This window comes from Plantactinospora solaniradicis, assembly GCF_042658085.1.
Lineage (GTDB): Bacteria > Actinomycetota > Actinomycetes > Mycobacteriales > Micromonosporaceae > Plantactinospora > Plantactinospora solaniradicis.
This window is the reverse complement of sequence record NZ_JBHSPR010000044.1, coordinates 25108-82260: the sequence shown is the minus strand read 5'-3', so window position 1 is coordinate 82260 and position 57153 is coordinate 25108. Positions and strand designations below refer to the sequence as shown.

53 protein-coding genes and 1 riboswitch are annotated in these 57153 nt (G+C 66.9%); of the genes, 11 read left to right on the top strand and 42 right to left on the bottom strand.

Annotated elements, in window-relative coordinates:
• Positions 1 to 54 precede the first annotated feature (54 nt).
• From ACFP2T_RS35770 to ACFP2T_RS35685, 18 genes are all read right to left on the bottom strand, one after another.
• Positions 55 to 345: a hypothetical protein gene (locus tag ACFP2T_RS35770; RefSeq protein ID WP_377429782.1), complete on the bottom strand. Its 291-nt coding sequence runs from the start codon at positions 343 to 345 to the stop codon at positions 55 to 57.
• 804 nt (positions 346 to 1149) lie between these two features.
• Positions 1150 to 2256, bottom strand: coding sequence for a DUF5047 domain-containing protein (locus tag ACFP2T_RS35765; RefSeq protein WP_377429779.1), 1107 nt, complete (start codon positions 2254 to 2256; stop codon positions 1150 to 1152).
• Entirely contained in the window at positions 2257 to 2601 is a 345-nt protein-coding gene (locus ACFP2T_RS35760; protein WP_377429776.1) for a hypothetical protein, read from the bottom strand.
• Positions 2602 to 2610: 9 nt separating this feature from the next.
• Positions 2611 to 3453 carry a hypothetical protein gene (locus ACFP2T_RS35755; protein WP_377429774.1) on the bottom strand — a complete coding sequence of 281 codons (843 nt, stop codon included), beginning with the start codon at positions 3451 to 3453 and terminating at the stop codon, positions 2611 to 2613.
• Positions 3453 to 7139, bottom strand: a complete 3687-nt coding sequence (locus ACFP2T_RS35750; protein ID WP_377429771.1) for a tape measure protein — start codon at positions 7137 to 7139, stop codon at positions 3453 to 3455. The genes ACFP2T_RS35755 and ACFP2T_RS35750 overlap by 1 nt, the downstream gene beginning before the upstream one ends.
• Positions 7140 to 7146: 7 nt before the next feature.
• Positions 7147 to 7455 (bottom strand): hypothetical protein, encoded by a 309-nt coding sequence (locus ACFP2T_RS35745; RefSeq protein WP_377429768.1) that lies wholly within the window; start codon positions 7453 to 7455, stop codon positions 7147 to 7149.
• Positions 7456 to 7565: 110 nt separating this feature from the next.
• A complete protein-coding gene (locus ACFP2T_RS35740; RefSeq protein WP_377429765.1) occupies positions 7566 to 7832 on the bottom strand; it encodes a hypothetical protein in 267 nt (88 codons plus the stop codon).
• A gap of 19 nt (positions 7833 to 7851) precedes the next feature.
• The gene (locus tag ACFP2T_RS35735; protein ID WP_377429763.1) at positions 7852 to 8418 is read right to left on the bottom strand and encodes a phage tail tube protein; all 567 of its coding nucleotides are present in this window, start codon (positions 8416 to 8418) and stop codon (positions 7852 to 7854) included.
• Between the two features lie 12 nt (positions 8419 to 8430).
• Entirely contained in the window at positions 8431 to 8862 is a 432-nt protein-coding gene (locus tag ACFP2T_RS35730) for a hypothetical protein (RefSeq protein ID WP_377429760.1), read from the bottom strand.
• The gene (locus ACFP2T_RS35725; RefSeq protein WP_377429758.1) at positions 8863 to 9222 is read right to left on the bottom strand and encodes a hypothetical protein; all 360 of its coding nucleotides are present in this window, start codon (positions 9220 to 9222) and stop codon (positions 8863 to 8865) included. It abuts the gene before it with no gap.
• Positions 9223 to 9571: 349 nt separating this feature from the next.
• Positions 9572 to 10123, bottom strand: coding sequence for a hypothetical protein (locus ACFP2T_RS35720; RefSeq protein WP_377429755.1), 552 nt, complete (start codon positions 10121 to 10123; stop codon positions 9572 to 9574).
• Positions 10124 to 11110 (bottom strand): glycosyltransferase family 4 protein, encoded by a 987-nt coding sequence (locus ACFP2T_RS35715; protein ID WP_377429753.1) that lies wholly within the window; start codon positions 11108 to 11110, stop codon positions 10124 to 10126.
• A gap of 156 nt (positions 11111 to 11266) precedes the next feature.
• Complete coding sequence (locus ACFP2T_RS35710) at positions 11267 to 12358, bottom strand: phage major capsid protein (RefSeq protein WP_377429751.1); 1092 nt, start codon at positions 12356 to 12358, stop codon at positions 11267 to 11269.
• Between the two features lie 71 nt (positions 12359 to 12429).
• Positions 12430 to 12942 (bottom strand): hypothetical protein, encoded by a 513-nt coding sequence (locus ACFP2T_RS35705; RefSeq protein WP_377429749.1) that lies wholly within the window; start codon positions 12940 to 12942, stop codon positions 12430 to 12432.
• A 16-nt stretch (positions 12943 to 12958) separates the two neighbouring features.
• On the bottom strand, positions 12959 to 14593 hold the full coding sequence (locus ACFP2T_RS35700; RefSeq protein WP_377429747.1) for a phage portal protein: 1635 nt from the start codon (positions 14591 to 14593) through the stop codon (positions 12959 to 12961).
• 18 nt (positions 14594 to 14611) lie between these two features.
• The gene (locus tag ACFP2T_RS35695; protein ID WP_377429745.1) at positions 14612 to 15790 is read right to left on the bottom strand and encodes a hypothetical protein; all 1179 of its coding nucleotides are present in this window, start codon (positions 15788 to 15790) and stop codon (positions 14612 to 14614) included.
• A gap of 789 nt (positions 15791 to 16579) precedes the next feature.
• Entirely contained in the window at positions 16580 to 17053 is a 474-nt protein-coding gene (locus ACFP2T_RS48190; protein ID WP_465264284.1) for a phage terminase small subunit, read from the bottom strand.
• Positions 17046 to 17342: a hypothetical protein gene (locus ACFP2T_RS35685; RefSeq protein ID WP_377429739.1), complete on the bottom strand. Its 297-nt coding sequence runs from the start codon at positions 17340 to 17342 to the stop codon at positions 17046 to 17048. Before ACFP2T_RS35685 ends, ACFP2T_RS48190 begins: the two co-directional genes overlap by 8 nt.
• A gap of 96 nt (positions 17343 to 17438) precedes the next feature.
• Here ACFP2T_RS35685 and ACFP2T_RS35680 point away from each other — a divergent pair, with 96 nt between their 5' ends.
• Entirely contained in the window at positions 17439 to 18704 is a 1266-nt protein-coding gene (locus ACFP2T_RS35680) for an APC family permease (RefSeq protein WP_377429737.1), read from the top strand.
• On the opposite strand, the gene ACFP2T_RS35675 is transcribed toward ACFP2T_RS35680, so the two are convergent.
• The 5 genes from ACFP2T_RS35675 to ACFP2T_RS35655 form a co-directional block, all read right to left on the bottom strand.
• The gene (locus tag ACFP2T_RS35675; RefSeq protein WP_377429735.1) at positions 18688 to 19887 is read right to left on the bottom strand and encodes an MBL fold metallo-hydrolase; all 1200 of its coding nucleotides are present in this window, start codon (positions 19885 to 19887) and stop codon (positions 18688 to 18690) included. The genes ACFP2T_RS35680 and ACFP2T_RS35675 overlap by 17 nt on opposite strands.
• Positions 19888 to 19985: 98 nt before the next feature.
• Positions 19986 to 21005 carry a serine hydrolase gene (locus ACFP2T_RS35670; RefSeq protein WP_377429733.1) on the bottom strand — a complete coding sequence of 340 codons (1020 nt, stop codon included), beginning with the start codon at positions 21003 to 21005 and terminating at the stop codon, positions 19986 to 19988.
• Positions 21006 to 21208: 203 nt separating this feature from the next.
• Positions 21209 to 21970 carry a succinate dehydrogenase/fumarate reductase iron-sulfur subunit gene (locus tag ACFP2T_RS35665; protein ID WP_377429730.1) on the bottom strand — a complete coding sequence of 254 codons (762 nt, stop codon included), beginning with the start codon at positions 21968 to 21970 and terminating at the stop codon, positions 21209 to 21211.
• Positions 21967 to 23904, bottom strand: a complete 1938-nt coding sequence (locus ACFP2T_RS35660; RefSeq protein WP_377429727.1) for a fumarate reductase/succinate dehydrogenase flavoprotein subunit — start codon at positions 23902 to 23904, stop codon at positions 21967 to 21969. The genes ACFP2T_RS35665 and ACFP2T_RS35660 overlap by 4 nt, the downstream gene beginning before the upstream one ends.
• A gap of 2 nt (positions 23905 to 23906) precedes the next feature.
• Positions 23907 to 24638, bottom strand: coding sequence for a succinate dehydrogenase cytochrome b subunit (locus ACFP2T_RS35655; protein WP_377429724.1), 732 nt, complete (start codon positions 24636 to 24638; stop codon positions 23907 to 23909).
• 29 nt (positions 24639 to 24667) lie between these two features.
• On the opposite strand from ACFP2T_RS35655, the gene ACFP2T_RS35650 reads away from it, so the two are divergent.
• Complete coding sequence (locus ACFP2T_RS35650; RefSeq protein ID WP_377429722.1) at positions 24668 to 25603, top strand: LysR family transcriptional regulator; 936 nt, start codon at positions 24668 to 24670, stop codon at positions 25601 to 25603.
• An 8-nt stretch (positions 25604 to 25611) separates the two neighbouring features.
• Here ACFP2T_RS35650 and ACFP2T_RS35645 read toward each other — a convergent pair whose 3' ends face one another.
• Positions 25612 to 25953, bottom strand: a complete 342-nt coding sequence (locus tag ACFP2T_RS35645; protein WP_377429719.1) for an MmcQ/YjbR family DNA-binding protein — start codon at positions 25951 to 25953, stop codon at positions 25612 to 25614.
• Positions 25954 to 26102: 149 nt separating this feature from the next.
• On the opposite strand from ACFP2T_RS35645, the gene ACFP2T_RS35640 reads away from it, so the two are divergent.
• Positions 26103 to 27068 (top strand): zinc-binding dehydrogenase, encoded by a 966-nt coding sequence (locus tag ACFP2T_RS35640; protein ID WP_377429717.1) that lies wholly within the window; start codon positions 26103 to 26105, stop codon positions 27066 to 27068.
• A 60-nt stretch (positions 27069 to 27128) separates the two neighbouring features.
• Here ACFP2T_RS35640 and ACFP2T_RS35635 read toward each other — a convergent pair whose 3' ends face one another.
• Positions 27129 to 28760 (bottom strand): GMC oxidoreductase, encoded by a 1632-nt coding sequence (locus ACFP2T_RS35635; protein WP_377429714.1) that lies wholly within the window; start codon positions 28758 to 28760, stop codon positions 27129 to 27131.
• 669 nt (positions 28761 to 29429) lie between these two features.
• On the opposite strand from ACFP2T_RS35635, the gene ACFP2T_RS35630 reads away from it, so the two are divergent.
• From ACFP2T_RS35630 to ACFP2T_RS35620, 3 genes are all read left to right on the top strand, one after another.
• The gene (locus ACFP2T_RS35630; RefSeq protein WP_377429711.1) at positions 29430 to 33119 is read left to right on the top strand and encodes an nSTAND1 domain-containing NTPase; all 3690 of its coding nucleotides are present in this window, start codon (positions 29430 to 29432) and stop codon (positions 33117 to 33119) included.
• 100 nt (positions 33120 to 33219) lie between these two features.
• A complete protein-coding gene (locus tag ACFP2T_RS35625; protein WP_377429708.1) occupies positions 33220 to 33768 on the top strand; it encodes a cytidine/deoxycytidylate deaminase family protein in 549 nt (182 codons plus the stop codon).
• Positions 33765 to 34667 carry a CPBP family intramembrane glutamic endopeptidase gene (locus tag ACFP2T_RS35620; RefSeq protein ID WP_377429706.1) on the top strand — a complete coding sequence of 301 codons (903 nt, stop codon included), beginning with the start codon at positions 33765 to 33767 and terminating at the stop codon, positions 34665 to 34667. The genes ACFP2T_RS35625 and ACFP2T_RS35620 overlap by 4 nt, the downstream gene beginning before the upstream one ends.
• A 47-nt stretch (positions 34668 to 34714) precedes the next feature.
• Here ACFP2T_RS35620 and ACFP2T_RS35615 read toward each other — a convergent pair whose 3' ends face one another.
• Complete coding sequence (locus ACFP2T_RS35615; RefSeq protein WP_377429704.1) at positions 34715 to 35344, bottom strand: DUF899 domain-containing protein; 630 nt, start codon at positions 35342 to 35344, stop codon at positions 34715 to 34717.
• Between the two features lie 228 nt (positions 35345 to 35572).
• Here ACFP2T_RS35615 and ACFP2T_RS35610 point away from each other — a divergent pair, with 228 nt between their 5' ends.
• Complete coding sequence (locus ACFP2T_RS35610) at positions 35573 to 36553, top strand: ankyrin repeat domain-containing protein (protein WP_377429701.1); 981 nt, start codon at positions 35573 to 35575, stop codon at positions 36551 to 36553.
• 27 nt (positions 36554 to 36580) lie between these two features.
• On the opposite strand, the gene ACFP2T_RS35605 is transcribed toward ACFP2T_RS35610, so the two are convergent.
• The 12 genes from ACFP2T_RS35605 to ACFP2T_RS35550 all read right to left on the bottom strand — a co-directional run bounded on the left by ACFP2T_RS35605 (position 36581) and on the right by ACFP2T_RS35550 (position 49317).
• On the bottom strand, positions 36581 to 37363 hold the full coding sequence (locus ACFP2T_RS35605; protein WP_377429699.1) for an amino acid ABC transporter ATP-binding protein: 783 nt from the start codon (positions 37361 to 37363) through the stop codon (positions 36581 to 36583).
• Positions 37356 to 38156: an amino acid ABC transporter permease gene (locus tag ACFP2T_RS35600; RefSeq protein WP_377429697.1), complete on the bottom strand. Its 801-nt coding sequence runs from the start codon at positions 38154 to 38156 to the stop codon at positions 37356 to 37358. The genes ACFP2T_RS35605 and ACFP2T_RS35600 overlap by 8 nt, the downstream gene beginning before the upstream one ends.
• Before the next feature lie 63 nt (positions 38157 to 38219).
• The gene (locus ACFP2T_RS35595; protein ID WP_377429695.1) at positions 38220 to 39122 is read right to left on the bottom strand and encodes an ABC transporter substrate-binding protein; all 903 of its coding nucleotides are present in this window, start codon (positions 39120 to 39122) and stop codon (positions 38220 to 38222) included.
• Between the two features lie 264 nt (positions 39123 to 39386).
• Positions 39387 to 39479: riboswitch (SAM riboswitch) on the bottom strand.
• 135 nt (positions 39480 to 39614) lie between these two features.
• Complete coding sequence (gene hrpA / locus ACFP2T_RS35590) at positions 39615 to 43697, bottom strand: ATP-dependent RNA helicase HrpA (RefSeq protein ID WP_377429693.1); 4083 nt, start codon at positions 43695 to 43697, stop codon at positions 39615 to 39617.
• 45 nt (positions 43698 to 43742) lie between these two features.
• On the bottom strand, positions 43743 to 44348 hold the full coding sequence (locus ACFP2T_RS35585) for a histidine phosphatase family protein (protein ID WP_377429691.1): 606 nt from the start codon (positions 44346 to 44348) through the stop codon (positions 43743 to 43745).
• 73 nt (positions 44349 to 44421) lie between these two features.
• Positions 44422 to 45078 carry a hypothetical protein gene (locus ACFP2T_RS35580; RefSeq protein ID WP_377429689.1) on the bottom strand — a complete coding sequence of 219 codons (657 nt, stop codon included), beginning with the start codon at positions 45076 to 45078 and terminating at the stop codon, positions 44422 to 44424.
• Positions 45079 to 45214: 136 nt separating this feature from the next.
• The gene (locus ACFP2T_RS35575) at positions 45215 to 45706 is read right to left on the bottom strand and encodes a MarR family winged helix-turn-helix transcriptional regulator (protein ID WP_377429686.1); all 492 of its coding nucleotides are present in this window, start codon (positions 45704 to 45706) and stop codon (positions 45215 to 45217) included.
• 8 nt (positions 45707 to 45714) lie between these two features.
• The gene (locus ACFP2T_RS35570) at positions 45715 to 46962 is read right to left on the bottom strand and encodes an FAD-dependent oxidoreductase (RefSeq protein WP_377429683.1); all 1248 of its coding nucleotides are present in this window, start codon (positions 46960 to 46962) and stop codon (positions 45715 to 45717) included.
• A 77-nt stretch (positions 46963 to 47039) separates the two neighbouring features.
• Positions 47040 to 47660, bottom strand: coding sequence for a dihydrofolate reductase family protein (locus ACFP2T_RS35565; RefSeq protein ID WP_377429681.1), 621 nt, complete (start codon positions 47658 to 47660; stop codon positions 47040 to 47042).
• Positions 47660 to 48166, bottom strand: a complete 507-nt coding sequence (locus ACFP2T_RS35560; RefSeq protein WP_377429678.1) for an SRPBCC family protein — start codon at positions 48164 to 48166, stop codon at positions 47660 to 47662. The genes ACFP2T_RS35565 and ACFP2T_RS35560 overlap by 1 nt, the downstream gene beginning before the upstream one ends.
• Before the next feature lie 3 nt (positions 48167 to 48169).
• Positions 48170 to 48511, bottom strand: coding sequence for an ArsR/SmtB family transcription factor (locus tag ACFP2T_RS35555; protein WP_377429676.1), 342 nt, complete (start codon positions 48509 to 48511; stop codon positions 48170 to 48172).
• Positions 48512 to 48555: 44 nt separating this feature from the next.
• A complete protein-coding gene (locus ACFP2T_RS35550) occupies positions 48556 to 49317 on the bottom strand; it encodes a methyltransferase domain-containing protein (protein ID WP_377429674.1) in 762 nt (253 codons plus the stop codon).
• Positions 49318 to 49396: 79 nt separating this feature from the next.
• Between ACFP2T_RS35550 and ACFP2T_RS35545 the strand changes: the two genes are divergently transcribed.
• Entirely contained in the window at positions 49397 to 49813 is a 417-nt protein-coding gene (locus ACFP2T_RS35545; protein ID WP_377429672.1) for a MerR family transcriptional regulator, read from the top strand.
• A gap of 39 nt (positions 49814 to 49852) precedes the next feature.
• Here the strand turns inward: ACFP2T_RS35545 and ACFP2T_RS35540 are convergent, their stop codons facing one another.
• The 3 genes from ACFP2T_RS35540 to trmB all read right to left on the bottom strand — a co-directional run bounded on the left by ACFP2T_RS35540 (position 49853) and on the right by trmB (position 53874).
• A complete protein-coding gene (locus tag ACFP2T_RS35540) occupies positions 49853 to 50437 on the bottom strand; it encodes a DUF1707 SHOCT-like domain-containing protein (protein WP_377429670.1) in 585 nt (194 codons plus the stop codon).
• A gap of 68 nt (positions 50438 to 50505) precedes the next feature.
• A complete protein-coding gene (locus ACFP2T_RS35535; protein ID WP_377429668.1) occupies positions 50506 to 53004 on the bottom strand; it encodes a DEAD/DEAH box helicase in 2499 nt (832 codons plus the stop codon).
• A gap of 93 nt (positions 53005 to 53097) precedes the next feature.
• Positions 53098 to 53874, bottom strand: a complete 777-nt coding sequence (trmB, locus tag ACFP2T_RS35530; protein ID WP_377429848.1) for a tRNA (guanosine(46)-N7)-methyltransferase TrmB — start codon at positions 53872 to 53874, stop codon at positions 53098 to 53100.
• Positions 53875 to 54088: 214 nt separating this feature from the next.
• Between trmB and ACFP2T_RS35525 the strand changes: the two genes are divergently transcribed.
• Entirely contained in the window at positions 54089 to 54598 is a 510-nt protein-coding gene (locus tag ACFP2T_RS35525; protein ID WP_377429665.1) for a hypothetical protein, read from the top strand.
• Positions 54599 to 54611: 13 nt separating this feature from the next.
• Positions 54612 to 55322, top strand: coding sequence for a class F sortase (locus ACFP2T_RS35520; RefSeq protein ID WP_377429662.1), 711 nt, complete (start codon positions 54612 to 54614; stop codon positions 55320 to 55322).
• Between the two features lie 47 nt (positions 55323 to 55369).
• Here ACFP2T_RS35520 and ACFP2T_RS35515 read toward each other — a convergent pair whose 3' ends face one another.
• Positions 55370 to 55708, bottom strand: coding sequence for an antibiotic biosynthesis monooxygenase family protein (locus ACFP2T_RS35515; protein WP_377429660.1), 339 nt, complete (start codon positions 55706 to 55708; stop codon positions 55370 to 55372).
• 550 nt (positions 55709 to 56258) lie between these two features.
• On the opposite strand from ACFP2T_RS35515, the gene ACFP2T_RS35510 reads away from it, so the two are divergent.
• The coding region (locus tag ACFP2T_RS35510; protein WP_377429657.1) for a calcium-binding protein at positions 56259 to 57153 on the top strand (895 nt) is incomplete at its 3' end.

Below are 57153 nucleotides of genomic sequence, written 5' to 3'. Positions count from 1 at the left end.
GCAGCCAACGCGGTAACGGCGGTGCCGATCGCGGCAACCCAAGCCTTGGCTACTCTAGAAACCTTCAAACGCTCCCTCACTTCCTGTCTCGCGGCGGTATGCCGCGAGTTCTGTGCGCAACGCAAAAATCTGGGTGTTGGCCACTGCTAATGTTGCCTGGGTGTCAACGAGCTGGCGCCGGCAGTTTTCGAGATCTACGCGGACCTGGCCCAAGACCTCATTTGCCACTGCTACGGCAGCGGCGGCAAGCTCGACTTGTGCAAGTTTCCTGCCGAGAATTCGCGCGACGATCCTGTCTAGGATCGCTCCGACTCCCAGCGCTGTCGCTAGTGCGACAATCGTCACGGGGTCCATTTAGACCCCCGTGGCAGTCCATTGGACCTGTACTCCGGACCACGTACTAGCAGCGTTGTCGGCAGCGAAGATGAAGAGATTACAACCGGTGGTGGTGATGCTCTCCGCTCGGACACACCACCGCGCAGTAGGGCCGAGGACGGAGTTGATGTTGCCGACCACCACGGGCGGGTTAACGAAACTATGTCCGTTAAAGGTAATTGCCCTAGAGGCAGTAGAGACAGAGCTGAAGCTGACGCTTAAGCTTCCGACCTCGGTGTGGTTGATGGGGCGCCACGCACTACCCGTATACCGCTCAAACCGAGCCTCCGTCTGGAGGTAGCAGATCTGTCCGGCGACCGGAGAGGTGATGTTGAGCGCTCGACTCGTGGCGTTCGTGAAGCGTGGAACGAGTTTGGAGTCGAGTGCCGTGGCGAGGCTAGAGAAGGCGGATGGGCCATTGGGGAGGTCGGTTAGTTCGGGGTACGGGAGATCAGCTATCGGGGTTATCTGCATCCATGTCCTTTAGATAGAGGCCAGAGTGATATTTCCACTGAGGATTCCGACGATGCACAGCGGCGACCCGAGTAGCAACACAGTGGAGGTGGTAGCAAGCCCGGTTACGTGGGCGAGTTTTGGAATCCACCGGAGGGTGAGGTCGGAACCATCAGGGGCGGCACCTGGTACGCGGACCTGAGAGAGGTTTGCGTCTGCGGACTCCGCCGCAACCCAGACGCCGTAGTAAGTCGGAGTCCTTCCCGCAGCCTTCGCGGCCCGGCGCTCGATGGCATTCTTGAGTCGTAGAGAGGCATCCATTTACCACGCTGCCTTAGACGAGCCGGTGAAGGAACCCGTACCGAGGGGGATCGACAGGGTTGCTAGTTCGTGTAGCTCGCTGCTGCCGTCTAGGAAATCAAATCGAACGACGTCGCCCTCTTGGAGAGCTGGATTCGGCACCGACGAGAAATCGATGCTGTACGCAGCTCCCATGTACTTCCGGAGTTCCACGGTCGCCCGCTGGGCGCACTGGGAACCGGTGGTGAGGGTGTTGTCCTCGATCACCTTCGGCACTCTGCCGAAAGGACCATCCCACCGGATCGGGGAGCTACTGGCGGTGTTGCGAATCGTCGCCGATGGAATAGTGCCGTTGGTCATCGCAGCTCCAACGACAGTGATGGAGTTATAAACACCCTCTCGGCTGTATGAGTGGTCCGCGTCCACCAGGACGCCACCCTCACCAACCCCTAGCGTGATCACTGGCTCTGGATCTGCGTCTGGAGAGACGTCCGGAATCACTTCAACGCGCGCCTGCCCGATTGCGTCGAAGAAAAATCGCGACCCGAGGTTGGCGGACAGCTCGGCTATCGCAGAGGCGTACGTCCCGGTAAGGGTGTGGCCTCCGGGGAGGCGGTAGTTGGGGACGCTGATGCCAAAGACCCCACCGGAGGTGAGACCTAGCTGCGGATAGATGAACTGGAGGAGATCCATAATGGCGTCTTTGGCCAGCCAGCCAGAGTAGCTGACAGTCGGAGGTAGATCGACCTGAAGTGCTTTGCTGCGGTCGTAGACCTGGATTGTCGGTATCGAACCTTCAGCATCACTCCAGTCGGTTGTTTCCAGCCGAAACATCCCCAGCGGTACTAACTCCTCTGAGCCGTCCGCGAAAACAACGCCCTGCTGTACGAGGATTTCCGTCCCGAGGGGAGAGAGGATGCCAGAGTCAAACGTTGGAACCATCGACGGGTCGGCGATGGTGATGCTACCAGTCCGGCGGATGTCGGAATCGAGGTCAGCACGGATGGTGCCTCCGGATACTGGCAATCCGGAGGCCACCTTTTGTCCGTCGTAGTAGACGTCTACCGCAGTTTTCCGTCGGCCCGACTGTACGATTTTCCGTAGGAAAGCGTCGGAGACGGGATACATCTATTCTCCGCCCTCCGGGATCTCAGGTTCCGGCTCAGGGTCCGGGACTTCCCGGACCGCGATTGCGCGGATAATGAGAGTGCAGGAGGTTCGGTTAGAGTTGTTCCAGTCGCCAGCTACCCGCCATCCCGACTCGCCATTGGGGCCATAGTTCTCAACCAAGAAGTTATTCGCGAGGTTGAAATGACAGCGAGTTGTCGGGGTCGTACCCGTATTTTCCCAGTTGATCGAGATCCCACCAGAGATGATCTGGTAGCCGTCGATCTCGTCATAGAGGGTGTAGGAGAAATCCTTCGTGAGAGGGTGGATCGAGGTCGAGTAAACGAGAGCCTTGATGTCGAGCAACTAATATCCTTATCCGTCGAGTAGGTCAAGCCACGAACCGTTGAAGTCAAGAACTTCTTGCCAGTCGAAATAGCCGTCAAGAACGTCTTGCCACGAAACCAATCCAAGAGCCTCCTCGGCAGTGCTGGGACGATCAACCTCGACGTATTCGACGTCGTAGACGTACACCAGCTCCGCTGTCAGTCCCACGGGTCCGATGCGCCGACGCCGGACGCTCTTGACCTCCAGATACATATCCAGCTCACCAGTCCAGGTTTGGCCGGAGGTCTGGAGAAACAGCGTCTTGCCGTGCTCAAAGAGCATTCTCAGGCTGCGCCAGTCAGCGTTGACGTAGCTGCCGTTAATCGGGTAGGCGCCGACCACCAAAGTCCCCTCACGCCCACCTGGGACGTCTGTGATGACGACTTTGTTTTTGCGGCCTAGAACCTCGTACTCCCCGAGGACGCGACCGGGAGTAGAGACGTCATTCCAATCAACAACGTTCACCTGCCGGCTTAGTGCCGGCTGGCTGATCGACTTCAGCCACGCCTCCCCGTTCCGGTATTCAGTGGGGAAGTAGACGTCGCTCGCCTGGACGTCGCCGGTTACTGGATCGGTGCCCTCGTCGTAGGCATAGGCAACGTAATCGACCGGGTTAGTGATGGGGTTTTCGTAGTCAGTGACGACAAACGTCGAATCCCCCGTGAGTGTGATGCCATCTGCGCCCCGAACGGGGGAGTCCGGATGTTCTCCCCATGCGTCACGCCTGATGATCAGCAGTCGATTGCGGACAGGGTTGATGTCATCGACTGTGACAACAAATCCTGGGGAGTCGACGCTGTTGTTGTAGACAGCATCCACGGTCATCGCCACTAGACAGCACCCCCCAGAATTCGAGCTAGTTCATCGGCTTTTTCGTCCCACACGATCTCGGCATCCCTACGGACGCCATCGACATAAACCGTCACCGAGACCGGCCTGTCGGAGTTTCGGATGCGTTCCTCCAAGGCCCTGCCCTGAGCAGCATTCAGCGCCAACTCGCTGGTGTTGGTGGTGTTCTGGAAGACCTGTCCAGGCGGGATGTATCCGCCGTTGTCATAGGCCCAATGGACGTGGTCATAGTGGTCCTGCTGGATCGTTCCGCCGGTATAGACATGATCTTTACCGTTCTTGATTTGGAGCCCACCAGCCGGAGTGAAGATAAGTTCCTTCGTAGACCGGCCGTAGTGCTCCCTGATCCAATTGAAGACGTCCCACCGGGGCGGGAGGTCTACCGCTCGGTTGAGAGCGTGGTACGACTGATTACCGGTTGAGGTCGTAGCCCCAGGTCGGTGACCACTGATCATCGCCAGTCCAGGGAACGCAGCCCGAAGGATCTGCATCATTCGAGCGGTACCGATCCCACCTCCGGCACCCGAGCCACCGAGGAATGCAGGGATCTGGAACTTGCTGACGTCAAAGTTGTACGGCCATTTGACAGATCCACCCTCGGCATACTGCGCCGGGAGCTGGCCGTTGGCGTTGATGTAGTCCAGGAGCCGAGTGCCGATCCCCTGGGCGCTGGACGCCCGGATGACGTATTCTCGGTCAGAGAGCATCGCAGGGATCTTGTCTCCCGTAGGACCACCAGGCCCACGGATCAGACCACCCGTGGCATACCCCGAGACATACCCACTAGGGTTGAGTGCGTTGGCCGATGCCCTCTTGAGCTTCGAGTATTCGAGAGTCCAAGAGGTCGCGTTCTGCCCGGCACGCTGTTTCGCCAAGAGTTGGAGAAGGGCGTCGTTGACGTCCTTGTAGCCCATCAATCCCAGGAGAGTCTTGACGTCCTTCGGAACCTTCCCATAGGTGTCGACAAGCTTCTGTGCCTCGGTTCGGACTTCCTTCGCCTTACCGAATTCGCCGATCAGTGCGGCTGTACGGTCCTTGTGGTTCTTGATCGCCTGTGCATATGGCACACCGCTCTTGATCTGCTGGAGCATCAGCTCATAGCTGGCCTGACTTGCCATCTTCAGCGCATCTCGGTTTGCCAACCCTGCCGTGGTGTCATCACTGAGGGTTTGCTTGTTGCGCTTGACCGACTCTGTCAGGGCAATTCTTGACCGCTTGTAGTTGTCGTTTGCAGAGACGGCACCAGCCGTGGCGGAGGTTTGAGAGTCCATCGCCCGTCGGGCGTTGTTAATGGCCTGTTCTAGGGCAATCTCTTTCTGCGTGACTCCATCGATCGACTTCCCCCAGCCTTCAAAGAATCCTGAGAGCCCGGTATTAGTGAGATCGAGACCCTTCAGCCTCTCACCGAGACCGTCGGTAACTCCGTCGTTAACCTCACCACCCCGCCACTTCTGAGGGGTATTAAAGAAGTCGTGCGCCCCCTTTCGGCGACGCTCAAGTTCCTCTGCGATCCCCTTCCAGGCGCCCTGCTGGGGACCAGGAAGGAGCGCCATCGCCTGAGCAAGCTTTTCCACCAGCCATGTTGCGGCGGAGACCGCCTCCATAATCAGATCGAGGACACCGTAGACAGCCAGGAAGGCATATCGAATCGCCTCAACCGCGACGACCATAATCCCCAGCGTCCCGATAATAGTGAGGATCGGGATTGCCAAGAGATAGAGGAGGTACGAGAGGTGTTCGGTTTTCAGCCCCATACTTTCGAAGGCAGAGGCGAAGAAATTCCACAGCTCTTGGATCCGAGCTAGGAGGTAATCGACCATAGGCAGAATGACCCCAACGAAGACATCCTTAACCTGATTGCCTATTTGCAGGAACGCCTTTCGGAACTGCTCGCTTGAGTTATAGAGCCACACCACCGCACCGACTACGGCACCGATCGCCGCTACAGCGACGAGAGCTGCGGTACCGACTGCGCTGATGGCACCTCCACCGGCAGCAAAGCCGAGAACCTTCACCAGCAGGCTCGCTGCGTTGGCTACGGTGCTGAGGGCTGTACCGAGGATGCCGAGTGCGACGGACGCCGGACCTGCGGCCAACACCAGCAACCCCAACAGCCGTACATTCTCTTGCTGAGCTGGGGTGAGAGCGTCGTATGCAGCTTTCCAGTCTCTAACTCTGTCAATTAGTCGTTGGAGAGCTGCCAGGGCATCAGGGATCGACTTGACAAACCAGTCAATAAACTGCATCAGAACCGGCTTGATCGAGTTGATCGCACGGATGATTGCAAAGCGGTTCTCATCAAACGCAGAACCAACTCGGGTAACAACCTCTTCCTTCAGAGATTGCCAAACACCACCGAGCGTTTCCGCTGCCTTGGCCCCACCCTCGACGAATTTGCTGGTGTTACCGAATTCGATAAACTCAGCGTTCAACCTCGCCGCACTGACCTCGCCATCCTTCATGGCGTCAGAGAGCGACTTAATCGACTTATACCCGAGTCGCTTCGCGACCGCTTCGAAGATCTTGATACCACCGGGAACATGCTCGGCAAATTGCTGTCGGAGGTCGTCCATTCCAATAGCACCCTTGGAAAGGATCTGGGTATATGCGAGCATCGCCAGGGTCGCCCGCTCAGGACCAGCGACACCTTGAGTGAGGAAGATGTTTGACATCGCCTGCATGGTCGGGACGAGTTCGTTCCCCTTGACCCCAACCGCTGCTAACTGCTGTGCGTATTTGATCGCGTCGTCCGCCGCGAATAGCGGGGACTCGATCGTGATTTGCTTGATGTCATTCAAGATCTGTTCGACATCAGCAGCCGGACCGAGTAGGGCCTTCAACGACGCTCGGGCGTAGTCGACGTTCACCGCGAATTGCAGACCAACAGTCGAGAGCTGCACGAATCCCTGTAGCGCCGGGCCGGTAATTGCTTGGTGCAGCATCACACCCAACATTTGCATCTGGAATGCTGCGATACCGATACGAGTAGAGATCTGGCCTAGGCCATCAGAGAGCCGATCCAGGTTCTTCCCGACAGAGAGCCAACTACCAAGGGACTGAGACGATGCTGTAGAGGTCGTGGCCCTGGTGGACGTCGGACCGCCAGAGGCCCTAGCAGCTTCCGCGTACATCCTCCGTGTAGCTGCCGTCTGTTCACGGATATAGTCGTCGTGGGCCTTTTTACTCGCTGCCATCGTCTGCGACTCGAATTTGGCGACCTTCGCCCGCTCGCGGATCTCCGCATCTGCCCCCTGTACGATGGCTCGCATCCGAGCCTTTTGGTGGGCAATTTCGGCGGATGTCGCGGCAGCCGTCCGCCGCTGATTCTCGATGAGAGCTTGGCGGTGAGCCTTGTCGATCTGGAGGGACGCTTGGATGCTTTTCTTCAACGACGCTTGGCGCTGACGGTCTAGCGCCTGAGCCGACTTGATCTCGGCACGATGCCTCTTGAAGACCCCTTGAGCCTGGCCTTTGTATAGTGCCTGGAATTGGTTGTTGGCCTTACCGAGGAGGTCTCGGTTTTGCTTCGTCCATTCTCGGCTAGCTGCCGACCCCATCTTTTTGAGGTGGTCTTCGATCTGCTCTTTCGACCGCTTCAGGGCCTTGGGATCAAACTCTGTCCCGATCTCGATGAAGCCTTCGCCGATCTTCGTACCATCGGCTGCCATTGCCCTCCTAGGCGTGAGAGAAAAAGACCTTGAGGTCTTCTTTCGGAGTCATCTGGGGTTTCTGTTTCTTCTCTCCCGGCCGTAGCTGGCGCGTCGGAGCCTTACGAATGACCTTCCGTTGATCACTGCGTTTCGTGATCTGGCTGAGGACGTTCGTTTGGAGGAAATAGAGGATCTGAGTCAGCAGATCGACTGCGTCTTGCCGGTGGTGGTCTGGCTGATCCCAGACGATTCCCGCCTCACGGCGGAGGTGTTTAACCCACCGGCTGTCCTCGGGGAGTTCTTGAATGTGGCTAGCTACCCACCGGTAGGTCATCCCCGTACCCCGGCGGTAGAGGTCCCTGAGATCAGCTCCGTAGTACTGGCGAAAATCCGCCTCGATCTTCCTACAGAGCTGATCGTCAGAGAGCGTCTTAGCTAGCCAGGCTATTCCCCCGTGGACGTACCGAGGGACTTGAAACACACCTCCATGAATTCGAGGTGGTCCTTCACCCGAGGCTTCTCACGGGTCTTGTACTCCGAAAACTGGGCTTCGCCGAGTAGTGCCTTCAGGGCGCTAATGGGCTTGTCGTCTTCGTAGCATTCGAGGACATCGCCATCAGCTTCGTTAAGATTCGCCGGAAGGGTATAGGTGTGCCCCCGGAATTCAACGGCTACGGTCGCGTCCTGCGCTTCATCCTTGATGGCAGACATCGTTTTCTAATCGCTTTCTTTAGCTGGCAAGCTCGGGGTTGTTGGTCAGGAGGACGGCGCTATAGCCGTCCGGACCAGCGAGGGTGGAGAAAGTGAGTCCGAGGGTGATTGCGTCCGCCCGGACGAGGTTGAGGGCGTCCCGGTCGGTCATCGTCGCCCGGGGGAAAATCAGCCGGTTAAGGTCGCCTTCGTCGTCTTCCCACTCGACCGCAAGTGCGACTTCCTGAGAGACAGGAGCATTGGGCATCTCCAGTCGGCCATTAGAGCCAACGGTCGTCCACTCGCTGTTGAGGAAGTACAGACCAAGAGTCGAGCGGTTGAACGAGCCCAGAGGTACAGAAACCTCAAGGCCCATACCGGTAAGCGGACGCTTAACCGGGGTGATCGACTGCCACATATTGACGTCATTGGTGTCAACGCTCGGGGTGACAGTCACGCCGTCCTCAGTGACCCAACCAAGCTCAGCCCAGGCAGGATCAAACGTCGCGGCGACGCTAACCGGCTCGGCAGTGCCGACCGGGGCGACAAGCACCCGACCATCGGGCGCCAGGCGCACCTCAGCCGGATCGTAGTTGGTGATAGCCAAAAGAGACTCCTCCTATGGGAGCGGAATTGTTTCGGGATCGGGAGTGGTGGTGAGGCGGAGGGTGAAGAAATAGCGATTCGACTCCGATAGCCGGTCGTAAGCGTCGATCGCTCCGACCTCTTCGACTACTCGGTGAATTCGCACTCCGCAGCCGCGATAGATTTTGGCTGCGCGAAAGAGGCTCGCCTCTGCGATATTTGAGATGTCCTGACAGGCATTGTCAGACTCGGCGTAAATATAGAAATCAAGCCGGGGCTTAGAGATCTTCGGCCACTTGTTCAACCCGCCTTCGCGAGTAACAGTGATCCACCTCTGAGGCTTGCTCCATCCGACGAGATCTTTCGCGATATTCGTCAGTGCATACGGAGTTAGCTCAGGGGTGTAGTTGGTGAGGATGTCTACCGCTGCGCCGGCTGGATCTCCATGGAGAATCCATTCAGCCAACTAGTCAGTCTCGTTTCCTAGGCGATCGAGGGCCTTCCTCATCGGCGCATAGCCGAGTGCGAAAGTCGGCCCGTTGCCCGGATGGGCGCCCCACTCGACGAAGTTGGTCCCGCCGTCGCGGTTGACCACTCGCAGCCTCCGTCCACGCTTCCGGACGGCAAAGCTTCGGTTGTAGATCGGCGGGGTATATTCCGACTTCCGGTTACCGGGCTCGGTTTCAGCAGCGTCAAAGATTTCGATGGCGTAATCGATCAGCTTCTCGGCCCGATCTCGGGCGAGAGCTTCGCCCCGTGGTCCCTCAGCAATTTGGATCATTTTTCGGCGGTCCAGGTGGAGATTTCGGATTCGGAATCGAGCCACTATCCCTCCCTGTGCCTCATTGAAAATGCGATGTGGTGTGGTCGGTCTTCGAGGTCGTACCACTGATCCGGGAAGGCATAGACCTCCCACGTGATCCCTCGATAGAGAGCCCTATCGGAGGGCTCAGGCAGGGGAGAGTCACCAGGGGCGTAGACGCGAATGGAGCTGCGAGCGTGCTCCCGGTTGTCCTCGTTCTCTACGGAAAGCTTCTCGCTTAGCGCGTACGGCTGCACCGAGCAGCCGATGAGGACGATCTGTGTGGGGTTATCCCAGTCCCGGTAGTAGGACCCACTCCGGCTGTCGTGGACCAACGGAGCACGGAGGAGGATCACAGTGGAGCTGCCGACAGCTACAGGCGCCATGACCGCGCCACCCCTCGATAGGCGTCCAGCGCCGAACTACCGAAGGACGAGAAATCCAGCTCTCCGAATGGGCGGAAGCGATAGGTAATGTCGCCTACGGTCTTCTCAGTGAGGTCGCCGGTTTGGTTGTCTGCGTCGATCCTGCCGACGACAGCTTCAATGGCGGCGTGCTTGATGTCCTCGGGGACCTCGGCGGTGGTGTACCCGTAGGTGTAGGTGATGTCTACAACCCCATATGGACAGAGCCCGTAGACCTCTGAGAGGCCATCAAATACCGGGAGGTAGTACCACCCCGAGGCGTAGGGATCTGTGTCGACTGGGGCGATGTCAGACACCTCTACGACCGGGCCGAATAGTTCGATGATTCCCCGGCCGTCGGCTCGGTATCGAACGGTCTCGTCAGTGTGGAGTGAGAAGGCCACTCCGGTCTCAGACTCGATGTAGGCGGTTACGGCGTCGATGAGGTATTGGTAGTATTCCTCTTCGCCAGGGAGGATCGGGCGGTTAAGGGCTACCTCCAGGTCGTCTAGGGTGAACACTCACACATCCTTGAAGTTGTAGTAATCCTGTAGCCCTCCCTCGTGGATGATTTGAAACATCAACTCGACGTCGGCTAGTTCTTGCTGGGACTGGCTGTAGAGAAAGGCGGACCTCTGTAGTGGCTCACCGCAGATGAGGCGCTTGCGCCAGTAGGCTGCATATAGCTGCGCATTCCAGGAGTCGTAGTTGCCATAGTCGGCATACAACGCTGCATCCCCCATCGCCTCTACGAGGCCGGGAGTAGGAGTACAGATAGATGGGATGCCGCTAGCTGCGGCCTCAACTGCAACCCGGCCGTAGGACTCGTATTTGCTGGGGACCAACAGCACTCGTGTCTGCGCGTACACAGAGGTGATGTCGTCTGTGTGGTCCAGATAGGAGACGTTGGGGAGGTCTACGTAGCCCTGGACGCCGTAGGCGCCTCGCACCCCTAGAAACTCCATTGTGGGATTCCTGCGGGCTAGTTCAAAGAAGGTTGCTTGACCCTTGTCGTAGTGGTTGTCCTCTCCAGTGGAGAGGTTGATGAGGGTGACGTACCGTCGCTCTCCATCGGTGGCGTACTCCGCAGGGTCTACGACCGGATGAAGGATTTCACCAGGAGTCCAGGCGCCCTGCTCTTGGCAGCTCCGCCGTACCCACTCGGTGTTGTAGATAGCCGCGTCGCTCTGGGTAGCGAGCATCCGAGCTGTGTAGGAACCGTCGTTGTGTGCGTAGTGGACGACGGGGGTGCCAGTCATCCTGCCGAGCAGACCAGCCCTGTAGGAGCTGGTGAGCTGAGTGAGGCAGACGTCGGCCCACTGGAAGTATTCGAACGGCGCCGCCTTCGCCTCCCTCGGTGAGGAGGTGGTGACGACCTCAACGCCGTCCAGGTGGTAAGACGGGACGTCGGTCGTCTCCGCCACCAGGGCGATACAGTCGTGGCCCTGATCTTGCAGGCGCCTTAGGAGGGCATGTAGGCTGATCTCCCCTCCAGCGTTGTGGAGCATTCCCTGATACCGGTGGGCGTAGGCGAGGATTCTGATCTGAGACTCCTGGTCTGATAACTAAAGACTTCCGTCCGGGCTGAGGAACATCCCGTTCCCTAGGCAACTCACCGGACGGGATGGGACCGGCCCCCTCTACCCGAGGGGGCCGGTTTCCTATTAGCTGCTGAAATCAGCGTCCGGACGAAGGACACTGAAGGGGTACTCGCCACCGAGCCGCATAAGCGGATTAATGACGTTCGCAGCAACCCGGAAGGTTGCACGAAGGACCTTTGCGTCCTGCTGGAAGGTGTTGAGGACAAGCGTCCCAGCCTGGTTGAAGATAGGCGCGGAGTCGGTCACCGCGAATTCGATATCCTGCCGAATACCAATCTTCAGGAGGTTCCACTGCCCCGCGATAATCAGGGCGTCGTCCTTATGGGTATTCCAGATACCCGACCGGACCTCAGCGAGAGATTCGCCGTAGACAGTCTGAGCCGGACGGCCATCCATGCCAACGAGCGAGCCCTGATAAATCGGCTCACCGTTATTACCGCGCATCTGGACGAGCTTCCATTTAAAACCGGGGTAGGTCACAAACCCGGTCGGCGCGTAACCGTCCTCCGCCATCTGCTCCGCAAGAGCAGCAATGGCAAGGCCGTAGTCAATCCGAGCCGGCGAGGAACCCTGCACGGGATAGGACGTTGCCGCGATCGAGTTACCCCGACCGAGCGCATCCGGAAGGATGCCCCGGAAGCCGGAGGCAACCCAAGAAGTCGGGACCTCCTCGCCGAAGAGAATCGCGGCGTCCAGCTTCTTAGCCATAGCCTCTACGAGATACGGCTTGATCTCTTCAAAATCGACGTCGCTGTCCGCCTTCCACGTATCCGGAAGGGGGACCAGAACGGCCATCTCTTCCGCTTCCATACGCTTCTGGGTCCACGTCATCGACGTGGTCTGCTTCATCGCCAGATCCTTTGCCTCACGGCTAGAATCAGGCTGGCTGGAACCCGGACCAAAGGACGGCTTGTCGGTCGCCGCAGTACCCTTGATCCAGTAAGCCTCAGGCAGGGTTTCAGTGAGGTTGAAAATCTTCTCACGCCGGCTCATACGGCTTACGGCGCCGAGCTGGAGAGCAGCGGAGCCGGTGATTACGTCGTCCAGGATTTCGCTTGCGATCTCCGGGGGAAGCTCACGAACGCGGGCGCCGACCGAAGAGATCGACGGGTCCTGTTCGTGGCGGTAAAGACCCTTAGTGGTCTCAATAGCCAAAAGAAATACTCCTATTCAGGGCAACAAAAAAGGCAGCCGAAGCTGCCTCAGGAAGGTTTTTGCTTAGAGGGTTAGTTGCGCTGCCCCCAGATGAGGGCTGCCATGTAGTCGTTAGCGAGAGTCTTCGTATCCTTCGGACCCGAGTTCACTGGCTCGCCACGGTTGCCGGCAAAGACGTCACTAGCGCCGACCTTCTTGGTTGGCGTCGTCTTTCCGGCGAGCTTCATTGCGGAAGCTCGGATTTCCTCCCGAGTGCTACCAGTGACAAACTCAGTGAGGTCGTCATCAAGACCTGCGGCAAGGGCAGCGTTTTCGCGCAGAAGAGTCAGCCGATCCTTTTCTGCGGTCTCAGCGCGTTCGTTTGCCTTCTCGATCTCCGACTTCTGGGATTCCTTCCAGGCGCGGAATTCTTCAAGCTCAGCTTCCTTCGCCTGCTTGGCGGTGCGATGCTTCGCATTCTCAGTCCGGAGAGTCTTGACGTAATCGACCAACTCCTCTTGAGAGAGCTGGTCTAGCGTCTTCTTTTGCTCTACGACCTCGGTCGTCTCGGTAGCTTCGACTTCCTGAGTCTCTTCGGTGGACAACTTCTATTTTCCCCTTCTAGGGCTTATTGCTGACGGGAGCTGGTTTGGTGGCCTTAGCCACCTGTATCTGTGATTCGGTCTGGAGTTGCAGTTGAGCGTCTTCGCGCTCTTGCTGCTCTGCCTGATAGGTCTCAGCGGCAGCAATGAGTTGTTCGGTCTGGTCAGGGTCGAGATTCATCATTTGAGCCAGGACAGGGACCAGGAATGGCGGAGCACTGGCGAATGCCGTCGAGAACTTCAGCACCGCATCTGCTTTCTCTGCCAAACTCCGGACTTCCGGATCTCCCCAGATGACTTCGGCATCTAGCTCTTTCGCCTTCGTCTCGTCACCCTTGAGCTTGAATACGAGGCGCATAGCCTTCTCAAGAGCCCACCCGACACTCCGCTGCCGTTCACGGATTCGCATAACGAATCCAGATTCAGCCTGCGTCAGCGTGTCTCCAGAGATATTCGCTAGCCGGCCCATCAGATAGTGGGCGGGGAGCTGCTGAATCGTGGCAGCGTCAATGACGTCATCTCGGACCGCAGAGAGGATCTGAGTGATATCGACCTGATCGAAGTCACCGAATTTGGCATCAGGCGCGGGGACATGCCACAACGTATCCGCCCCAGGGTCAAACGGGGGCTTCTGATCTACGCCAGCCTTGCCCTTCTTTCCGACCTGGGCAATCTGACCACCGGTCATCCACCGTTGGCGGTAAGCCTGGGATTTAGTAATCACCAGTCGGTCAAGGATGGTGAGGTTAATTCGGTCCTGGACTGAGAAGATTCCCTCAGCCTCGCTCTTGCCATCTGGCCGCCACTGGCAGCGGACTAGGTTGACCTCGCCTAGCTCATTCGGTAGCCGGCGACTCTCGGAGAAACCGCCGTTAACCATCGCGACCGATGCACTGACGGACTCGCTGTTAGAAGGCCCGTAGTAGACGTGGATCTCATCTGGCAAACAAAGAACTGCGACAGTCCTACCGAGGTAGATATCTCGCCACAACCGGATCGAGGCCAACGCTCTCGTTGGCCGGATAGGGTCCGGGAAGACGTGACAGACTCGCGGATCTTCTACGGTGATAACAGGTTCGTCGGAGTCGTCATCCGGGGGACTGACGAGCAGATAGGATTCCCCGAAGACTGCGGCGTACCGCAAAAACTGTGGCATCTGGAAGTCCATGTCATTAGACATCCAGCTATTCCGGGCGTCTACATCAGCAACGCCCTTCCGGCCCTCTGAGGGCTTCTCTGAGGGACTTTCGTCGTTGGAGCTAACGTCCCCACTGGGTTTCGGTTTTGGGCTCTTAGAATCGCTCTCAGCGCCAGCACGACCAAATCGGAAGCCCTTGACCTCAAGTCTCGGGAGGATGGCGTTAGTCGCCAGTTCTACGTAGTTCGTCTTGGCTTTCTCTTGAAAACTCCGGAGGGCTTTGACGTACCTCGGATCACCGTTCGGTAGAGGGTGGTCGCCCTCGACGTAGGCCAGGCGGACGGCGTGATCTCGTTGCTTCCCCTCAATCGCGAGGATGCCTTGGTAGAGCCACCATTCCGGGCTGCCAGGCGGGAAGTTGGTTCCTGTTGAGGCGGTATTAGAGAGTTGCCAGTTGTAAGGCTGGCCCTGGCCTTGGTTGCCAGGAGGTACGGTTAGGGTGCCGCTATACGGCATTCGTCTCCCGTCTAGGGGCTAATAGGCATACATCGTCCTATCGACTTCGGGCGCCAGGCCCCCACGTTCGATGGCTTCTTTAGCCGCCTCAAGGGCAAGGACGGCAGCCTGAGCTACAGAGATATAGCGTTTGCTGTCGGCGGTTTCTTTTCGGAGGAGGTCGCCCTGAGGGGTTTCGAGGATGTGACAGGCAAGGATGTGGCGTTCAAGGATCGGTTGTTCGTTCCAGACGACTCGCTGAGCCTTGACCGCGCTTTCAAACTGTTCGACTGCCTTCGCAGCCTTCGCCTTACTCGAAAACCAAAACTCCTCTACGACGTCCTCATGGTCTGCGGCCCAACGGCCGATGATGTCTTGGTAGGAGGTTGGATCAGCGAGTGCGAAGAAGACATCCCTCTTCGCAAACTGCTTCCTCATGAATTCGTCAACCTCGACGTAATCGACCTCCCAGTCCCGAGGGGCGTTCTCGGGTTTCTCCCAAACCTTCAGGACGAAAACGGCTTGGTCGCGAAGCCTTACAGCGACCACGGCTGCGGCACCGTTCCGGACGGCACCTTTGAAGCCGATGGCTATTCTGTCGGTCTTCTTTAGGGGCTTGAGTTTGTCGTTACGACAGGCATAAACCTCGGCAGCTTTAAGCCACCCTGACTCACCCGTCGTCATCTCGTTGAAATAGAATCGTCGGCAGGTCGATTCCCGGTTAGAGGGGTCGTTGATTTCCTGCCAGATTCTTTCGAGGTCTACCCATTTGGCGTCGCCATAGCAAACCTCTAGCGCAGGCATCGCTTGTTCTCTGTCGTAGATGTCTTCTACGTGAACAGAAACAGAATCGAATAGAAGGGACTTGTCATAAGACTGTCCCGACTGGATCTGTTCCCAATAGCGATGGCTTTCCTCGGCTACGCTATTCTCACCTGGACTCGGCGCATTGGTGGTCTCAATCATTCGACCACCCATTTTCCCGAGGTTACGCCGCAATGCTTCTGCCAATTGCGGACCGTGTTCCGCAGGAACCCAAAGCCCCGTTTCATCGGCGCAGATAAACGAACTTCTATTGCCTTCGCGGCCTCTCGGACTTGCGGTTACCTTCTCCAACTTTCGCAATTCACCGGGTACTAATACACGGGATAATGCGATATCGAGATTGTATTCATTCGCTGCCTCTCCATCGGCCAGCATTGCACCAACGAGAGTCATCGTGTTATCTGCCTGGCTATCGGAGATAGCGGCGATCTGGACTATCGGAGTAGGGAATGGTCGTCCGACTGGTTCGCCATTGGCATCCCAGCCGTCGAAATAAACTGGCCCCAGCAATTCAGCACAACAAACCGCTGCGACCAGAGGTGATTTACCATCGCCCCCGAGACAGAGCCTCGGGGGCTAATAGCCCCACCCCTTGACCCTTTCCAGGATGGCCCGGCGGTATAGGAATTTGCCGTACTCATCTACGGCGTAGAAGTGAATGAGAAACCGGGCCTGTTCGTTGGTGAAGCGCCAGGTATCTCCTTTATTGACTCCATCGGGCTGAGAAAGGTAGGTGGTACACCAATCGAGGACCCCCCAACCTAGGGACAGCTCCGGGAGTGGTCGATCAGCGAGAAGCATTAACTCTCCTGGAGTAACGTGCAGATGATGCAAATACGGGCAGTGTTACGCCGCACAGTGCGGCGGTAGCTGCGTTAGGTTTGAATGCGAGGCGGGTCCAGGGGAAAGGATGTGGTGTGGGAGACCCGACGTATCAAGAATTCGAGTACGAGGCGAGAAGGGCGATTCGACTCCGGCCAGTTGGAATAGAGGAGTCAACAGCGGCATTCAACACACTGCATGCTCTGAGGCCGGACTACGCCTACCGAATGATCAGGGAAGGCTTCGACCCTCGACCTAGAGAGGGCGAAGACGGCGAAGAGAGGGATGTCACTCTGGAAGTGTTCTTCACGAAGGTTCGGGAGTTGTGGGGAACGCGGGTAGAGGGGAGCGAATCCCCTCTTAGCCCCCGAGGTTCTTCCGATAGTCCACAGCAGCCTGACGAGTAGTCTGCTCCGCTTGAGCGATTACATCCGCAGGACCAGACCCGATAGTCATACCGAGGGAGCCACGGTCTTTGATCGTGGCTCCCATTTTCTCTAGGCGGATACGTAGTTCCGCCGAACAGGCGCGGGCGTCCTTGGGATCGCAGTCGGTCATGATGAAAGCGCCGCCCTCTTTGCTAACCATCATGTGCATGCCCCAGATGAAGTTGTGGAGCCTTGCAGAGATCAGCATTTCATGCCAGTCGGTGTCAGTCATCAGCATTGCCTGTGGAGAGTCCCGCCAGGTGTTCCACCAACCCTGAGTCATCTCGCACCACTCATAGCCCTCAGGTAGCTCGGGACCGCGTCTGACGCCATCCCAGACGAGCTTTCCTGCGGTGTGGACGTGGGGGTTTCTGTTGACGCGGTTGTCACCTTTACGCTCAGACATCGTCCGCCCTCAGAAACTCAGTCTCGGGGGCTTCAGCCCACGCGATGCTGTCCTGGCTGTACTGCACCGCCAGGAGCCCTAGGAGGCGCTGTGCGGGGGGTTTCTTCTCGGGGGTGATGTCGAAGCACCAACAGGCGTTCTGGAACCGGCTAGCGGGCTGTGAGTACCACAGACCATGGGTCTTGCTGGCGTGGTCGTAGACCACCTTTGAGACGTCGTCTACTAACGCAGACCAACGCAATTGAGAGAGTTTATCGTCGGAGTTTCCGACGCTGACGTAGACAGTCAAATGACCTCCTGGGTCGGGTGTGGGTGTAGGAGTCGCGGCGGGGGGTGGTGACGAGGCCGGACCGGGGCTCTAGGGCTCTGACCTGCACATGTATGCATGGCACAGAAAGAGGGTGCGTTTTATTCGTACATCGCGGGCGGGCTCGGGCGGGCCGGTGGCGTCTCCGGTTCGTTCATCGCGCTGGCGGCGTACAACGCCATCCAGATCGGCCTGTACGGGTTGTTCGGCGCCGTCGTCGGCGACTTCATGACGACCAAGTTCGGCGTCGAGCAGCCGTGGTGGGTGTGGGCACTGAGCGGTCTGCTGGTGGTCGGGATCCTGGGCATCCTGCAGGTCGACCTCAACGCCACGGTCCTCGCGGTACTGCTGCTCCTCGAGTGCCTCGCGGTCGTCGTCTTCGACGTGGTGTCCTTCGGCAATCCGGCGGGCGGGAGCATCAGCTTCGCCGGCCTGGATCCCGGCAACCTCTTCGCGGCCGGTCTGGGTGCCGTCCTCGCACTGGGAATCGCCTGCTTCACCGGGTTCGAGTCCGGGGCCATCTACAGCGAGGAGGTCAGGGATCCGCGTCGTACGGTGGCCCGGGCCACCTACATCGCGGTCGCCTTCACGGGCGGGTTCTACGCGCTGTCCGCCTGGGCGTTGACCGTGGCGACCGGGCCGGAGAACGCGCAGACCGCCTCGATCGAGGCCGGTCCGGGGGTGGTCTTCGGCACCCTGGCCGAGCACGCCGGTACGACGATCTCGGACGTCGCCTACCTGCTGTTCGTCACCTCGGTCCTCGCCGCCCTGCTGTCCTTTCACAACGGAGTCGCCCGGTACCTGTTCGCGTTGGGGCGGGAGCGGGTGCTGCCGGCGTACCTGAGCCGGACCGGGGTCCGGACCGGTGCACCGGCGGCCGGCTCGCTGACCCAGTCGGTGCTGGCGTTGGGCGTGGTGGTCGCCTTCGTACTGGCCGACCGGCATCCGGTGGTCGACCTGTTCACCTGGCTCAGCGGGGTCTCGGCGGTGGGTGTGGTGCTGCTGATGACGCTGACCTCCGCCGCGGTGGTCGGCTTCTTCCGGCGTCGCCCGGAGGTCGAGGTGAACACCTGGCAGCGGCTGGTCGCACCGGTGCTGGCCACCGTGCTGCTCTTCGCCGTACTGGTGGTGCTGGTGGTCAACTTCGACGCGCTGCTCGCTCCGGGGAGTCCCCGCTACCTGGCCTGGCTGCTGCCGGGAGTCACCCTGGTCGCCGGGTCGGCCGGGCTCGCCTGGGGGCTGATCCTCCGGGCCAACCGGCCAGCCGTCTATGCGGCCGTCGGGCGGGGAGTGGTCGAGCCGACGTCCACCCAGGAGGAGACCCCACTCACGCTGAGCCGCTGACGGGGGCAGCGCGGTCGGGTCGGCCGAGCGCCTGCCACCAACCGTCCACCGGGGGCGGGTGGTCCACGATCACCCGCTCACCGGGGCGCGGCACCGCCAGGCGTACGCCCCGGGCCTTCGCCTCCCGCCACAGCCGGTCGACCGGCTCGGTCCAGGCGTGCGGGGCGAGGTTGAAGGTCCCCCAGTGCACCGGAACGAGGAGGCCGCCGCGCAGGTCCAGGTGCGCGGTGACCGCCTCCTCGGGCACCATGTGGATGTTCGGCCAGGCGACGGCGTAGGCGCCGACCTGCATCAGCGTGACGTCGAACGGACCGTGCCTGGTCCCGATCTCCGCGTAGCCGTCGAAGTAGCCGGAGTCGCCGGAGCAGAACACCCGGCGGTGCCGGCCGGAGATCACCCAGGAGCCCCAGAGGGTACGGTCCCGGACGAGCCCCCGTCCGGAGAAGTGCCGGGCCGGGGCGGCCGTGAAGTCCAACCCGGCAACGGTCGCGCGTTCGGTCCAGTCCAGCTCGACGATCCGGTGTGGCGGGACCCCCCAGCGTTCCAGGTGGGCGCCCACGCCGAGGGGTACCAGGAACGATGCGGACTGGCCGTGTCGCAGTGCGCGTACCGTCGCCATGTCCAGGTGGTCGTAGTGGTCGTGCGAGATCAGGATGGCGTCCAGCCGGGGGAGCCGGTCCAGCGGCACCGGCACCGGGTGCAGCCGCCGGGGGCCGACGAGGGTGGACGGCGAGCACCGGTCGCTCCAGACCGGGTCGACGAGCACCCGGCGACCCTCGATCTCGATCAGCGCGGACGCGTGGCCGTACCAGATCACCCCGAGTTCTCCGGCCGGTGTCGACGCCGGCGGGGCGGCGTCCGGGACGAGCACCGGAACGCTGCCGCCCGGCCGTCGGGACTGTCCGCCGAGGAGCAGGTCACGGAGCATCTCGCGGCCGGTGCCGGGCAGCATGGTGCGGGTACTGACCGGGTTCTGGAATGCTCCGGCGCGGAACTGGGGGGAACGGCGTACCCGGTCGGCCCGGGCGCCCCCGGGGAGCCGGCCGAGGGCGGCGGGCACGTCCCGGACCGCCCAGGCCGCCACGGCGAGCCCGGCCACCGCGACGGCGCCCAGCACCCGCCGCCGACGGCGGGCCCGGGCGCTCGTCGCCGGGACCCCGCCCCGACCTGGTACCGCACGCATCGGCCGTCGCCCCCTCGTCTCCTGCGAGGGTACGCCCGAGCCGGCGCCCGCCTCCCCGCCTCCTCCGCCCGGCCCCCGCTGCCGGACGCCCGGTCGGCTCAGCCGCCGTTGGTCGGCCGGTACGGGGAGGTCCGCCGCGCCGGGACGGACGTGTTACGCAGCCCGTCCACCGCCTCGATGAAGCCCGGTCCCATCGCGGCGCGGGCCTGCACCGCCGGGTGGGTGGCGCCGAAGTTGTCCGCGTCGGCCTGTCCGTCGGCGAACAGGACGTAGGTCAGCACCGGGGCGCCGGCCGGATCGAAGACGAGCCCGGCCTCGTGGCGGGCGTCGGCGAACCAGCCCGCCTTGGTCGCGATCCGGGCCCGCTCGGCCGAGGACATGGTGCGGCGGATCCCGTCGTTGAACGCGATCGGGGCGCGGAGCTGGTTCAACAGGAAGGTGGTCGAGGTGGCGGAGAGCAGGGTGCCCCGGACCAGCGCCTGGAGCAGGTCGTGGGTCTCCCGGGCGGTGCTGGTGCCGAGGAAGAACCGGTTCGGGTTGGCGACCGGCTCGACCTGGGTCTTCGGGAAACCCTTGGCGACCAGGATCTGGTTGAGTTCGGCGGCCGGGCAGACCAGCCCGCAGAGCCGGACGGCGGTGTCGTCCGAGACGGTGAGCAGCGCGGCGAGCGCGTGTCCCAGGGTCACCGAACTGGGGTATGCGCCGTCCAGGCTGAAGATGCCGTCGCCGCCCGGCACCACGATCGCCGAGGTGACCTCCACCCGCTGGTCCAGGGTGAGCAGACCCCGGTCGACCTTGTCGAGTACGGCGGTGGCGACCGCGATCTTGTTGACGCTGTACGCCTCGACCACCGTGTCGGCGTTCTCCCCGACGGCGGGTTGCGGGGTGGGTCCGCTCCCGCTGGCCACGCTGAGGTACGTGTACCAGTTGCCGCCGGCCCGTTCCTTCTCCCGCCGGTACAGCGCCGCGACCTGGGACGCCCGGTTCCGGGAGGACTCCGAGGCCCCTTCTCCGGTGCTCGGTGCGGCCATCGCCGGAGTGGCGGCTCCGAGCACCACGCCGGCGGTGGCAACGGTGCCGATGCCCAGTGCGGTCCTGCGGTTCAGCGTGCTTCCCACGTCGTGCTCCCCCATAACGAGACCCTTTCGCCGACCGTCGCCCAGCGCGAATCGTCGCTCACGCGCTGGTTGCCAGAATTGCGGCTTGTCGATCGGTAACCATAGGCGAATTTGTCTCGGTTCGCGCTCCGGCGCGGGCCCGTCGACGGGTCGGAGACGTGGTTGCGTGTCGCTTTTGTACCAATCGACCGGTGGATCGGGGGTCAGGTTCCCGGGGCGCCGTCGCGGTCGCGGGTGGCCTTGAGATAGTCACGGTTCAGCCGTCCGATGCTGGTCAGCGGGATCCCCTTCGGACAGACCGCCGTGCACTCGCCGATGTTGGTGCAACCGCCGAAGCCGGCCGCGTCGTGTGCGTCGACCATCCCGACTACCCGGGTGGAACGCTCCGGCTGGCCCTGTGGCAGCAGGCTCAGGTGGGTCACCTTCGCCGCGGTGAAGAGCATCGCCGAGCCGTTCGGGCAGGCCGCGACGCAGGCGCCGCAGCCGATGCAGGCGGCCGACTCGAAGGCCGCGTCCGCGTCCGACTTGCGGACCAGCTGGGCGTGCGCCTCCGGGGCGCTGCCGGCCGGCGCGGTGATGTACCCACCGGCCGCGATGATCTGGTCGAAGGCGGTCCGGTCCACCACGAGGTCCTTGACCACCGGGAACGCCTTGGCCCGCCAGGGCTCGATGTCGATCGTCTGGCCGTCGGCGAAGTGTCGCATGTGGAGCTGACAGGCCGTGGTGGCCCGTTCCGGCCCGTGCGCCACGCCGTTGATGACCATGCCGCAGGCGCCGCAGATGCCTTCCCGGCAGTCGTGGTCGAAGGCGACCGGCTCCTCGCCGTCGAGGGTGAGCCGCTCGTTGAGCACGTCCAGCATCTCCAGGAACGACATGTCGGGGGAGACGTCCGGAACGGGATAGCTCACCATCCGGCCGGGGTCGTCCGGCCCGGACTGCCGCCAGATCCGCAGGGTGAGGTTCACTTGTAACTCCGCTGGGTGGGGTGTACGTACTCGAAGTTCAGGTCTTCCCTGTGCAGCACCGGTGGGCGGTCGGCGCCGGTGAACTCCCAGGCGGCCACGTAGCTGAAGTGGTCGTCGTCGCGTTGCGCCTCGCCCTCGGCGGTCTGGCTCTCCGCCCGGAAGTGCCCGCCGGCCGACTCGGTGCGGTGCAGCGCGTCGACGCACATCAGCTCGGCCAGTTCGAAGAAGTCGGCGACCCGGCCGGCCTTCTCCAACGCCTGGTTGAGCCCCTCGCCGTCGCCGGGGACCCGGACCCGCTGCCAGAACTGCTCCCGGAGGCTGCGGATCTCGGCCAGTGCCTTGCGCAGCCCGGCGTCGCTCCGTTCCATTCCACAGTGGTCCCACATGATCTGGCCCAGCTCGCGGTGGAACGAGTCGACGGTCCGGTCACCGTTGCAGGCGAGCAGCCGGGCCAGCCGGTCGGCGACGTCGTCCCGGGCCGCCACCACCTCCGGGTGGTCGTCGGTCAGCGGCTCGAACGGGCCGGCGGAGAGGTAGTCGGCGATGGTGCTGGGCAGCACGAAGTAGCCGTCGGCCAGGCCCTGCATCAGCGCCGATGCGCCGAGCCGGTTGGCGCCGTGGTCGGAGAAGTTCGCCTCGCCGATGACGAACAGTCCGGGGATGGTGGACTCCAGGTCGTAGTCGACCCACAGGCCGCCCATCGTGTAGTGCACCGCCGGATAGATCCGCATCGGCACCTCGTACGGGTCCTCGCCGGTGATCCGCTGGTACATCTCGAAGAGGTTGCCGTACCGGTCGGCGATGGTGGACCGGCCGAGCCGGTCGATCGCGTCGGCGAAGTCGAGGTAGACGCCGAGCCCGGTGGCGCCGACGCCCCGGCCGGAGTCGCAGACCCCCTTGGCCGCCCGGGAGGCGATGTCCCGGGGGACCAGGTTGCCGAAGGACGGGTACATCCGCTCCAGGAAGTAGTCCCGCTCGTCCTCCGGGATCTCCCGCGGTGGGCGGTCGTCGCCGGCCCGCTTCGGCACCCAGACCCGGCCGTCGTTGCGCAGCGACTCGCTCATCAGGGTCAGCTTCGACTGGTGGTCGCCGGAGACCGGGATGCAGGTCGGGTGGATCTGCGTGTAGCAGGGGTTGGCGAACAACGCGCCCTTGCGGTGCGCCCGCCAGGTGGCGGTCACGTTGCAGCCCTTGGCGTTGGTGGAGAGATAGAAGACGTTGCCGTAGCCGCCGGAGGCGAGCACGACCGCGTCGGCGTACTCGGTGGTTATCTCGCCGCTGACCAGGTCCCGGACCACGATGCCCCGGGCCCGGCCGTCGACCACGATCAGCTCCAGCATCTCGTGCCGGCTGTGCATCTCCACCCGGCCCAGCCCGATCTGCCGCTCCAGCGCCTGGTACGCCCCGAGCAGCAACTGCTGGCCCGTCTGGCCCCGGGCGTAGAAGGTCCGCTGCACCTGGGCGCCGCCGAACGAACGGGTGTCGAGCAGGCCGCCGTACTCCCGGGCGAACGGGACGCCCTGGGCCACGGCCTGGTCGATGATCTCCACTGACACCTCGGCGAGCCGCCGTACGTTCGACTCCCGGGACCGGAAGTCGCCGCCCTTGACCGTGTCGTAGAAGAGCCGCTGGATCGAGTCGCCGTCGTTGCGGTAGTTCTTGGCCGCGTTGATGCCGCCCTGGGCGGCGATCGAGTGGGCCCGGCGCGGGCTGTCCTGGTAGCAGTAGGACTTGACCCGGTAGCCCAGCTCGCCCAGGGTGGCGGCCGCCGAGCCGCCGGCCAGCCCGGTGCCGACCACGATCACCGTGAGCTTGCGCCGGTTGGCCGGGTTGACCAGCTTGGCGCCGAACCGGCGGCGCTGCCAACGGGTCTCGATCGGCCCGTCCGGGGCCTTGGTGTCGGCGATCGGCTCGCCGTGGGTGAAGAGTTCCATAGTCAGCGCACCAATCCGGCGATCACGGCGAAGGGGACGACCAGGTAGCCGGCGCAGAGCGCGACGCTGAAGCCGAGGGCGACGGCGCGGGCCCGGCGCTCGCCCCGGGGAGTCTGCTGGCCGAGGCTGCGGAACGCGCTGAACATCCCGTGCCGCAGGTGGAAGCCGAGCGTCACGATCGCGACGACGTACAGCAGGGTCACGTACCAGCGCTCGGGTGCGAAGTCGGCGGCGACGTTCGCGTACGGCCGGCGCGGGTCGCCGACCGGGTTCAGGTCCCCGGTGGTCAGGTCCAGCAGGTGGTAGACGACGAAGAGAGCGATGATCACGCCGCCCCAGCGCATGGTCCGGGCCGCGTAGCTGCCCTGCACCTTGGGCCGGTGCGCGTACCGGACGGGCCGGGCGGCCCGGGCCCGCCGGGCCAGTACGGTGGCCGACCAGATGTGCGCCACCAGGGCGATGCCGAGCACCGACCGTTGGATCCACAGGTACCAGGTGTCCGGCAGTACGGGTGAGCCGATCGTCCGCAGCCAGTGCGCGTAGTGGTCGAACGACGTGGGACCGACGAAGATCTTGAGGTTGCCGAGCATGTGCGCGATGAGGAAGAGCACCAGGAGGATGCCCGTCACCGCCATCACGGCTTTCAGGCCGATGCTGGATCGGATCGGCGACCGCGTTCCTACTGCTGTCACCCGATAAACGCTAGGAGACCTCTGATTAGTCGTCCAATGCATCGAAGGCTCAGTGTCGATAGCCGTAAGCTATGCAGGTGCAGCTTCACCAGTTGAGGTACTTCGTGGCGGTGGCCGAAACCCGGCATTTCACCCATGCGGCGGACATTGTCGGCATCACCCAGCCGTCGTTGAGTAAGCAGATTCACGTCCTGGAGTCGGATCTCGGCGCCCCCCTCTTCGAGCGGGTACGCGGAAACATCGGGCTGACGGCGGCCGGCGAGGTGCTGCTGCCGCTCGCCAAGCGGATCCTCGCCGACGTCGACACCGCCCGGCGGGAGGTCCAGGAACTCGTCGGGGTACGGCGGGGCCGGGTTCGGCTCGGCGCCACCCCGAGCCTGGCCACCTCGCTGGCGCCGGCGGTGCTGCGCCGGTTCCGGGACGCCCATCCGAACGTCGACCTGCGGGTCGAGGAGAGCGGCTCGCAGGACCTGGTCCGCGACCTGCTGCGCGGCGAACTCGACCTGGCGTTGATCATCCAGCCGGGGCACGGCCCCGACCCGGCGCTGCGGGCCGAGCCGATCCTCCGGGACAACCTGGTGGTCGCCTCGCTGAATCCGCTGCCGATGACCGATCCGGCCGGCACGGTCCGGCTGGCCGACCTGCGGAACCAGCCGCTGGTGATGTTCCGGCAGGGCTACGACCTGCGCGACGCCACCATCGCGGCCTGCCGGGAGGCGGGCTTCGAGCCGTCGCTGGCGGTGGACGGCGGCGAGATGGACGCCGTGCTCAGCTTCGTCGAGGCGGGACTGGGCGCCGCCCTGGTACCGGGCATCGTGGTGGCGCGGCGCCCCCGCCTGTGGGTCACCCCGCTCGCCCCGCCCGGAGTGCACCGGACGATCGCGCTGGCCCGACGGCGGGAGGCGGAGCCGACCCACGCCGCACGGGCGTTCCGGCGGATCCTGCTGGACTACGTCCGTACCGCCGCCGAAAACTCGACGTTGCCGGCCGGGGTCACCCCCTACTGACCCGGTCGCTACCGGCCCAGACGCTGCCGGGCGAGGAACTTGGGTACGACCATCCGCCACGCGTCGGTCACCAACTCCGTCATGTACCCGTGGTCGAGCCGGGCGAGATGACAGCAGACCCAATGGAAGCGCAGGTCGGAGGTGGGCGGCAGGAAGAAGAGGTCCGGCTCGGCCGCGATGAGCGCGGCACGTTCCTCCTTCGGGTACCCGAAGCCCATCGTCGTCTCGTCCCGGGAGAACGCGACGTAGACGATCGAGCCGACCCGGAACTTCACCCGGTCGCGGATCAGGTGCTCGGTGGTTCGCGGCAGCGTACGGGCCAGCGCTCGCACCTCGGCGACGGTAACCATGCCCGCAGGGTAGTGCGGGGGACCGACGGTCTTTCCCGACTGCGTATTGACCTCAAGTCCGCTTGACGTTCGAGACTTGGCGCAGTCGGGTGAGCGGCCGTCGACGCGCAGCCCTGCCGTCGCGGTACTGGGGCCGGAGGAGATCAGGCATGCGGGTGATCGAGGTGGCGCGGTTCGGTGGGCCGGAGGTGCTCGTGCCGGGGGAGGCTGCCGAACCGGTGGCCGCAGCCGGCGAGGTCGTGGTCGCGGTCGAGGTGGCCGAGGTGCTGTGGCTGGAGACGATGGTGCGCGGCGGGCACGGCGGCGCGGTGTTTCCGGTGCGGCCGCCGTACCGGCCCGGAGTGGGTGTGGCCGGTACCGTCGCGGCGGTCGGTCCGGGCGTCGATCCGGGCTGGGTCGGCCGGCGCGTGGTCGCGGCCACCGGCCATCAGGGCGGATACGTCGAACGGGCGGTCGTGTCGGCCGACGGTCTGGTGGCCGTACCCGACGGGGTCGACCCGCGGAACGCGGCGGCGGTGCTGCACGACGGCGTCACCGCCCTGGCACTGGCCGACATCGTCAAGTTGACCGCGGGGGACCGGGTACTGGTGACCGCGGCCGGCGGTGGCATGGGCGCCATCCTGGTCCAGCTCGCCGCCGCGGCCGGCGCCACGGTGGTGGCGGCGGCCCGGGGCGCCGCCAAGCTCGACCGGATCGGCGAACTCGGTGCCGACGTGCTGGTCGACTACTCCACGTCGGACTGGACCGACCGGGTCTGGGACGCGACCGGAGGACTCGACGTGGTGCTGGACGGCGCCGGCGGTGACTACGGACGGGCCGCGTTCGACCTGGTCAGGGCCGGCGGCCGGTTCTCGGCGCACGGCACTCCCGCCGGCGCGTTCGCCGCCGCCGACCCGGAGGTGGCGAAGGCCCGGGACATCACCGCGACCGGCATCGGGGACGTCCAGCTCAGCCCGGAGCAGTTCCGCGGCTACCTGGTACGGGCGCTCGACGAGGTGGCGGCGGGTCGGATCACCCCACTGATCGGCCAGACCTTCCCGTTGGAGCGGGCCGCCGACGCCCACGCCGCGATCGAGAACCGCACCGCGGTGGGCAAGACACTGCTGCTGATCTGAGCCGACCTCCCTTCCGGTCGGAAGGGCGGATCAGAAGACGGCGCCGGTCGGAAGGGCGGATCAGAAGACGGTGCCGACGTCGCGGGTCAGCACGTCGTCGAGGCAGCGCTCGGCGAGCGCGGCGATGGTCAGCGCCGGGTTGCAGGCCGCGGTGGAGCCGGGGATCAGGGCACCGTCCACGACGTACAGTCCGGGGTAGCCGGCCACCCGACCGAAACCGTCGCAGGCCTGGCCGAGGACCGCACCGCCGAGCGGATGGAAGGTGTACGGCTCCAGCCCGTTCATGTCGAGCAGCCCGTACGGCGCGGCGGCGGCCAGCGACAGAAGACCGTCGAGTACGCCGATCCCGGTCGGCGGCGGCAGCGGACCGGGAGCGGCCGACCCGGTGACCAACTGCCGCAGGGTGGCCCGGATCGCCCGCTGCGCGGCGAGGTCACCGTCGGGCGGCCAGATCAGCCGGACGTCGTCGGTCAGCGGAATGTACTCGAAGTGGCCGACCGGAGCGCAGATTCCGAATCCGGGTACCGGCATCGCGTGGGTCTCCACCGGGAACGGCGCCGGACCGAACTCGATGGAGACGGCGTTGTCCGGGTCGTCCCAGCGCATGACGGCGACGCTGGTCGGGCCGCCCTGGTACACCCCGGTCGGCTCGGGCACCAGCGCCCGCAGGTAGATCCGTGAGCCGTTGTTGCCCCAGTGCCGGCCGACCTGGTCGGACAGCCTCGGCAACGCCCCGCTGTCGCGGGCCCGCACCAGCATCCGGGAGGTACCCATCGAGCCGGCGGCGAGGAACAGCGCGTCGCCGGTGAGCACCACGTGCTCCAGCAGGTTGCCGTCGGTGTCGATGTGGCGGGCGCGGACGACGTACCGGCCCTGCGCGTCGGTCGACACGTCGGTCACCACATGCAGCGGCCTGACCTCGGCCAACCCGCTCGCCTCCGCCCAGGCCAGGTAGTTGCGGTCCACCGAGGTACGCGCGCCGCTGTTGATCCCGGTCAGGTATTCACCGACCGACGCCGACGGCACCGCGTCGCCGGCCAGCTCGTCCCGGACCACGGACCAGTCGCACGCCTCGTCGATCCGGCCCGCCGGCAGGCCGGCCCGGCGTGCCTGGTCGAGGAAGAGCCGGGTGCCGGCGTACCGCTGGTGGGCCAGTACGTCGTCCGGGATGGTGCCGACCCCGATCCGGGAGCGGGCCCGGGGATAGTAGCGGTCGTTCATCTCCTGGTAGTCGACCTGGGCGGGCATCACCCGGTTGAACACCGCCTCGGCGGGTTGCAGCATCACGCCGTCGACCAGGGAGAGACCGCCGACCCCGGCACCGGTGATCACGTTCATGCCCTGCCCGACGATCTTCTCGAACAGCCCCGCGTACGGCCGGTACACCGCCGGCGGCATGCCCGGGTAGACCGGCGTCGGCGTGAACCACGACGACCTGCGGTCGGGACTCAGGAACGGCGGGAACGTGTCCCCGGCCGGGGTGATCGGCCAGCGTCGGCCCCGCTCCAGCACCACACTGCGTACCCCGGCCTCGGCCAGCCGGTACGCGGCGATCGCCCCGCCGTACCCGCTGCCGATCACGATCACACGGTGGTGCTCCTCGACGGTGCGGGCGGCGGCCAGCCCGGCGGCAGCGGCGGCAACGCCCGCGGTGAGGCCCAGGAAGTCCCGGCGGGTGAGGTCGGCAGGCACGAGCGTCCCCGTCCAGTAGTAGGTCGGCGGCGGAGAGGGCGGCCCCTCGTCATGAGCAACAGTGTGACCCGTCGATGGGTACCCCGCACGGCGATCTGCCGCCTGGACGGCTTTCACGGCGTCGGTGAGGGACGGCGAAATACCGGCCCGGTGACCCTCGCACACCGGCCAAACGACGGCTCGGCTGACCGCGTCGACGGGGCCGTGGTGACCATCGCCCATTGTCGATCGGTCAGGTCGAACCGCTCCGCCATCACCGAGGCGCCCGTCTTCCGACGCCCCGAACGCGATCGGGCCGGACGGCCGGCGCAGGGTTGATGCCGGCCGTGCCCGCGCGGCGGTCAGGTTCTCACCCCGGACGATGACGTGGTCCGTTCCTGTTTGAGTGGGCCTCGTAGGATCGATCGGCGGAGATAATTACGTCTCGTGCCGTTCGGCGATTAGCAGCCGCATGAACAGTTCGACGGAAGCGTTGCGGTCGTTGCCGCGTGGCGCCGCTGTCAGCGGTGGTTGCCGGCCCGGGACGCACCGGTCGGTCCTGCGTATTCGGTTCGTGTTCGGCTCTCGACTCGCTTGGCAGATCGATCAACGTCGAACAGTGACCTTGGAGAAGTGGACGGGAGTAAAGTGCCGCGACCTGAGAAGCCGATCTGTGCGAACGACGGGCCCGTGCAGCGCTTTGCCGCGCAACTGCGCCGACTGCGGGAGGAGGCGGGGCGACCGGGGTACCGGGAGTTGGCGCGGCGGGCGCACTTCGCCCCGGCGACCCTCTCCGAGGCTGCGGCGGGGCGACGATTTCCGACCCTGCCGGTGACATTGGCGTACGTCGAGGCGTGTGGTGGAGACCGGACGGTGTGGGAGGCGCGCTGGAAGGCCGCCACCGCCGCCCTGGAGGAAGTACAGCCCGAGCCGGCCGGTGAGCCGGTGGGCGGTGGGCGGCTGCGCCCGTACCGGGGGTTGGCCGCGTACCAGCCGGAGGACGCCGAGTGGTTCTTCGGCCGTGAGCGCCTGGTCGGAGATGTACTGGCGAGACTGGGGCGGCGACGGTTTCTGGCGGTGTTCGGCCCGTCCGGTAGCGGAAAGTCGTCGCTGTTGCGGGCGGGGTTGCTTCCGGCCGTACGCGATGGTCAGTTGTCCGACGGGCAGAAGTGGCCGGCGATACTGATGACCCCAGGCGACCACCCGCTCGCCGAACTTGCCGCTCGGCTGGCTCGCCAGGCCGGCATCTCGGCCGGTGCGGTGTTGGACGATCTTCGGGTTGATCCGTCCCGGGCGCACCTGATCCTGAGGCAGGCGCTGGCCGGCGACCCGGATCGAGTCGAACTGCTGCTGCTGGTGGACCAGTTCGAAGAGCTTTTCCTGCTCTGTCAGGACGTCGACGAGCGCACGGCGTTCGTGACCGCCCTGCTGGCCCTGGCATTCGACCAGGGGAGCCGGGCGCGGGTGGTGCTGGGGGTCCGGGCCGATTTCTATGCCCGGTGCGCCGACTACCCGGCACTCGTGGAGGCGCTCACGGACAGCCAGGTCCTGGTAGGACCGATGACCGCCGTCGAGGTGCGGGACGCGGTCACGAAGCCGGCCGAGCACGCCGGCCTGAAGGTCGAGTCCGCTCTGGTGGCCATCATCGTGGCCGAGGTGGCGGGGCGGGTCGGAGTGCTCCCGGTGGCCTCGCACGCGTTGCTGGAGGCATGGCGGCGTCGACGTGGCAGCATCGTGACCCTGGCCGGATACGAGGCTGCCGGTGGGGTCGAGGGCGCTCTCACCCAGACGGTCGAGCGGGTCTACGACGACTTCGACGAGAGTCAGCGTCGCCGGTTGCGGGAGATGCTGTTACGGATGGTGGAGGTCGGAGCGGACGGTGAGGTGGCCCGACGCCGGGTCGAGCTGTCGGAGCTGGGCGATGAGCTGTCCAGGGACCACCTGCTGGACCGGTTGGCGGCGGCGCGACTGGTCACGGTGCAGGACAGGTCGGTGGAGATCGCCCACGAGGCGCTGCTGTCCGCGTGGCCCCGGCTGCGTGAGTGGTTGGACGAGGACCGCGATGGCCTGCGGCTGCACCGCCAGTTGACCCAGGCCGCCGCCACGTGGGTGTCGCTGAACCGTGACGCGGGGGCCCTGTACCGGGGGCTCCGCCTCTCCCTTGCGATGCAGTGGACGAACCGCACCCGGGTCATGCTCTCCCCGATCGAGCGGCGCTTCCTGGAGGCCAGCCGCATCGCTGGTCTCCGCGCCGGCCGGCGCCGACAACGACGGATGTGGACGGCCACGGCCAGCCTGGTCTCCGTGCTCGTGGTGTTCAGCGTCCTGGCGGGAGCGGCGGTGGGGCAGGCCGAGCAGGCGGAAGACGGTCGGGACCTGGCCTCGTCACGCCGACTGGCCGCCACCGCTCGCGCGCAACTCGATCTGGATCACGAGTTGGCGTTGCTGTTGGCCCGGGAGGCGTACGCGGTCAAGCCCACCCCCGAGGCCGAGGTCGTACTCCGACAGGCAACCCTCGTGGCTCGGAGCACGAGGGTCTGGATGATGCGAGACCGAAACGTGGGCGGGTTGGCATTCAGTCCGGACGGCCAGCGACTGGTCACCACCGGCGGCTCGGAGGTACAGGTAAGGAACGTTCGGAACCTCGCCGAGTCCACGACTCTCGCCTCATCCCTCTGGGAATCGGCCCCGATCGTCGATGCGGCACTGGTACCGGGCGGGCAGCGGATGACCGTCGCCACCGGCGATGGACGACTGTTGTTGGTGGACCTGGTGAACCCTTTCGGTCCCGTCACACTGGCGCAGAGGACCAGCCCGGGACTGGCGCTGGCGATCAGTCCGGACGGGCGGCGGTTCGGCGTGGGTGGCCCCGACGGCACCGTCCGGATCTCGGGCACCGTCGAGCGCGGTGACACGGTGGTCCTTCGCGGCACGACGGAACTGGCCCACAAGATCGTGTTCAGCCCGTACGGTGGGCGGGTGGCCGTCAGCGGAGCCGACGGGTCGGTACGCGTGTGGGACACCAACCGGCCGGACATCCCGACGGCGCTTCCCGGGGACAGTCCGGTGACCGACGTGGCGTTCAGCTCGGACGGCCGGCTGGCCGTCGCCGACAGCACCGGCAGAGTCCGGATCTGGGATCCCGCCGCGGCGCGAGCACTCGTCTCCTTCACCGCCCATCCCGCAGTGGCGACCACGGTGGCCTTCAGCCCGGACGGCGGCTGGATCGCCACGGGCGGAGATCGGGCGGCGCGCATCTGGGATTCCACCAACGCGACGCATTCCGCGACACTGCGCGGACACCGCGGTCGCATCTCCAACGTCGTGTTCAGCCCTGACGGGAAGAGCCTGGCCAGCGTCAGCACCGACGGCACCGGACGCCTCTGGGATCTGACGGAAGTGGCGCCGGTCATCCTCCGGGCCCATAGGGGACCATCCGTGGGTGCCGTGTTCGGCCCGGACAGCCGTACGGTGATCAGCGCGGGACGCGACGCCACCCTGCGCCGATGGTCTCCCGGCAGATCCGCGCCGGAGATCATCGGGACCCATGACAGGCCCTTCGTCGCCTTCGCCGCACAGTTCGGTGGACGGCGCGTCGCCACTCTCGACTCGACCGGCGCGGCACATACCTGGGACCTGAAAACAGTGGTGAGGCACTTCGCGCAGAAGTGCGACGACGCGGGAGTACGCGATTCCTACGACATGGCCATCAGCCGGGACGGCATACGTCTCGCACTGAACTGCAACACACGGTTGCGGGTGCTGAATACCTCTGCTCCCACCGGACCAAGGGTCCTGGAGCCGGTATCGCTCGCCGCCTTCAGTCCCGACGGTACGATGCTGGCCGTTTGGGGGTTCGGGCCCGTGTTGTGGGCGGACGCGGCGAATGGCAGACTCCGTCGTCTGGGCGCGCACCAGAACGTGTCGGCGTTGACGATCAGCCCGGATGGGCGGCTCGTCGCCAGTGCCAGCGAGAACGGCAGCCTACACATCTGGCCGATCGACGGCAGCGGCGGCAGGATACCGACGAGACCGCTGGAACAGCCGGGAGCGGTGCGACATCTTGCCTTCAGCCCCGACGGCAACTGGCTGGCCAGCGCTGCCGACGACGGCGTCATTCGATTGTGGAGCGTCGCGGATCCGAGTGAGCCGTTGGTGTTCGACACCGCCACCCCGCCCGCAAACAGCCTTCATTTCAGCCCTGATGGTCGGCGGTTGATCACCACCCACGAAGACGGAACAGTGCGAATTGTCGAATGTCGGGTGTGTGGACCGATCGACGACGTACTGGCAACCGCGAAAGAACGGGTGGCCCGGGAACTCACCCCCGAGGAACGGTATATCTTCCTCAGCAGGCAGTCCGGGGGCGAGCCCAGGTAGTTGCTGTCGGTACCGGGTCGCCAACGGGCTGCCGGGTAGGCAGCGTGAAGCAGCCCGTCAAGCCTTCTCCGTCCGGAGCGATCGAATCGGGAGGGAAGACGTGACTGATCAGCAGACGGTCGACCGGCGGTGGCTACAGGCGGCAGTCGACGTCTCGCGGCTCTGCCCCACCAGCGACACGGCCTACGCGGTGGGCGCGATCGTCGTCGGCCGGGACGGGACGGAGCTGGCTCGCGGGTACTCCCGGGAGACGGGCCCGTCCGTGCACGCCGAACAGCAGGCCCTGGCCAAGCTCGACGGCGCCGCGCTGGGCCTGTCCGGCGCAACCATGTACTCCTCGTTGGAGCCGTGCACCACCCGCCGCTCCTTTCACCGGACATGCACCGAGCTGATCATCGAGGCGCGGATCCGCCGGGTCGTCGTGGCAATGCGGGAGCCGCCGGTCTTCGCCGACTGCGTCGGCATCGAACTCCTCTGGGAGGCCGGCATCGAGGTGACCGTGATGTCGGAGTTCGCCGGGCAGGTCAATGCCATCAACGCTGCCGTCCTGGACACGGGCACCGCGCGGGAGCGCGGGGGCGACGCGCACGCTCACACCGATCGGAGGGTTGTCACCGCCCCGGCCTGCCGCGATGATCACAATTCGTGAACCAGGCCCTCGAACTGACCACGCACTTACTGGTCGCGACCCTGCTGGCGGCCAAACTGGTCGACGTGGTTCTGGGGGCGAAGCTCCGGAGCCGCTTCCTCCAGCAACTCGTCGCCGAACCGGGAGCGCGGGTCCGGTTCTACCGCAACTTCATCCTCAGCTCGTGGATCATGGCGGCCTTCGTTCCGGCGATCGCGTTCGCCAGCGCCGACCTGTCGGCCGCCGACCTTGGCTGGGCCTGGCCCGGCGGGGACGGCCTCGACTACCTGCTGGCGTCATATGTGCTGCTGGTGATCGGCGTCGGTGGCCTACGAGCCCGCAGCCGGATGCGCCGGGGACACACGTTTGCCGCCAGGGCCGGAACGGCCGCGCTGGTGCCGCAGAACGCGCGTGAACGCCGGCTGGCCATCTTGGTTTCGGTCACCGCCGGCATCACCGAGGAGGCGGTCTTCCGCGGCCTGCTCATCGGAGTCGGCACCCAGCTCTACCACCTGCCGCTGGCACTGGTGGCGCTGGCCAGCCTTGCGCTGTTCGTCGCGGCGCACGCCTACCAGGGTCGGCGCGGGATGCTCGGGATCACTCTGGTCGGCAGCCTGTTCACCGCGGTCTACCTGCTCTCGGGCAGCCTGCTGCTGGCGATCGTGGTGCACCTCTGCCAGGACCTGGTGGCGTTGCTGCTGGTTCCGGCCTACCCGACGGTCCCGCAGACCACGATCAGCGCCCGCACCGGTACCGAGACCGAGACCGGTGCCGGGACCGAGGCCGGTGCCGGGACCGAGGCCGGGACCGCCGATGAAGCCGCCGGGAACGCGCAGGACGCTCCTGTCCCGAAGACCGACGCGGTCGCCGCCCAACCGGCGACCGCGCTGCCCGGCGTACGGGCGCCGTTCCCCGGCTGACACTCGTAACGTGCCGAGCCGGGGAACGGAATCCGTCCGGCTCCGCACTATCCGTAGGTGGGGTGCTGCGGCCAGCCGGGCGGGGAGTCCTCCCAGTCCTCCTGGCGGCCGTACGGGGACAGGTCGAGGATGCTGTTGACGAAGACGAGCCGGTCGACGCCGCGTGAGGTGGTGCCGTACGTCCGGTAGACGTCCTCGCCGTCGCGCAGGAACACACTGAGCATGAAGCCCCGACCGGCACCACAGTCGTCAGCGAACGACGTCCCGTGCGACGACACGAACGGCACCGTCCAGCCCATCCGCGCCTTGTACGCCTCGATCTGGGCGAGCGGCATGTTCGACACGGTCATCCAGGTGATCCCGCGCTCGGCCAGCGCGGCCGGTGCCGCCTCGGGAACGTTCCTGGTGAACCAGGTGCAGCCCGGGCAGTAGTGGTCCGGCCCGTTGTCCATGAACTGGTAGACCACCAGCTCCCGCCGGCCTTCGAACAGGTCGAGCAGGGTCCTGGGGCCGGTTGGTGTGTCGAAGACGTACCCGTTGCTGAACTTGACCATCGGGAGGCGGCGACGACGCGCGGCGAGCGCGTCCAGCGCGCGGGTGGCTTCCTTCTCGGCCTTGAGCAGATCCTCTCGGGCCTGCTGCCACTCCTCGGCCGGCACAATCCTCGGTTTCTCCATCCGCCGATGATGCCCCGGGGGACCGACAGAAGTTCCGCGCGCAGGCGCCTGTCCGCCCCGGCAGAGCCGATATTCCAGCCTGACCCAGAAGTCGGTCTCGTCCGCCCGTCACCTCCACCGACCGACGCTCCGCGATAATGTCGGTGCCCCGAGCCAGGATCGTACGGACGGGGTGACGCCGCTGTCCCGTCCCGTCGGTTCGAGGATGTGACACGGGGAGGTCTGGGCGTGGCTGACACTGATGGATGGTCCCTCATGGGCTGGCGATCGTGGTCAGAGCTGGCCGAGGTCCGCGCCCGGCTCGCCGCCGGCGCCGACCCGGACGGGGACGTACGGGGCCGGGGAGGACCATTGCACGCGGCGGCCGAATGGGGCTCCGCCGAGGTGGTCGCCGAACTGGCGAGTCTCGTCGAGGACGTCGACGTGGAATACGCCGGCCGCACCGCCCTGTGGATCGCGGTCCAGGCCGACCGGCCCGAGAACGCCCGCGTACTCCTCGCGGCCGGTGCGGACCCGTGGCGGCCGATGATGGCCGGGTGGTCGCCGGGACGGCTGAGCCTGGCCAGCCGGACCCCCGATCTCTTTCCGGTCCCGTCCGGGGTTCCCGGTCTCTCGCCGGCCGAGTCCGCCGCCGTCACCGACGCCCACCGCCTGCTCGACGCGCTCGGCGACTTCTACTACGAGGGCCTGAGCCTGTGCTGCGTGGCCGGCATCGACGCGGCCGAGGCCGTACGGCGGCTGGAGGCCACGGTCATCGAGACCGACGACGATCCGGAGTCGGTCATGGAGGAACTGTCCGATCGCTCGTCGAACGGGAATGCGCTGTTGACCGTCGGTGTCACCGATGTGCCGGGTGGCTGCGTCGTCAGCCAGCCGTGGGCGTACGGAGCGTCGACACCGGGGGTGTCCAGGCGACTGTCGGCGGGGACGGTCTGCTACGCGATGTACGCCAATCCGAAGAGTGGCAACCAGGGCAGCATCTACCGGAACGGTGTGGTCGAGGACTGGGACCTGCACGCCGGCGGTGGATGGTCCAACTCCGACGAGCCGGCCGACGAGATTCTCCGCACGTACCTGTACCGGCACAAGGCCGTCGCCTACTGCTGTGCGTACGCCGGCCTGAAGCTCGCCGACGCCCGCCCGGTCACCGGGCCGCCCGACCTGTGGGTGGAACTGCCGCCTCGCAACTACTGGTCACAGAGCGACTGACCGGGCGTTGTCCGGTCGGGATTCCGCCTACAGCACCTGGGACAGGAACTGCTGGAGCCGCTCGCTGCGGGGCGCCTCGAAGAGTTCGGCGGGCGGACCGGCCTCGACCACCCGGCCACGGTCCATGAAGACGACCTGGTCCGCGACCTGCCGGGCGAAACCCATCTCGTGGGTGACGACCACCATGGTCATCCCCTGCGACGCCAGATCCGCCATCAGCGACAGCACGCCCTTGACGAGTTCCGGGTCGAGCGCCGACGTCGCCTCGTCGAAGAGCATCACCCGGGGCGACATCGCCAACGCCCGCGCGATGGCCACCCGCTGCTGCTGGCCCCCGGAGAGTCGGCCGGGCCGGACGTCGGCCTTGTGCCGCAGGCCGACCACGTCGAGCTGGTGTAGCGCCAGCTCGGTCGCCTCGTCCCGGGAGAGCTTCCTGAGCTGCCGCAGGGCGAGGGTGACGTTCCGCAGCACCGTCATGTGCGGGAACAGGTTGAACTGCTGGAACACCATGCCGATCCGCTGGCGCAGCGCGTCGGGGTCCTGGTCCAGCACGCTCACCCCGTCGAGCAGGACGTCGCCCTGGTCGGGTTCCAGCAGCCGGTTGATCGTCCGCAGCAGGGTGGACTTCCCCGACCCCGAAGGGCCGATCACGCAGGCGGTCTCGCCGCGTCCGACCTCGAGGTCGATGCCGCGCAGGACCTGGTTGCGCCCGAAGGCCAGGTGTACGTCCCGGGTCGCCACGCTGACCGATTCGTAGCCGGTGCCGGTCAGCGCCGTCCCGACCCCGCTCGACTGGCTACGGTCAGGCATGCGACGCCCCTCTCCCGGTGGCGGGTAGCGCGGTCTCGCCGGCCAGCGCCACCGGATCGTCGGAATCGGAATCGGAGTCCGGGCCGGCGGTCCGCCCGTCCCGTAGCCGCCGGTCGACCCAGTTGACCAGGTGGGTCAGCGGCACCGTGATGGCCAGGTAGAAAATCCCGGCGAGCAGCAGCGCCGACTCGTTGCCGGTGTTCGCGGCGTAGTCCTGGCCGATCCGGAACAGCTCCCGCTGACTGGCGACCAGGCCGAGGAAGTACACCAGGCTGGAGTCCTTGATCAGGGCGATCAGCTGGTTGACCCAGGCCGGCAGGACCCGGCGTACGCCCTGCGGGATGATCACCAGACGCATGGCGGCGCCGTGGGAGAGCCCCAGCGCCCGGGTCGCCTCCAGTTGGCTGGCCTCCACACTCTGGATGCCGGACCGGAAGATCTCCCCGATGTACGCCGCCGCGATCAGCGACAGCGCCAGGATGCCCAACGGGTACGGGTTGGGGCCCCACCAGGCGAGCCCGAGGGGCGCCAACCCGACCCCGATCAGCAGGATGGTGACGGCGGCCGGCAGGCCCCGGAACACGTCCGTGTAGATCCGGGCCGGCCAGCGCAGCCAGCGGGTCCGGGACAGGCCGGCGATGGCCAGGAGCATGCCGAGCAGCGTTCCCAGGATGGCCGAGATGAGGGCCAGCAACAGGGTGTTGCGCAGGCCGACCGTCAGCATCTCGGGCAGTGCCTCGCGCATCGACTCCAGGTCGAAGAACGTTTCCCACAACGTTCTCAGGGTTTCCATCGCCTCGCCTCTGGTCGTCTCGGATCCGTCCGTCGGCAGCCCGCGTCTGCCTTCGCGTCAGAGTCAGCCGGCGGGCGTGGCCGTCGGGGCTGCGGAGGTACCGGCCGGGCCAGCCGAACCGGCCTTGACCGGCGGGTACGCCACGGTGCCGCTACCCGGCTTGAAGGTGTCCGGGATCGGCCGCCCGGGGTAGTACTGGTCCTGGAGCCGGGTCCAGGTGCCGTCCTCGATCACCTGGTCGAGCCCCTTGTCCAGCGCCTCGCGCAGCGCGTCGTTGCCCTTGGCCACCACGAAAGCGGTCGGGGCCGAGCTGAGCTGCTTCTCGACGAGGACGATCTTTCCGGCACTGTCCTGTGCGGACTTCTCGCCGATCTCCGCCGGTGCGATCCAGGCGTCGGCGGTCTTGGCCTTGAGCTGGTTGATCGCGCCGTTGTAGTCCGGCACCCGGACCGGGTCCAGCCCTTCCTTGGTCGCGTAGTCGTCCTGCACGGTGCCCTGCACCACGACCACCCGCTTGCCCTTCAACTCGGCGAAGCTCTTGATCGGCGAGCCGGCCGGTACGTCGAGGCCGAAGTAGCCGAAGTCGTACCCGTTGCCGAAGTCCACGGTCTTCTTCCGGGCCTCGGTGATGGTGATCGACGAACTGCCCGCGTCGAACTTGTGATTGTTGACCTGCGACAGCAGTGCCGAGAAGTCCGTGCCGACGAACTCGACCTTCAGCCCCAACTTGCCGGCGACGGCGGTCATCAGGTCGTTGTCGAATCCGGTGAACTTGCCGTCCTTCAGGTACACGTTCGGCGGGGCGTCGGTCAGGGTGCCGACCCGCAGGGTGCCGGGCTGTAGCAGGTCGTACGGATTCTCGGCCGCATCGCCGGACGAGCCGCCGCCGCAGGCGGCAACGGCACCGAGCAGCGCGAGGGCGGCGACTCCGGAGAGCAGGCGGGCGGAAACAGCGGTGATGCGCATGTGCGGAAACTCCATGAAATGTCCGGCGGCAGGTACGCCGACGGCTGCCACGGTCGGTGGACGGCCACGGGCAGCGACGACGGTGCCGCCGGGAAGGGTGGTTGCGAGAAGCGGCCGGATACCCGCCGACCGGCGGCTGCGGTCAGTCCTGGCCGGGACAGAGCATGGTGCTGGTCCGGCAGAGATCCACATGTCGACGCCACCGATGCCAGGTGACGTGGAGCCGGCTGGACCGCTCGGCACGCGACGTACGCACTACAGGTACCTCCATCGATCCTGGCGGTAGCACCCGCACCCACGGTCGGGGGGTTGCTGCGACGTCAACGAGCCAGGTCTCTCGGTCGCTCTGGATGGCCGGACCCGAGCATAACGACCCCGGCACCGGACACCCAGCTATCCGGCCCCGCCTGTGGCGCGGGCCACGTGGGAGGGGGTGTTACGTGTTAAGAAGGGGCCCTTCTTCTACAGAAAGCGATAAGAAGGGGCCCTTCCTTACACCTCGGCGAGGTCCATGGCGCGGTAGATGCGCTGTTCGGAGATGGGGTAGGGAGTGCCGAGGGCCTGGGCGAAGACGTTGACGCGTAACTCCTCGATCATCCAGCGGATCTGTCGTACGGCGTCGTCGTTGCGGCGGGGTGGGGGGAGGGTGGCGAGCATGTCCCGGTACTCCTGCTGGACCTGTTCGATCCGGGCCTGTTGTTCCCGGTCGCGTTGCGGGTTCTGGGGGAGCCGGTCGAGGCGCCGTTCGATGGCGGTGAGATAGCGGGGCAGGTCGGCCAGCCGGGCGTAGCCGGTCTCGGTGACGAAGCCTCGGTGCACCAGGGCGGAGAGCTGGGCCCGGATGTCGGTGAGCGCGGCGACCAGGGGCAGGCTGTTGGTCCGGGCCAGCCGTTGTTCGACGGTGTAGGCCGTGGCGAGGATCCGACGTACCCGTTCGGCGACCTCGATCGTGGTGTCGACCAGGTCGGCCCGGACCCGGTCCCGGAGCGCGGCGAAGCCGTCGGCGTCCCAGGCCGGGCCGCCCGCGTCGGCGATCAGTTTGTCGACCGCCGCGTCGGCCACGTCGTCGAGCAGGTCCTGCACGTTGCGGTGCGGGTTGCGGCTCAGCGCCAGCTTGGCCTCGTTGGAGAGTCGGCCCTGGAGGAACTTCGCCGGTGCGGCCAGGCCGAGCCGGAGCAGGCGGCGGGTGCCGGCCCACATCTGGTGCCGTTGTTCGGCCTCGGACTCGAAGACCCGTACCGCGACGCTGTCCCCCTCGTCCACCAGCGCCGGGTAGGCGGTGACAAGGTAGCCGGCCCGGTTCTGTTCGATGGAGCGGGGCAGGGTGCCGAGGCTCCACTCCCGTAGGCCCTGCCGTTCCACGTCGGGCGCGGCGGCGGCCACCATCTTGCGTACCTGGGTGGTGAGTTGACGTTGCAGCGCCGGCAGGTCCTTGCCCTCGGCGACGGTCTTCTGCTCGTCGCCGATCACCCGGAAGGTGGGTCGCAGGTGCGCCGGCAGCCGGTCGACGTCCCAGGCGTCCCGGGGGACCGTGACGCCGGTCATCCGGCGCAGTTCCCGGGTCAGCGCGTCGAGCAGCGGCTCCCGGCCGGGCGTGATCGCGGCCAGCGCCGCCCGCGCATAGTCCGGCACCGGGACGAAGTTCCGGCGTACGGCCTTCGGCAGCGACCGGATCAGCGCGATGACCAGCTCTTCGCGCAGCCCCGGTACCTGCCAGTCGAAGTCCTCCGCGGTCACCTGGTTGAGCATCGGCAGCGGGATGTCGATCGTCACGCCGTCGGTCTCGGTGCCCGGCTCGAACCGGTACGTCAGCGGCAGCGCCACCCCGTCCGAGTGCCACTCGTCGGGGTAGTCCGCCGCGTCGATGCCGCCCTTGCCCTGGTTGACCAGCATCTGGCGGTCGAAGGTGAGCAGTTCGGGCTGGTCCCGGCGGGTCCGCTTCCACCAGGCGTCGAAGTGCCGGCCGGAGACGACGTCGGCGGGCAGCCGCTGGTCGTAGAAGGTGAACAGGGTCTCGTCGTCGACCAGGATGTCCCGGCGCCGGGCCCGGTGTTCCAACTCCTCGACCTCGCCCCGCAGTGCCCGGTTGTCGTGGAAGAACCGGTGCGGGGTCTGCCAGTCGCCCTCCACCAGCGCGTGCCGGATGAACAGTTCGCGGGACAGCGCCGGGTCGATCCGGCCGAAGTTGACCTTGCGGCCGGCGACCAGCGGGATGCCGTACAGGGTGACCTTCTCGTACGCCACCACGGCGGCCTGCTTCTTCTCCCAGTGCGGCTCGCTGTAGCTGCGTTTCACCAGGTGCTGGGAGAGCGCCTCGACCCACTCCGGCTCGACCCGCCCGGCGACCCGGCCCCACAGCCGGGACGTCTCGACCAGTTCGGCCGCCATCACCCAGCGCGGCGGCCGGCGGAACAGTGCCGAACCGGGGAAGAGGCCGAAGCGGGCACCCCGGGCGCCGAGATACTCGTTCTTCTGGGCGTCCTTCAGGCCGACGTGCGAGAGCAGCCCGGCGAGAAGGGACTGGTGGATCCGATCCGTGTCGATATCGTTCGCCGGCTGGTCGGTGCCGCCCTCCGCGCTGTCGTCCGCCGGCCGTTGGCTGCCGCCGCGCCGGCCGTCGTCCGTTCGTTGGTCGGTGCCGGTGGGCCTGCCGTCCGTCGGCCGGGCGGCCATGCTGCGTAGTACCTGCCGGAGCTGGCTGTTGATGTCCTGCCACTCCCGCACCCGCAGGTAGTTGAGGTACTCGGCCTTGCACATCCGGCGGAACGCGCTGGACGACAACTCCTTCTGCTGGTCCTTGAGGTACCGCCACAGGTTGAGCAGCGCCGCGAAGTCCGACTCCTTGTCGGTGAACCGGGCGTGTGCCTGGTCGGCCTGCGCCTGCTTGTCGGCGGGCCGCTCCCGGGGATCCTGGATGGACAACGCGGCGGCGATCACCATCACCTCGGCGGCGCAGCCGTTCCGCTCGCCCTCCAGCACCATCCGGGCCAGCCGGGGATCCACCGGAAGCTGGGCCAGCCGACGGCCCAGCGGAGTCAGCCGACGGACGGGTTCGTTCCCGGTCGCCGCCTCCAGCGCGCCCAACTCCTGCAACAGGGCAACCCCGTCGGCGATGTTGCGCCGGTCCGGCGGGTCGATGAACGGGAACGCGGCGATGTCGCCGAGCCCGATGGCCGTCATCTGGAGGATGACCGAGGCGAGGTTGGTACGGAGGATCTCCGGGTCGGTGAACTCGGGGCGGCCGAGGAAGTCCGGTTCGTCGTACAGCCGGATACAGATCCCGTCCGAGGTACGCCCGCAGCGTCCCTTCCGCTGGTTCGCCGACGCCTGCGAGACCGCCTCGATCGGCAGCCGCTGCACCTTCAGCCGGTGGCTGTACCGGGATATCCGGGCGGTACCGGGGTCGACGACGTACTTGATTCCGGGAACCGTCAGCGAGGTCTCGGCGACGTTGGTGGCCAGTACCACCCGGCGGGCCTGGTGTGCCTGGAACACCCGGTGCTGTTCGGCGGTCGAGAGCCGGGCGTAGAGCGGCAGGATCTCCGTCCCGCGCAACCCCGGCCGGTTCTGTACCAGCTTGGCCAGGGCGTCGGCGGTGTCCCGGATCTCCCGCTCCCCGCTGAGGAAGACCAGGATGTCGCCGGGCCCCTCGGCGGCCAGTTCCTGTACCGCGTCGCCGATCGCCTGGACCTGGTCCCGGACGTTGTCCGAATCGTCGTTGGAGTCGTCGGAGTCGTCCGAATCCGCCACCTCGACCAGCGGCCGGTAGCGGACCTCCACCGGGTACGTCCGGCCGGACACCTCGACGACCGGCGCCGGCTCGGCCTCGGTCCCGAAGTGCCGGGCGAAGCGGTCCGGGTCGATCGTCGCCGAGGTGATGATCACTTTGAGGTCCGGCCGGCGGGGCAGCAACTGCCGGAGATACCCGAGGATGAAGTCGATGTTGAGGCTGCGCTCGTGCGCCTCGTCGATGATCAGCGTGTCGTACTGCCGGAGCATCCGGTCCTGCTGAAGCTCGGCGAGCAGGATTCCGTCGGTCATCAGCTTGACCAGCGTCCCGTCGCCGACCTGGTCGGTGAACCGGACCTTGTACCCGACCGCCCCGCCCAGTTCGGTGCCGAGTTCGTCGGCGATCCGGTCGGCCACGGTCCGGGCGGCCAGCCGTCGGGGCTGGGTGTGCCCGATCAGGCCACGTACGCCCCGGCCCAGTTCGAGGCAGATCTTGGGTAACTGGGTGGTCTTGCCGGACCCGGTCTCGCCCGCCACGATCACCACCTGGTGGTCCCGGATCGCGGCCAGCAGGTCGTCCTTCTTCTCGCTGACCGGCAGCCCCGCCGGGTAGGTGACAACCGGCACGGCGGCCCGGCGGCGGGTCAGCCGCTGCTCCGCCGAGGCGATCTCGGTGGCGATCTCGGTGGTGGCGGCCTCGCGGCGGCGCGAGTCGCGGATCTTGGGTATCCCGTCGATCCGCCGCTGGATGCGGCGCTGGTCCCGGAACATCAGCTCGGGCAGCCGGGCCCGGAGCTCGGCCAGGTCGGCGGCGGGTGCGGCGGGGGCGGGTGGCGTCGTGTGCATGTCGTCGCCAAGGATAGGCAGGCCGGGGCGGCGGATGCCCGCGAGTTATCCACGTTCCGGCGCGGGCTGCCCGGGTTGGGCCCGTGCCGGCGGCGGCCGGTCGCTGCCCCAGCCGGACGGAAGCCGGTACGACCAGCCGGGCTGCCAGTCGAAGGGGGCGGCGACCAGGTCCGCCAGCGGGGCCCCGTGCAGCAGGTGATCAAGAGCCCAGCGGTTCGCGGAGTGCGCCACGATCAGGACCCGGGTCCCGTCCCAGCCGGCTGCCAGGTCGCGCAGGAATCCGTGGGTCTGTTCGACTACCTGCCGGTAGCTCTGCCCACCCGGAAAGGGTTCGTCGAGGTGCCGACCGCGCAGCCGGGCCAGTTCGGCCACGGGCATGCCGTTCAGCTCGCCGTAGTCGCACTCCCGCAGCCGGGTGTCCCGGTGCACCGGCACCTCGCGGAGCGGAAACGCGATCTCCACGGTCTCGACCGCGCGGCGCAGATCGGAGCAGAAGACCACCTGAAGGCCGTCGTCCCGGCGTCGTTCGCCCAGTTCGCGGGCGCCCTGCCGGCCGTACGCGGACAGCTGGCCGGGCAGCCAGCCGGTGGCCAGGCCGGCCTCGTTGTCCGTGGTCAGCGCGTGGGTCTCGTACACGATGTCGACCGCCATGGAACCAGCCTGCCAGCCCTGCCGGCGGCGGGACCGGTCAACACCACCATCGGGTCCACGACCACCGGTGGGGTTACGCGGCGGTGGACCAGATCGCGGTGAACGCGGCGGCCTCACCGGCCAGCCAGCGCTCCACCTGGTCGGCGCGGACCGCCGGATCGCGGTGGTGCGCGACACCCCGGCGTACGTCGACCAGCACCGGATCGGCGCCGGGCAGCACCTGGTCCATCTGCCGGCTCATCAGGTGCAGGGTCGCCAGCAGCGCCTCCTGGCTCGGCGGCTGCTCGTCGAAGTGCAGCCGGACGGCCTCCCGCCGCCCGTCGTCGTAGCGCAGGCCGAGGTGCGGATTGATCTTCACCGGCAGCTCGCCGACCATGCCCAGGGCATCATGGGTCTGCGCGAGTTCGACCGTCGACAGGTCGCCGAGCGAGTGCAGGAAACTCACCGTGCCCGGAACCAGGGTCTCGTAGAGCGGACGCCAGCGCGGCTTGACCACGTCGACGATCTCCGCCAGATGCCGGCCGCCGGTCCGGAAGGCGATGTCGGCCTTGAGTGCCTTGACGAGTTGGCCGTGTGGGTTGAAGCCGGAGCGGCTCGCCCGCTGCTTGCGGAGGCCGCCGACGAAGGTGGCCTTGGCCGGACCGGTGCGGTCGACGTAGCGGGTGAAGGCGAGCAGGGTGGCGTAGGGCAGGGGGGCGGGAGAGGGCGCGGTGGAGACGGGCTCTGGCACGGCTGTCCTCCCAGTTCAGAAGCCGTTTTAGTACACCCATTCTAATTGATTCACGCCGCTCCGCCCAGCCCAAAACGGACGTTCCGGATGTCGCTTCCACGCGAACTGTGTGGAGTCCGGACGACCGGGAGCGCGGTCAGTCACGCGACGCCGCCTCAGGCGGACCGCTGCGGAGGCGGTCCAACTCGGCGAGGTACATCGCCTGCATGCGGTCATAGTGCCGGACCAGCAGCATGACCTCCTCGACGCTGTAGCCCTCGATGAGCCGCTCCGCCCGCTCGGCAAACCGCTCGTACGGTCGCTCCAACTCGGCGATCCGCTCCGGCCGCAGGGTGACGATCACCCGCCGCCGGTCGGCCGGATCGCGCTCGGCCGTCACGTAGCCCGCCTGTTGGAGCCGGCGGAGCATGCTGGTCACCGCCCCGGTGGTGAGGTTGGTCCGCTCGGCGACCTGCCCCGCGGTGGCGGATCCGACGTCCGCCAGGTGGTCCAGGCACTCCAGGTCGCTCACGGTGAGGCCCAGCCGCTCCGCGATGGCGTACCGGAACACCATGGACAGCCGCGACGTCTCCCGCCCGGCGCGCATGAGGTCGGCGATCGCGGACGCACGGGCCGGCTCGTGGGACATGCCCGCAATCATGCCTCCGGTACGGTGACCCGGTGCAGCCGAGGTAACACGCGGGTCAGCACCCAGTGCGGTGCGGCCGCGCCCCCGGTGAGGCGGCGCATCAGCCCGGCTGCGGTGTCGACGGCGCGGAAGGCGTAGGGCACCATCTCGTCCTGGTAGCCGGCGATCGCCTCCTCCACCGGCGCGCCGCTCGCCCGGGCCTCGACCAGCCTGTGGCCGAGCAGGGCGGCGTCGCGGAGCGCGGTGTTGCCGCCGTGAGCGCCGAACGGCGGCATGACGTGCACGGCGTCGCCCATCATCGTCGCCCGGGGCACCGCCCAGCGGCGCGGGCGCCGGCCGGTGGCGAAGAGGTTGAGCACCGTGGTGTCCACCTCGGCCGTGTCGACCAGCCGCCGGATGAGCGGGTGGAAGTCCACACTCATCCGGGCGGCCAGTCTCCACAGCGCCAGCAGGTCCCCACGGACGCCGATGGGCACCTCCTCCTGCCGGAGCAGCAGTCCCCACATGACGTAGTCGTCACCGGTGGGCGCGTAGCTGCCCGGGGCCAGGCGCGCGAACGCCTCCTGCGGGCTCTCGCCGAACCGCATGGAGGTGAAGAAGAAGGCGCGGCCCGGCCGGTCGGCGATGGCCAGGACCCCGCTGGTACGCAGCGCGTCCGGGATGACGCTTCCGCCGTTCCGCCGCAGGGGCGACCGGCCGTAGATGCCCGCCATCGGGGTGTTCGCCGGGTCCGCGTCCGGGATGAGCTCCGCGCGCAGCGCCGAGCTGACGCCGTCCGCGCCCACGACGACGGTTGCCGCGGCGGCCCCGCCGTCGGAGAACCGCAGCCGCAGCCTTGCCGGGCCGCCGCTGTCCACCGCGACGGCGGCCTTGCCGTAGTGGATGCGCCCGTCCAGCCCGGACTGCAGGATCGACCGCAGGGTCAGCCGGTCGACCTGGCGGGTCGCGTGCGGCTCGTCCTTGAAGGTGATGGTGAATGCGTTCCGGAGCCGGCTGTCGGTGAAGCGCAGGTGCCCGCCGGGCTCGTCGCCGGTGGTCAGCGCCAGGCGGTACAGCGGGCGGGGCAGGCTCGCGCGCAGCGCCTCCAGCCCGTACCGGTCGAGGATGATCCGGTAGCCCTGCCGCCGGACGAAGGGGCCCGGGTCCCGCTCGTAGACGTGCACGTCGATGCCGGCGCGCATCAGGTACTGGGCGAGGCAGAGGCCGGAGAGGCCGGCGCCGGCGATTGCCACGGAGAAGTCAGTCGATATGCCCATGCGATTATCTTAATGACTAAGATGATTTGGGCAAGGCCGCCGGCATGCCACGGTCCGTCAGGCCGTCCGCCGTGCGCCTACCGCTCCCGGACGGCGTAGGTCAGGTGCGTCACCCTCGGGGAGGGCTCCGCGCGGACCGGCTCCAGGGCCACGCGGCCCGCGTCCACGCCCTCGAACAGGCGGATTCCGGAGCCGAACAGCACGGGCGACAGCGCGATCGAGAACTCGTCGACCAGGCCGGCGTTCACGTACTCGAGGATCGTCGCGCCGCCGCCCGCGATGCGGACGTCGCGGTCGCCGGCGGCCTCGCGGGCCTGGTCGAGCGCGGCCTCGATGCCGTCGTTGACGAAGTGGAAGGTGGTCCCGCCCGGCCGCTCCCAGGGGTCACGCTTGGTGTGCGTCACGACGAACACCGGCGTGTGGAACGGCGCCTCCGCCGGCCACATCTGCTCGCCGGCGTCGAACATGCGCTTGCCCATCACGCTCGCGCCGGTGCGCTCGAACGTCTCCCGCAGGATGTCGTTGTCGCGCCCTTCCTCGCCGCCCTCGCCGAGCTTCAGGTTCTCCCGGAAGAACCGCTGCGGGAAGACCCACGCCTGGAGTTCCATCCACTGCTGCCCCATCAAGTCCCCGAGGGACTCCGGCGCGATGAACCCGTCCAGCGACATCGAGACGCTGAAGAACACCTTCCCGGCCATCAGCCCTCCGCTCCCTTCCGAACGATCTCGGTGACGTAGGCAGCCAGGTTGCTCAGGGTCTGCCGGCCGCCCTCGATCGCGTGGTACTTCTCGACCGCCTCGTCGCGCAGCTCCTTGGTCGGGAACACCGTGCGCATCTCGATCCGGGTCGCCGCCCCGTCGGACGCGAACGTGAGGACCGACTCGAAGGCGTTCGGGTCGCCGCGGGACTCACCGTGCAGCAGCGTGATCCCCTCCGGCGGGACGATCTCGGTCCAGGAGATCCACTCCTGGTAGTCCGTTCCGTCCGGCCCGTGCATCACGAAGTCCCACACCCCGCCGACGCGGAACTCGAACGACCGCGTGGTGGTGGTGAACCCCTCGGGCCCCCACCACCGCGACAGGTGCCGCACCTCGGTGAACGCCTCGAACACCAGCTCCCGTGGGGCGTCGATGACCCGGGAGATCACGATCTCGCGGTCAGCCGTCACGGACCGCGCCGGCGCTCCTCGTCCCATCTCGCTCATCAGCTACTCCTTCTCCCTTGCCTGTTTCAGGTCCTGCACGTACGCGTCCAACCGGTCGAAGCTCTCGTTCCAGAACTGCTCGAACCCGCCGGTCCACTCGTGGACCGGTCGCAGTCCGCGGGCGTCGAGGCCGTACAGGCGCTGCTTGCCCGCCTTGCGGTCTCGCACCAGCCCGACCTCCCGGAGCACCCGCAGGTGTTTGGACGCCCCGGGCTGGGTCATCCCCAGCGCCTGGGCCAACTCGGTCACCGGCCGCTCACCCGCCCGCAGCAGCGCCAGGATCTCCCGGCGCTGCGGCTCGGCGATCGCGTTGAAGACGTCCGACGTCGTCGCTGCTCGTGCCATGGCAACCATCATATACCCATAACGGAATGCGTATAGCCGAGGGGTCAGCGTGTGGCCGAGGCCAGGAACATCGGGACGGCGACCAGCAACCGGTCGTCCTGGGCGCGCCGGGTCTGCTCGCCGATCCAGTTGTCGGCTTCGTCGCCGGTGATGACGCCGGCCTGCTGCGCGGCGGCGGTGTGCCCGACGAACATGGGCAGCATGCTGGCATCGGTGAACAGCGCGGTGTGGACCTCGACGTCGACGTCGTGGAAGCCGGCGTCGAGGAGCAGGTTGCGGTAGGCGCGGGCGACGCGGGGGTGGGGGATGCTGTCGGCGCGGGCGTGCACGATGCGGCGGGTCAGTTCGGGTTGGTCGGAGTCGATGACCAGGGTGTCCCAGTCCTGGCCGAGCAGTGCGATCCGCCCACCCGGGACGAGGACCCGGCGGGCTTCGGCCAGGGCCGCGTGCGGGTCGGGCAGGACGTGGTACACCTTGTCCGCCCGGTACCCGTGCGCCTGCCCGTCAGCCAGCGGCAGCTCGGTGGCGTCGGCGGCGCGTACGTCGATGTCGGGAAACCGGCGGCGGGCGGCGGCCAGCATGGCCGGGTCGAGGTCCACGCCGATGGCCTGGGCTGCGTGCTCGGCCAGTTCGACGACGGCGCGAGCGGTGCCGCAGCCGACGTCGACCACCGTCGCGCCCGGCGGTAACCGCAGGACCTCGTAGCTGCGCGCCCGTAGCGCCGCGGCGGCGGGCATGGCTTCCGCGGCGTCGAGCAGCCGGATCAGCGTGTCGGTGTCGGTGTAGGCGGTGTGCGTCTCGGTCATGCGCACGAGTGTGTGACTTCAGGTCGACCTGAAGTCAACCGAGCTGCTATCAAGGTGGGTACGAACTTCGGAGGTGGTGTTGGAGTACACGATCGGCGAGCTGGCAGCCCGTTTCGGGTTGGCCACGCACGTGTTGCGGCACTGGGAGGACATGGGGTTGCTGTCACCGGCGCGGCGGGTGGCGGGGCGGCGGGTGTACGGACCGGCGCATGTGACCCGGGTGGCGGAGATCATGCTTGGGAAGGACGCCGGGTTCAGCCTGGAGCAGTTGCGGGAGCTGTTCGCCGCCCCGGATCGGGACCGGCGGCGGGAGGTGCTGCGGGCCCAGTTGGCGCAGGTGCGGCAGCGCATCGCCCGGCTGACGCTGTCGCAGACGCTGCTGGAACACGGATTGCGGTGCCGGCATCCGGACTACCAGTCGTGCCCCCGCTTCCAGACGATGGTGCTCGCGCGGTTGGACGGGGTGGAGCTGGCGGAGGCCCTGGACCACGACTGAGTCCCCGGCCAGCGGCCGGCGCGGCGGCACCGACCGCCGCTACCAGCGCCAGCGCCAGAATCGGCGCTCGTAGCGGACCAGCAGCGTGCCGGCGGCGGTACTGCCGGTGATGACGACGTGCGGGAAGGTCGAACCCGGCTCGGGTGCCGACGGGACCCTGGTCTCCGCCGTGCCGGCGGTCGTGGTGACCCCGTCGATGTTGGCGGTCGCTCCCGGTGGCAGCACGATGGTCGTCGAGCCGGCCTGGGTGGACAGCTGGATCTCGACCACCGGATGACTGATGACGGCGTGTCGCAGGTCGAGCTTGACCACACCGGCCTTGCTGCGCACCACGAGCCGCCGGGGTACGGCCCAGCGGCCGGCGCGCTGGATGTGCCCGGCGTGACTGGTCAGTTCGACGACGTCGCTCGGTGCGGCGGCCGGAGTGGCGGCCGGCAGGTCGGCGACGAAGGGCTCCACGTCGCCGTAGGTGCGGGCGTACAGCACACCGTCGACGCGCTCCTCGAACTCGGACAGGGTCAGCCGCCCCTCGGCGACGGCGGTGTTCAACCGGGCGATGACGCTCTCCCGGTCGGCGTCGGACATGCGTACCTCCCGCCTCGACGGGACCACATCGCCACTCACCCGACCGACCCTACGTCCGAAGCGGCGGCAGGTACAGATAGACGCCTGACTCACCGTCGCACCAGGACTCAGAGTTGGCCCACGTCCGTGATCCGGAGTACCGCCGCACCGACCGCGTCGGAGGCGGCGAGGTCGACCTCCGCGCTGATTCCCCAGTCGTGGTCGCCGTCCGGGTCGTCGAGGATCTGCCGGACCGTCCACCGGTCGCGCCCCTGCTCGATCATCAGCAGCGCCGGACCCCGGGCCGCCGGCCCGGTGCCGATCTCGTCGTACGCCTCGAAGTACGGCTCCAGCGCCTCCGCCCAGGCGTCGGCGTCCCAGCCGTCCTCGGCGTCGAGCCCGCCCAACTCGTCGTACCGGCGCAGGGCGGCCAGTTCGACCCGGCGGAACAGGGCGTTGCGGACCAGCACCCGGAACGCCCGCACGTTTCCGGTGACCGCCGGCGGCTTGTCGTCGACCACCATCGTGGCCGCCTCGCCCGGGTTGCGCAGCCGCTCCCACTCGTCGATCAGGCTGGAGTCGACCTGTCGGACCAGCTCGCCGAGCCACTCGATCAGGTCGATCAGTTCCTCGGTCTTGGCGTCCTCGCGCACGGTCTGCCGCAGCGCCTTGTACGCGTCCGCCAGATAGCGCAGCACCAGGCCCTCGGAGCGGGACAGCCCGTAGAAGCTGACGTACTCGACGAAGGTCATCGCCCGCTCGTACATGTCCCGGACCACCGACTTCGGGGCGAGCTGGTGGTCGGCCACCCAGGGATGGCCCCGCCGGTACATCTCGTACGCCGCGTCCAGCAGCTCGACCAGCGGCTTCGGATAGGTGACGTCGTCCAGCAGTTCGAGCCGGGCCTCGTACTCGATGCCGTCGGCCTTCATCTGGGCGACCGCCTCGCCGCGCGCCTTGAACTGCTGCGCCGACAACACCTGTCGAGGATCGTCCAAAGTGGATTCGATCACCGAGAGTACGTCCAGCGGGTACGTGGGGGACGCCACGTCCAGCAGTTCGATCGCGGCCAGTGCGAGCGGCGAGAGTGGCTGGTTGAGTGCGAAGTCGAGCTGGAGGTCGACGGTCAGTCGTACCCGTCGGCCGGCCTCGTCCGGCTCGGCGAGCCGTTCGACCACGCCGCCGGCCAGCAACGCGCGGTAGATGGCGATGGCCCGGCGGATGTGCCGGCGCTGCGCGGCGGCGTCCTCGTGGTTGTCGGTCAGCAGGTGCCGCATCGCCGCGAACGCGTCGCCGGGCCGGCTGATGACGTTGAGCAGCATCGCGTGGCTGACGGTGAAGCTCGACGTCAGCGGTTCCGGCTCGGCCTCGACCAGCCGTTCGAAGGTGGGCCGACCCCAGCCGATCGACCCCTCCGGCGGCTTCTTGCGGACCACCTTGCGCCGCTTCTTCGGGTCGTCACCGGCCTTCGCGAGGGCCTTCTCGTTGTCGATCACGTGCTCCGGCGCCTGCACCACCACCGTGCCCAGGGTGTCGAAGCCCGCCCGCCCGGCCCGGCCGGCGATCTGGTGGAACTCGCGCGCCTTGAGCAGCCGGGTCCGGACGCCGTCGTACTTCGACAGGCCGGTGAACAGCACCGTGCGGATCGGCACGTTGATGCCGACACCGAGGGTGTCGGTGCCACAGATGACCTTGAGCAGCCCGGCCTGGGCCAGCGTCTCGACCAGCCGTCGGTACTTCGGCAACATCCCCGCGTGGTGGACCCCGATGCCGTGCCGGACCAGCCGGGACAGGGTACGGCCGAATCCGGCGGTGAACCGGAAGTTGCCGATCGCCTCGGCGATCATGTCCTTCTCCGCCCGGGTGGCGACGTTGACGCTCGTCAGCGCCTGGGCCCGCTCCAGGGCGGCGGCCTGGGTGAAGTGCACGACGTAGATCGGGGCCTGCTTGGTGCTGAGCAGCTCCTCCAGGGTCTCGTGCAGCGGCGTCATCGCGTACGTGAACATCAGCGGCACGGGCCGTTCCGCGTTCTTCACGAGCGCGGTCGGCCGGCCGGTACGCCGGCTCAGGTCGTCGGTGAACCGGGTGACGTCGCCCAGCGTGGCGGACATCAGCACGAACTGCGCCTGCGGCAGTTCGATCAGCGGGACCTGCCAGGCCCAGCCCCGGTCCGGCTCGGCGTAGAAGTGGAACTCGTCCATGATCACCATGCCGACGTCGGCCCGGTCGCCGTCGCGCAGCGCGATGTTGGCCAGGATCTCCGCCGTGCAGCAGATGATCGGCGCGTCCTCGTTGACGCTCGCGTCGCCGGTCAGCATGCCGACGTTCTCCGCGCCGAACATGTCGCAGAGCGCGAAGAACTTCTCCGAGACCAGCGCCTTGATCGGCGCGGTGTAGAAGCTGATCCGGTCCTCGGCCAGGGCCGCGAAGTGGGCACCGGCGGCGACCAGGCTCTTGCCGGAGCCGGTCGGGGTGCTCAGGATGACGTTGGCACCGGAGACGATCTCGATCAACGCCTCTTCCTGATGCGGATAGAGGGTGAGGCCACGCTCCTGCGCCCAACCGGCGAACGCGTCGAAGAGGGTATCTGGGTCGGCGCTGCCCGGCAGCTGGTCGGTGAGCGTCATAGCCGGTCCATGGTGCCTGGCCCGGCCCGGAGACGCCAGTCCGCCGCCCGCCCGATGATCGTTTCCGCCGCCGCGTCCCTTCCGAGGGCGGCTTCAGCGGCGGTGGAAGATCAGGTCGAGGATCGGGCGTCCGGCCGTGGTGCCACGGCGCTCGAACTTCGTCACCGGACGGTACGCCGGCCTCGGTGCGTACCCGGGGTACGCGTTGGCCAGCTCCGGGTCGGCGGTCAGGGTCTGGAGCATCGACTCGGCGTACTCGGCCCAGTCGGTGGCGCAGTGCAGGGTGCCGCCGGCGGCCAACCGGGAGCGGAGCAGGGCGACGTGTGACGGCTGGATCAACCGCCGCTTGTGGTGCCGGGGCTTCGGCCACGGGTCGGGGAAGAAGACGTGCACCGCGTCGAGGGCGTCCGGCGGGAGCAGGTGCCGGACGAGGTCGAGTGCGTCGCCCCGGGCGATCCGGACATTGGTCAGTCCGTGGCGTTCGGTCAGCGCGAGCAGGTTGGCGATGCCCGGGGTGTGCACCTCGACCGCGAGGTAGTTCCGGCCGGGATCCGCGGCGGCCATCGCCGCGGTGGCGTCGCCCATCCCCGAGCCGATCTCCAGGACCACCGGCGCCCGGCGACCGAACAGGTCGACCAGGTCGATCGGCGCGCTCCCGTCCGGCGTGTTCCCGGCGGGTGTGCTCTCGTCCCAGACGTTCCCGGCCGGCGCGCCCTCGTTCGGGGTACGTCCGCCCGGCGTGTCCCCGGTCGGGATGGTCAGGCCGTATCGAGGCCACAGCCGGTCCAGCGCATCGAGGTGCCGGCTGCTGAGCCGGCCCCGGCGCGGATGGAAGGTGCGGACCCGGGCCAGCCGCTCCGTCGGCGCCATCTGGCCCGCTCGGGCCGACGGCACCCCGGCGGTCTGCTCACGGCTGGAGAGGGTCACGGGAAAGTGAGCCTACGCGACCACCCCCATCGGCCGCCGATCCGGCCGAGAACGCCCGACCGGGTGTGCGCGGCGCCGCTGGATGAGAAGATTCTTCTGTACGGCAGGCCCCGGGGCCCCGCGCCCGGCCCTGCCGACGGCGCCGGGAGGGGGAACAGTGGCCACGCGTCGACGCACCGCGATCCTGTGCGGTGCTGCGCTCGCCCTCGGCGGGGTGCTGACCGTGCCCGCCCCGGCCCGAGCCGCCGACGTCTTCGTCCAGGTGAACCCGAGCACGGTCGAGGCCGGGTACATGATCGGCATCAAGGCCAGCTGCACCAGCAACACCCAGCCGGCCACGGTCGAGTCGGGTGCCTTCGGCACCGCGACCGTACAGCCGCAGGCCGGCTTCCTCACCGCCGTGGCGACGGTGCCGCAGACCACCCGGGCGGACACCTACCGGGTCCGGCTGAGCTGCCCGGACGGCAAGAACGCGTCGACCCGGCTCATGGTGGTCGGCGCCACCCGGCCCAACCGGGGCCCGGCGACCGGCTTCGGCGGTACCGCGGGCGAGGATCGGGGCGGCCTGCTGGTGACCGGCGGACTCGTCACCACGGCGCTCGGGGCCGTGCTGGGGCTGATCGCGCTACGCCGACGGGCCCGGTCGGCCACCGCCCGCCGGATCTGACCCGGTTCCGGCCATGGCCCGCGCCCCGACCACCCGTCGTCCCCGGTTCGGCGGCCGGCGTCCGGCACCGCACCTGCGGCACCCGGCGGCCCGGGGCGGCGCCACCCGCCAGCGCCGGAGCATGATCGGGCCACTCGCCATCGTCCTGGTGCTGGTCGGGATCTTCGCCACCGGCGCCGGACTCGGGCAGTCCTCGGGCGGGCCATGGAACTGGCTGGGCAGGGGCCACAAGGAGCCACCGCGCGAGTTCCCGGTGCTGGCGCCGAGCCGACCGGTCAAGCTGGCGATCCCGTCGATCGACGTACGGGCTCCCGTGCACCGGGTCGGGCTCGCCGACGACGGCTCCATCGCCGTACCCGCGCTCGACCGGCACAACGAGGCCGGCTGGTACGAGCGTGGACCGACCCCGGGCCAGTTCGGGCCGGCGATCATCGTCGGCCACGCGGACACCCGGACCGGTCCGTCGGTCTTCCACGACCTGGTCAAGCTCCGCCCCGGCGCCAAGATCGAGGTGACCCGCCAGGACCGCTCGGTGGCGATCTTCGAGGTCAACTCCGTCGAACACTTCGACAAGGGCAAACTGCCCGTCGAACGGGTGTACGGCGACTACGGGCGCCCGTGGCTGCGTCTGATCACCTGTGGCGGCCGATGGCTCGGCGGCGGTACGGGCTACTCCGACAACGTCATCGCCTTCGCGTCACTGGTGGACTCCCGGGAACGCTGACCGGTGGAACGGGCTGACCGGTAGCGGCCGCTGACCGGCGGAACTCGCTAACCGGCCGCCGCGCTGGCCTGCTGGACCACCTCGAACTCCAGCAGCGTGGCCCCGGTGGCGACCGGCTTGGGCTGCTCGCCGCCCGGTCCGCCCTCGGCCGGGCCCCGTGCGTGCGCCTCCCGGGCCGGGCCGGCCGCCCACGCCTGGTACGCCGCCTCGTCCGCCCACTTCGTGTAGACGAAGTACCGGCTGTCGCCTGCGACCGGGCGGAGCAGTTCGAAGCCGAGGAATCCGGGTGCCTTCTCGACCGCACCCAGCCGGGCGGCGAACCGTCGCTCCAGTTCCTCGCCGGCACCGGGCGGAACCTCGATCGCGTTGATCTTCACAACTGCCATGGCACCCACCCTACTGTCGCGAATCCGGGCTTTCCGCTCCTGCCGGGACAGCGGCGTCGTCGCTCCCCTCACCGGAGCGATGTCGCCCGCTCCCTCGCGCGGCCGGTGCCGGCCATCCGAGGTCGGGCCGGCCTGACAGCGGGCACGTCCAGACGCAGGACTCTCGTCGGGCCCGTTCGGTTCCCCGGATGTCGGTCGGATACCCGTCACTGACCGGCCGGCGACGCCGACCCGCCCATCCGGGCCGGACAGGTGTGTCGTCCGGACGACGCGGGGGGTCAGCGGGAGGCGGGCAACTGTCGCATCGGTGACCGAATCAACGACTTCCGACGGACTCGGGCTGGGGGCGCATTGTAGGCGGTGTCGGATTCGACATCAATGGCGTCGTGACGAAACCCTGATCCGGCCCGGATGGCGCCGTGACGGCACCGGGCCATCATCCGCCGCAAGGCTCGCTCGGCGTTTGCGTCACGCCGACGTCGCCGGACGCAATCCACTCGCCCGGACCAGATGGCTTCGGCCAGCCCACGTCCACCACCAGGAGGTCACTATGACCGCCAGATCCAACACCACAACAGGTTGGGGTTTGCGACCGCTGCTGCGGAGCACGCTCGTCACCGTCGGCGCAACCGTCGCCCTCGGTTTCTTCGCGAGCGCCGCACACGCCCAGTCCGCCGCCGCCGAGCGCGGCGACACCCGTAACGTCGGCATCAACCAGGTCTGCACCATCACCGGAACCCCCGGCGACGATCTTCTGATCGGCACCGCCGGCAACGACGTGATCTGCGGCCTCGCCGGCAACGACACCATCCTCGCCGGCAACGGCAACGACACCGTGTACGCCGGGGCGGGCACCGACACCGTCAACGGCGGTGGCGGCAACGACACCATCTACGGCGAGCAGGGCGCCGACAGCCTCAACGGCGGTGCAGGCAACGACACCATCTACGGCAACCTCGGTGCCGACAGCATCAACGGCGGCGTCGGCGACGACACCGTCTACGGCGGACTCGGGGCCGACACCATCAACGGCATGGGCGGCAACGACGTCCTCAACGGCGACGAAGGCAACGACGTCATCGACGGTGGTGCCGGTAACGACGTCATCAACGGCGGCGACGGCGGTGACACCATCGACGGTGGCAACGGCAACGACGTCATCAACGGTGGCAACGGCAACGACACCATCGACGGCGGCGCCGGCAACGACACCATCAACGGTGGCAACGGCAACGACACCATCAACGGCGGCGCCGGCAACGACATCGTCAACGGTGGTGACGGCAATGACACCCTCAGCGCCGGTATCGGCCTGGACCGGCTGAACGGCGGGGCTGGCACCGACAGCCTCGACGTCCTCGACGGTGCCCCGCTGGACGTCGCCAACGGCGGCCTCGGCAACGACACGTGCATGGCCGACCAGGGTGACGTGACCATCTCCTGCT

Bases quoted from the DNA above. Each gene is read 5' to 3' on its own strand.
- ACFP2T_RS35675 (WP_377429735.1), bottom strand. From the start codon at position 19,887: ATGCGTGCGGTACCAGGTCGGGGCGGGGTCCCGGCGACGAGCGCCCGG.
- ACFP2T_RS35560 (WP_377429678.1), bottom strand. From the start codon at position 48,166: ATGAGCGAGATGGGACGAGGAGCGCCGGCGCGGTCCGTGACGGCTGAC.
- ACFP2T_RS35750 (WP_377429771.1), bottom strand. From the start codon at position 7,139: ATGGCAGCCGATGGTACGAAGATCGGCGAAGGCTTCATCGAGATCGGG.
- ACFP2T_RS35680 (WP_377429737.1), top strand. From the start codon at position 17,439: ATGGCACAGAAAGAGGGTGCGTTTTATTCGTACATCGCGGGCGGGCTC.
- ACFP2T_RS35740 (WP_377429765.1), bottom strand. From the start codon at position 7,832: ATGTCTGCCATCAAGGATGAAGCGCAGGACGCGACCGTAGCCGTTGAA.
- ACFP2T_RS35645 (WP_377429719.1), bottom strand. From the start codon at position 25,953: ATGGTTACCGTCGCCGAGGTGCGAGCGCTGGCCCGTACGCTGCCGCGA.
- ACFP2T_RS48190 (WP_465264284.1), bottom strand. From the start codon at position 17,053: ATGTCTGAGCGTAAAGGTGACAACCGCGTCAACAGAAACCCCCACGTC.
- ACFP2T_RS35535 (WP_377429668.1), bottom strand. From the start codon at position 53,004: ATGACGCTCACCGACCAGCTGCCGGGCAGCGCCGACCCAGATACCCTC.
- ACFP2T_RS35600 (WP_377429697.1), bottom strand. From the start codon at position 38,156: ATGGAAACCCTGAGAACGTTGTGGGAAACGTTCTTCGACCTGGAGTCG.
- ACFP2T_RS35585 (WP_377429691.1), bottom strand. From the start codon at position 44,348: ATGGCGGTCGACATCGTGTACGAGACCCACGCGCTGACCACGGACAAC.
- ACFP2T_RS35765 (WP_377429779.1), bottom strand. From the start codon at position 2,256: ATGTATCCCGTCTCCGACGCTTTCCTACGGAAAATCGTACAGTCGGGC.
- ACFP2T_RS35595 (WP_377429695.1), bottom strand. From the start codon at position 39,122: ATGCGCATCACCGCTGTTTCCGCCCGCCTGCTCTCCGGAGTCGCCGCC.
- ACFP2T_RS35605 (WP_377429699.1), bottom strand. From the start codon at position 37,363: ATGCCTGACCGTAGCCAGTCGAGCGGGGTCGGGACGGCGCTGACCGGC.
- ACFP2T_RS35570 (WP_377429683.1), bottom strand. From the start codon at position 46,962: ATGGGCATATCGACTGACTTCTCCGTGGCAATCGCCGGCGCCGGCCTC.
- ACFP2T_RS35555 (WP_377429676.1), bottom strand. From the start codon at position 48,511: ATGGCACGAGCAGCGACGACGTCGGACGTCTTCAACGCGATCGCCGAG.
- ACFP2T_RS35520 (WP_377429662.1), top strand. From the start codon at position 54,612: ATGGCCCGCGCCCCGACCACCCGTCGTCCCCGGTTCGGCGGCCGGCGT.
- ACFP2T_RS35550 (WP_377429674.1), bottom strand. From the start codon at position 49,317: ATGACCGAGACGCACACCGCCTACACCGACACCGACACGCTGATCCGG.
- ACFP2T_RS35515 (WP_377429660.1), bottom strand. From the start codon at position 55,708: ATGGCAGTTGTGAAGATCAACGCGATCGAGGTTCCGCCCGGTGCCGGC.
- ACFP2T_RS35655 (WP_377429724.1), bottom strand. From the start codon at position 24,638: ATGCATTGGACGACTAATCAGAGGTCTCCTAGCGTTTATCGGGTGACA.
- ACFP2T_RS35615 (WP_377429704.1), bottom strand. From the start codon at position 35,344: ATGGAGAAACCGAGGATTGTGCCGGCCGAGGAGTGGCAGCAGGCCCGA.
- ACFP2T_RS35745 (WP_377429768.1), bottom strand. From the start codon at position 7,455: ATGACCTACCGGTGGGTAGCTAGCCACATTCAAGAACTCCCCGAGGAC.
- ACFP2T_RS35575 (WP_377429686.1), bottom strand. From the start codon at position 45,706: ATGTCCCACGAGCCGGCCCGTGCGTCCGCGATCGCCGACCTCATGCGC.
- ACFP2T_RS35700 (WP_377429747.1), bottom strand. From the start codon at position 14,593: ATGCCGTATAGCGGCACCCTAACCGTACCTCCTGGCAACCAAGGCCAG.
- ACFP2T_RS35715 (WP_377429753.1), bottom strand. From the start codon at position 11,110: ATGCTCCACAACGCTGGAGGGGAGATCAGCCTACATGCCCTCCTAAGG.
- ACFP2T_RS35695 (WP_377429745.1), bottom strand. From the start codon at position 15,790: ATGACTCTCGTTGGTGCAATGCTGGCCGATGGAGAGGCAGCGAATGAA.
- ACFP2T_RS35640 (WP_377429717.1), top strand. From the start codon at position 26,103: ATGCGGGTGATCGAGGTGGCGCGGTTCGGTGGGCCGGAGGTGCTCGTG.
- ACFP2T_RS35650 (WP_377429722.1), top strand. From the start codon at position 24,668: ATGCAGGTGCAGCTTCACCAGTTGAGGTACTTCGTGGCGGTGGCCGAA.
- ACFP2T_RS35565 (WP_377429681.1), bottom strand. From the start codon at position 47,660: ATGGCCGGGAAGGTGTTCTTCAGCGTCTCGATGTCGCTGGACGGGTTC.
- ACFP2T_RS35660 (WP_377429727.1), bottom strand. From the start codon at position 23,904: ATGGAACTCTTCACCCACGGCGAGCCGATCGCCGACACCAAGGCCCCG.
- trmB (WP_377429848.1), bottom strand. From the start codon at position 53,874: ATGGCGCCGACGGAGCGGCTGGCCCGGGTCCGCACCTTCCATCCGCGC.
- hrpA (WP_377429693.1), bottom strand. From the start codon at position 43,697: ATGCACACGACGCCACCCGCCCCCGCCGCACCCGCCGCCGACCTGGCC.